The organism is Escherichia sp. 10290 (genome assembly GCF_030295155.1).
Taxonomy (GTDB): Bacteria; Pseudomonadota; Gammaproteobacteria; order Enterobacterales; family Enterobacteriaceae; genus Escherichia; species Escherichia coli_F.
The window spans coordinates 2,992,021-3,044,672 of record NZ_AP025741.1 but is presented as its reverse complement, the minus strand read 5'-3'; the positions used below and the strand labels follow the sequence as shown (position 1 = coordinate 3,044,672).

Annotated in this window: 73 protein-coding genes, 1 tRNA gene and 1 pseudogene (1 of these 75 running past the window's edge); 44 read left to right on the top strand and 31 right to left on the bottom strand. The window is 47.5% G+C overall.

The window, feature by feature from the left end; translation table 11 throughout:
- Positions 1-45 precede the first annotated feature (45 nt).
- The 20 genes and pseudogenes from QUE74_RS15435 to QUE74_RS15340 all read right to left on the bottom strand — a co-directional run bounded on the left by QUE74_RS15435 (position 46) and on the right by QUE74_RS15340 (position 8,606).
- Positions 46-213 carry a hypothetical protein gene (locus tag QUE74_RS15435; protein ID WP_000545733.1) on the bottom strand — a complete coding sequence of 56 codons (168 nt, stop codon included), beginning with the start codon at positions 211-213 and terminating at the stop codon, positions 46-48.
- 384 nt (positions 214-597) lie between these two features.
- Entirely contained in the window at positions 598-879 is a 282-nt protein-coding gene (locus QUE74_RS15430; protein ID WP_286331539.1) for an ASCH domain-containing protein, read from the bottom strand.
- A complete protein-coding gene (locus QUE74_RS15425; RefSeq protein WP_286331537.1) occupies positions 872-1,513 on the bottom strand; it encodes a dATP/dGTP pyrophosphohydrolase domain-containing protein in 642 nt (213 codons plus the stop codon). The genes QUE74_RS15430 and QUE74_RS15425 overlap by 8 nt, the downstream gene beginning before the upstream one ends.
- A gap of 333 nt (positions 1,514-1,846) precedes the next feature.
- Positions 1,847-2,025: pseudogene (locus QUE74_RS15420) on the bottom strand (hypothetical protein).
- Between the two features lies 1 nt (position 2,026).
- A complete protein-coding gene (locus QUE74_RS15415; protein WP_000797279.1) occupies positions 2,027-2,215 on the bottom strand; it encodes a hypothetical protein in 189 nt (62 codons plus the stop codon).
- A complete protein-coding gene (locus QUE74_RS15410; RefSeq protein WP_000797289.1) occupies positions 2,212-2,388 on the bottom strand; it encodes a hypothetical protein in 177 nt (58 codons plus the stop codon). Before QUE74_RS15410 ends, QUE74_RS15415 begins: the two co-directional genes overlap by 4 nt.
- Before the next feature lie 172 nt (positions 2,389-2,560).
- The gene (locus QUE74_RS15405; RefSeq protein WP_286331534.1) at positions 2,561-3,313 is read right to left on the bottom strand and encodes an ead/Ea22-like family protein; all 753 of its coding nucleotides are present in this window, start codon (positions 3,311-3,313) and stop codon (positions 2,561-2,563) included.
- Positions 3,310-3,954 carry a hypothetical protein gene (locus tag QUE74_RS15400; RefSeq protein WP_032191729.1) on the bottom strand — a complete coding sequence of 215 codons (645 nt, stop codon included), beginning with the start codon at positions 3,952-3,954 and terminating at the stop codon, positions 3,310-3,312. The genes QUE74_RS15405 and QUE74_RS15400 overlap by 4 nt, the downstream gene beginning before the upstream one ends.
- Positions 3,951-4,118, bottom strand: a complete 168-nt coding sequence (locus QUE74_RS15395; RefSeq protein ID WP_286331532.1) for a DUF2737 family protein — start codon at positions 4,116-4,118, stop codon at positions 3,951-3,953. The genes QUE74_RS15400 and QUE74_RS15395 overlap by 4 nt, the downstream gene beginning before the upstream one ends.
- A 10-nt stretch (positions 4,119-4,128) precedes the next feature.
- Complete coding sequence (locus tag QUE74_RS15390) at positions 4,129-4,422, bottom strand: phage anti-RecBCD protein (protein WP_286331531.1); 294 nt, start codon at positions 4,420-4,422, stop codon at positions 4,129-4,131.
- Positions 4,423-4,445: 23 nt separating this feature from the next.
- Positions 4,446-4,829 carry a hypothetical protein gene (locus QUE74_RS15385; protein ID WP_286331528.1) on the bottom strand — a complete coding sequence of 128 codons (384 nt, stop codon included), beginning with the start codon at positions 4,827-4,829 and terminating at the stop codon, positions 4,446-4,448.
- Complete coding sequence (locus QUE74_RS15380) at positions 4,829-5,434, bottom strand: ERF family protein (protein WP_029305437.1); 606 nt, start codon at positions 5,432-5,434, stop codon at positions 4,829-4,831. The genes QUE74_RS15385 and QUE74_RS15380 overlap by 1 nt, the downstream gene beginning before the upstream one ends.
- 10 nt (positions 5,435-5,444) lie before the next feature.
- Entirely contained in the window at positions 5,445-5,615 is a 171-nt protein-coding gene (locus QUE74_RS15375) for a hypothetical protein (protein ID WP_000050554.1), read from the bottom strand.
- A gap of 75 nt (positions 5,616-5,690) precedes the next feature.
- A complete protein-coding gene (locus QUE74_RS15370; protein WP_001183771.1) occupies positions 5,691-5,861 on the bottom strand; it encodes a hypothetical protein in 171 nt (56 codons plus the stop codon).
- Between the two features lie 185 nt (positions 5,862-6,046).
- Positions 6,047-6,235, bottom strand: coding sequence for a hypothetical protein (locus tag QUE74_RS15365; protein ID WP_100733845.1), 189 nt, complete (start codon positions 6,233-6,235; stop codon positions 6,047-6,049).
- Complete coding sequence (locus QUE74_RS15360) at positions 6,235-6,564, bottom strand: XkdD/Y8K6 family phage-associated protein (RefSeq protein ID WP_000657742.1); 330 nt, start codon at positions 6,562-6,564, stop codon at positions 6,235-6,237. Before QUE74_RS15360 ends, QUE74_RS15365 begins: the two co-directional genes overlap by 1 nt.
- Before the next feature lie 52 nt (positions 6,565-6,616).
- Positions 6,617-6,982 carry a hypothetical protein gene (locus QUE74_RS15355; RefSeq protein ID WP_100733846.1) on the bottom strand — a complete coding sequence of 122 codons (366 nt, stop codon included), beginning with the start codon at positions 6,980-6,982 and terminating at the stop codon, positions 6,617-6,619.
- 57 nt (positions 6,983-7,039) lie between these two features.
- A complete protein-coding gene (locus tag QUE74_RS15350; RefSeq protein WP_000804698.1) occupies positions 7,040-7,318 on the bottom strand; it encodes a hypothetical protein in 279 nt (92 codons plus the stop codon).
- A 2-nt stretch (positions 7,319-7,320) separates the two neighbouring features.
- Positions 7,321-7,629, bottom strand: a complete 309-nt coding sequence (locus QUE74_RS15345) for a transcriptional antitermination N peptide (RefSeq protein ID WP_000216180.1) — start codon at positions 7,627-7,629, stop codon at positions 7,321-7,323.
- 353 nt (positions 7,630-7,982) lie between these two features.
- The gene (locus QUE74_RS15340; protein WP_371197151.1) at positions 7,983-8,606 is read right to left on the bottom strand and encodes a LexA family protein; all 624 of its coding nucleotides are present in this window, start codon (positions 8,604-8,606) and stop codon (positions 7,983-7,985) included.
- Positions 8,607-8,753: 147 nt separating this feature from the next.
- On the opposite strand from QUE74_RS15340, the gene QUE74_RS15335 reads away from it, so the two are divergent.
- From QUE74_RS15335 to QUE74_RS15260, 16 genes are all read left to right on the top strand, one after another.
- A complete protein-coding gene (locus tag QUE74_RS15335; RefSeq protein ID WP_000067727.1) occupies positions 8,754-8,969 on the top strand; it encodes a helix-turn-helix transcriptional regulator in 216 nt (71 codons plus the stop codon).
- 109 nt (positions 8,970-9,078) lie between these two features.
- Positions 9,079-9,375 (top strand): CII family transcriptional regulator, encoded by a 297-nt coding sequence (locus QUE74_RS15330; RefSeq protein WP_000438533.1) that lies wholly within the window; start codon positions 9,079-9,081, stop codon positions 9,373-9,375.
- Between the two features lie 22 nt (positions 9,376-9,397).
- Complete coding sequence (locus QUE74_RS15325; RefSeq protein ID WP_001244621.1) at positions 9,398-9,670, top strand: hypothetical protein; 273 nt, start codon at positions 9,398-9,400, stop codon at positions 9,668-9,670.
- A 62-nt stretch (positions 9,671-9,732) separates the two neighbouring features.
- Positions 9,733-10,620 carry a replication protein gene (locus QUE74_RS15320; RefSeq protein ID WP_286331524.1) on the top strand — a complete coding sequence of 296 codons (888 nt, stop codon included), beginning with the start codon at positions 9,733-9,735 and terminating at the stop codon, positions 10,618-10,620.
- Positions 10,617-11,993, top strand: a complete 1,377-nt coding sequence (locus tag QUE74_RS15315; protein WP_286331522.1) for a replicative DNA helicase — start codon at positions 10,617-10,619, stop codon at positions 11,991-11,993. Before QUE74_RS15320 ends, QUE74_RS15315 begins: the two co-directional genes overlap by 4 nt.
- A gap of 72 nt (positions 11,994-12,065) precedes the next feature.
- A complete protein-coding gene (locus QUE74_RS15310; protein ID WP_097504903.1) occupies positions 12,066-12,272 on the top strand; it encodes a hypothetical protein in 207 nt (68 codons plus the stop codon).
- Between the two features lie 17 nt (positions 12,273-12,289).
- Positions 12,290-12,604 (top strand): phiTE_015 family protein, encoded by a 315-nt coding sequence (locus tag QUE74_RS15305; RefSeq protein WP_016063115.1) that lies wholly within the window; start codon positions 12,290-12,292, stop codon positions 12,602-12,604.
- Positions 12,605-12,606: 2 nt separating this feature from the next.
- On the top strand, positions 12,607-13,017 hold the full coding sequence (locus tag QUE74_RS15300; RefSeq protein WP_016063116.1) for a recombination protein NinB: 411 nt from the start codon (positions 12,607-12,609) through the stop codon (positions 13,015-13,017).
- The gene (locus QUE74_RS15295) at positions 13,014-13,190 is read left to right on the top strand and encodes a NinE family protein (RefSeq protein ID WP_001254220.1); all 177 of its coding nucleotides are present in this window, start codon (positions 13,014-13,016) and stop codon (positions 13,188-13,190) included. Before QUE74_RS15300 ends, QUE74_RS15295 begins: the two co-directional genes overlap by 4 nt.
- A 2-nt stretch (positions 13,191-13,192) precedes the next feature.
- Positions 13,193-13,555 carry a phage protein NinX family protein gene (locus QUE74_RS15290; protein ID WP_032177434.1) on the top strand — a complete coding sequence of 121 codons (363 nt, stop codon included), beginning with the start codon at positions 13,193-13,195 and terminating at the stop codon, positions 13,553-13,555.
- Positions 13,548-13,724 (top strand): protein NinF, encoded by a 177-nt coding sequence (locus QUE74_RS15285; protein WP_016262210.1) that lies wholly within the window; start codon positions 13,548-13,550, stop codon positions 13,722-13,724. The genes QUE74_RS15290 and QUE74_RS15285 overlap by 8 nt, the downstream gene beginning before the upstream one ends.
- Positions 13,717-13,986 (top strand): hypothetical protein, encoded by a 270-nt coding sequence (locus QUE74_RS15280; RefSeq protein ID WP_001279421.1) that lies wholly within the window; start codon positions 13,717-13,719, stop codon positions 13,984-13,986. Before QUE74_RS15285 ends, QUE74_RS15280 begins: the two co-directional genes overlap by 8 nt.
- Positions 13,986-14,276: a DUF1364 domain-containing protein gene (locus QUE74_RS15275; protein WP_097468586.1), complete on the top strand. Its 291-nt coding sequence runs from the start codon at positions 13,986-13,988 to the stop codon at positions 14,274-14,276. Before QUE74_RS15280 ends, QUE74_RS15275 begins: the two co-directional genes overlap by 1 nt.
- Positions 14,273-14,635 (top strand): RusA family crossover junction endodeoxyribonuclease, encoded by a 363-nt coding sequence (locus tag QUE74_RS15270; RefSeq protein WP_025748958.1) that lies wholly within the window; start codon positions 14,273-14,275, stop codon positions 14,633-14,635. Before QUE74_RS15275 ends, QUE74_RS15270 begins: the two co-directional genes overlap by 4 nt.
- A complete protein-coding gene (locus tag QUE74_RS15265) occupies positions 14,632-14,820 on the top strand; it encodes a protein ninH (protein ID WP_000994516.1) in 189 nt (62 codons plus the stop codon). Before QUE74_RS15270 ends, QUE74_RS15265 begins: the two co-directional genes overlap by 4 nt.
- Positions 14,817-15,440: an antitermination protein gene (locus QUE74_RS15260; RefSeq protein WP_001235461.1), complete on the top strand. Its 624-nt coding sequence runs from the start codon at positions 14,817-14,819 to the stop codon at positions 15,438-15,440. The genes QUE74_RS15265 and QUE74_RS15260 overlap by 4 nt, the downstream gene beginning before the upstream one ends.
- Before the next feature lie 140 nt (positions 15,441-15,580).
- Here the strand turns inward: QUE74_RS15260 and QUE74_RS15255 are convergent, their stop codons facing one another.
- Positions 15,581-15,763: a hypothetical protein gene (locus tag QUE74_RS15255; protein WP_100733882.1), complete on the bottom strand. Its 183-nt coding sequence runs from the start codon at positions 15,761-15,763 to the stop codon at positions 15,581-15,583.
- Positions 15,764-15,873: 110 nt separating this feature from the next.
- On the opposite strand from QUE74_RS15255, the gene QUE74_RS15250 reads away from it, so the two are divergent.
- From QUE74_RS15250 to QUE74_RS15165, 18 genes are all read left to right on the top strand, one after another.
- Entirely contained in the window at positions 15,874-16,197 is a 324-nt protein-coding gene (locus tag QUE74_RS15250; protein ID WP_000783734.1) for a phage holin, lambda family, read from the top strand.
- The gene (locus tag QUE74_RS15245; protein ID WP_000229392.1) at positions 16,181-16,657 is read left to right on the top strand and encodes a glycoside hydrolase family 24 protein; all 477 of its coding nucleotides are present in this window, start codon (positions 16,181-16,183) and stop codon (positions 16,655-16,657) included. The genes QUE74_RS15250 and QUE74_RS15245 overlap by 17 nt, the downstream gene beginning before the upstream one ends.
- Entirely contained in the window at positions 16,654-17,091 is a 438-nt protein-coding gene (locus QUE74_RS15240; protein WP_096964581.1) for a lysis protein, read from the top strand. Before QUE74_RS15245 ends, QUE74_RS15240 begins: the two co-directional genes overlap by 4 nt.
- A gap of 595 nt (positions 17,092-17,686) precedes the next feature.
- Positions 17,687-18,067: a Gp49 family protein gene (locus QUE74_RS15235; RefSeq protein WP_042970721.1), complete on the top strand. Its 381-nt coding sequence runs from the start codon at positions 17,687-17,689 to the stop codon at positions 18,065-18,067.
- 103 nt (positions 18,068-18,170) lie between these two features.
- A complete protein-coding gene (locus tag QUE74_RS15230; RefSeq protein WP_000807785.1) occupies positions 18,171-18,413 on the top strand; it encodes a DUF2560 family protein in 243 nt (80 codons plus the stop codon).
- Positions 18,414-18,415: 2 nt separating this feature from the next.
- Entirely contained in the window at positions 18,416-18,856 is a 441-nt protein-coding gene (locus tag QUE74_RS15225; protein ID WP_000113732.1) for a hypothetical protein, read from the top strand.
- Positions 18,853-20,268 carry a PBSX family phage terminase large subunit gene (locus QUE74_RS15220; protein ID WP_000200766.1) on the top strand — a complete coding sequence of 472 codons (1,416 nt, stop codon included), beginning with the start codon at positions 18,853-18,855 and terminating at the stop codon, positions 20,266-20,268. Before QUE74_RS15225 ends, QUE74_RS15220 begins: the two co-directional genes overlap by 4 nt.
- Position 20,269: 1 nt before the next feature.
- Positions 20,270-22,468: a portal protein gene (locus QUE74_RS15215; protein WP_021514407.1), complete on the top strand. Its 2,199-nt coding sequence runs from the start codon at positions 20,270-20,272 to the stop codon at positions 22,466-22,468.
- Positions 22,469-22,558: 90 nt separating this feature from the next.
- Positions 22,559-23,452 carry a scaffolding protein gene (locus tag QUE74_RS15210; protein WP_086251806.1) on the top strand — a complete coding sequence of 298 codons (894 nt, stop codon included), beginning with the start codon at positions 22,559-22,561 and terminating at the stop codon, positions 23,450-23,452.
- Between the two features lie 18 nt (positions 23,453-23,470).
- A complete protein-coding gene (locus QUE74_RS15205) occupies positions 23,471-24,730 on the top strand; it encodes a P22 phage major capsid protein family protein (protein WP_033558930.1) in 1,260 nt (419 codons plus the stop codon).
- Between the two features lie 41 nt (positions 24,731-24,771).
- Positions 24,772-24,960: a hypothetical protein gene (locus QUE74_RS15200; RefSeq protein WP_001389518.1), complete on the top strand. Its 189-nt coding sequence runs from the start codon at positions 24,772-24,774 to the stop codon at positions 24,958-24,960.
- Positions 24,941-25,402 carry a packaged DNA stabilization gp4 family protein gene (locus QUE74_RS15195; RefSeq protein ID WP_001140510.1) on the top strand — a complete coding sequence of 154 codons (462 nt, stop codon included), beginning with the start codon at positions 24,941-24,943 and terminating at the stop codon, positions 25,400-25,402. Before QUE74_RS15200 ends, QUE74_RS15195 begins: the two co-directional genes overlap by 20 nt.
- A gap of 9 nt (positions 25,403-25,411) precedes the next feature.
- Positions 25,412-26,830, top strand: a complete 1,419-nt coding sequence (locus QUE74_RS15190) for a packaged DNA stabilization protein gp10 (protein WP_286331508.1) — start codon at positions 25,412-25,414, stop codon at positions 26,828-26,830.
- A complete protein-coding gene (locus QUE74_RS15185; RefSeq protein WP_167784486.1) occupies positions 26,830-27,678 on the top strand; it encodes a tail needle knob protein in 849 nt (282 codons plus the stop codon). The genes QUE74_RS15190 and QUE74_RS15185 overlap by 1 nt, the downstream gene beginning before the upstream one ends.
- Positions 27,678-28,133: a DUF2824 family protein gene (locus QUE74_RS15180; RefSeq protein ID WP_000614039.1), complete on the top strand. Its 456-nt coding sequence runs from the start codon at positions 27,678-27,680 to the stop codon at positions 28,131-28,133. The genes QUE74_RS15185 and QUE74_RS15180 overlap by 1 nt, the downstream gene beginning before the upstream one ends.
- Before the next feature lie 2 nt (positions 28,134-28,135).
- Complete coding sequence (locus QUE74_RS15175; RefSeq protein WP_000964883.1) at positions 28,136-28,828, top strand: P22-gp17 family phage DNA ejection protein; 693 nt, start codon at positions 28,136-28,138, stop codon at positions 28,826-28,828.
- A gap of 9 nt (positions 28,829-28,837) precedes the next feature.
- Positions 28,838-30,160, top strand: coding sequence for a phage DNA ejection protein (locus QUE74_RS15170; RefSeq protein ID WP_286331504.1), 1,323 nt, complete (start codon positions 28,838-28,840; stop codon positions 30,158-30,160).
- Complete coding sequence (locus QUE74_RS15165; protein WP_286332236.1) at positions 30,160-32,283, top strand: P22-gp16 family phage DNA ejection protein; 2,124 nt, start codon at positions 30,160-30,162, stop codon at positions 32,281-32,283. The genes QUE74_RS15170 and QUE74_RS15165 overlap by 1 nt, the downstream gene beginning before the upstream one ends.
- Here the strand turns inward: QUE74_RS15165 and QUE74_RS15160 are convergent, their stop codons facing one another.
- From QUE74_RS15160 to QUE74_RS15145, 4 genes are read right to left on the bottom strand one after another with little or no spacing between them, the layout of a single operon-like run.
- Positions 32,284-32,607: a hypothetical protein gene (locus QUE74_RS15160; RefSeq protein ID WP_097418056.1), complete on the bottom strand. Its 324-nt coding sequence runs from the start codon at positions 32,605-32,607 to the stop codon at positions 32,284-32,286.
- Positions 32,608-32,628: 21 nt separating this feature from the next.
- Complete coding sequence (locus QUE74_RS15155) at positions 32,629-32,964, bottom strand: hypothetical protein (RefSeq protein ID WP_021533960.1); 336 nt, start codon at positions 32,962-32,964, stop codon at positions 32,629-32,631.
- Positions 32,957-33,322 (bottom strand): hypothetical protein, encoded by a 366-nt coding sequence (locus QUE74_RS15150; RefSeq protein WP_286331502.1) that lies wholly within the window; start codon positions 33,320-33,322, stop codon positions 32,957-32,959. Before QUE74_RS15150 ends, QUE74_RS15155 begins: the two co-directional genes overlap by 8 nt.
- Positions 33,319-33,570, bottom strand: coding sequence for an Arc family DNA-binding protein (locus tag QUE74_RS15145; protein ID WP_021533962.1), 252 nt, complete (start codon positions 33,568-33,570; stop codon positions 33,319-33,321). The genes QUE74_RS15150 and QUE74_RS15145 overlap by 4 nt, the downstream gene beginning before the upstream one ends.
- Before the next feature lie 105 nt (positions 33,571-33,675).
- Here QUE74_RS15145 and QUE74_RS15140 point away from each other — a divergent pair, with 105 nt between their 5' ends.
- Both QUE74_RS15140 and QUE74_RS15135 read left to right on the top strand, forming a co-directional pair.
- Positions 33,676-33,816 (top strand): Arc family DNA-binding protein, encoded by a 141-nt coding sequence (locus QUE74_RS15140; RefSeq protein WP_000865491.1) that lies wholly within the window; start codon positions 33,676-33,678, stop codon positions 33,814-33,816.
- A 97-nt stretch (positions 33,817-33,913) separates the two neighbouring features.
- On the top strand, positions 33,914-34,804 hold the full coding sequence (locus tag QUE74_RS15135; RefSeq protein WP_286332234.1) for a P22AR C-terminal domain-containing protein: 891 nt from the start codon (positions 33,914-33,916) through the stop codon (positions 34,802-34,804).
- A 109-nt stretch (positions 34,805-34,913) separates the two neighbouring features.
- Here the strand turns inward: QUE74_RS15135 and QUE74_RS29480 are convergent, their stop codons facing one another.
- Complete coding sequence (locus QUE74_RS29480) at positions 34,914-35,252, bottom strand: HNH endonuclease signature motif containing protein (protein WP_353511490.1); 339 nt, start codon at positions 35,250-35,252, stop codon at positions 34,914-34,916.
- Between the two features lie 182 nt (positions 35,253-35,434).
- On the opposite strand from QUE74_RS29480, the gene QUE74_RS15130 reads away from it, so the two are divergent.
- Entirely contained in the window at positions 35,435-37,393 is a 1,959-nt protein-coding gene (locus QUE74_RS15130) for a phage head-binding domain-containing protein (RefSeq protein ID WP_286331500.1), read from the top strand.
- A 143-nt stretch (positions 37,394-37,536) separates the two neighbouring features.
- Here QUE74_RS15130 and intS read toward each other — a convergent pair whose 3' ends face one another.
- The 3 genes from intS to QUE74_RS15115 form a co-directional block, all read right to left on the bottom strand.
- Positions 37,537-38,694: a prophage integrase IntS gene (gene intS / locus QUE74_RS15125; protein WP_100733875.1), complete on the bottom strand. Its 1,158-nt coding sequence runs from the start codon at positions 38,692-38,694 to the stop codon at positions 37,537-37,539.
- 161 nt (positions 38,695-38,855) lie between these two features.
- Positions 38,856-38,930: transfer RNA gene (locus QUE74_RS15120), tRNA-Arg, on the bottom strand.
- 75 nt (positions 38,931-39,005) lie between these two features.
- Entirely contained in the window at positions 39,006-39,938 is a 933-nt protein-coding gene (locus tag QUE74_RS15115) for a formate/nitrite transporter family protein (protein ID WP_000368131.1), read from the bottom strand.
- Positions 39,939-40,232: 294 nt separating this feature from the next.
- Between QUE74_RS15115 and mlaA the strand changes: the two genes are divergently transcribed.
- Positions 40,233-40,988, top strand: coding sequence for a phospholipid-binding lipoprotein MlaA (mlaA, locus tag QUE74_RS15110; RefSeq protein ID WP_000776770.1), 756 nt, complete (start codon positions 40,233-40,235; stop codon positions 40,986-40,988).
- Positions 40,989-41,167: 179 nt separating this feature from the next.
- Here mlaA and QUE74_RS15105 read toward each other — a convergent pair whose 3' ends face one another.
- Positions 41,168-42,367: a hypothetical protein gene (locus QUE74_RS15105; RefSeq protein WP_000936158.1), complete on the bottom strand. Its 1,200-nt coding sequence runs from the start codon at positions 42,365-42,367 to the stop codon at positions 41,168-41,170.
- A gap of 366 nt (positions 42,368-42,733) precedes the next feature.
- Positions 42,734-44,074 carry a long-chain fatty acid transporter FadL gene (gene fadL, locus QUE74_RS15100; protein ID WP_001354798.1) on the bottom strand — a complete coding sequence of 447 codons (1,341 nt, stop codon included), beginning with the start codon at positions 44,072-44,074 and terminating at the stop codon, positions 42,734-42,736.
- Between the two features lie 371 nt (positions 44,075-44,445).
- On the opposite strand from fadL, the gene QUE74_RS15095 reads away from it, so the two are divergent.
- The 6 genes from QUE74_RS15095 to QUE74_RS15070 form a co-directional block, all read left to right on the top strand.
- Entirely contained in the window at positions 44,446-44,730 is a 285-nt protein-coding gene (locus QUE74_RS15095; RefSeq protein WP_001296261.1) for a YfcZ/YiiS family protein, read from the top strand.
- Between the two features lie 181 nt (positions 44,731-44,911).
- A complete protein-coding gene (gene fadI, locus QUE74_RS15090) occupies positions 44,912-46,222 on the top strand; it encodes an acetyl-CoA C-acyltransferase FadI (RefSeq protein WP_000531906.1) in 1,311 nt (436 codons plus the stop codon).
- A complete protein-coding gene (fadJ, locus tag QUE74_RS15085) occupies positions 46,222-48,366 on the top strand; it encodes a fatty acid oxidation complex subunit alpha FadJ (RefSeq protein WP_000425048.1) in 2,145 nt (714 codons plus the stop codon). The genes fadI and fadJ overlap by 1 nt, the downstream gene beginning before the upstream one ends.
- A gap of 202 nt (positions 48,367-48,568) precedes the next feature.
- The gene (sixA, locus tag QUE74_RS15080; RefSeq protein WP_001195813.1) at positions 48,569-49,054 is read left to right on the top strand and encodes a phosphohistidine phosphatase SixA; all 486 of its coding nucleotides are present in this window, start codon (positions 48,569-48,571) and stop codon (positions 49,052-49,054) included.
- 547 nt (positions 49,055-49,601) lie between these two features.
- Positions 49,602-50,162 (top strand): fimbrial protein, encoded by a 561-nt coding sequence (locus QUE74_RS15075; protein WP_000032631.1) that lies wholly within the window; start codon positions 49,602-49,604, stop codon positions 50,160-50,162.
- Positions 50,163-50,246: 84 nt separating this feature from the next.
- Positions 50,247-52,652 carry the 5' portion of a fimbrial biogenesis outer membrane usher protein gene (locus QUE74_RS15070; RefSeq protein ID WP_001354797.1) on the top strand. The gene runs 231 nt beyond the window's last position, so only the first 2,406 of its 2,637 coding nucleotides appear in the window; it begins with the start codon at positions 50,247-50,249; its stop codon lies beyond the right edge, outside the window.

Below are 52,652 nucleotides of genomic sequence, written 5' to 3'. Positions count from 1 at the left end.
CGAATAGGGAATCGAACCTGCAAATCAGGCAATAAAAAGCCGCCATCAGGCGGCTTGGTGTTCTTTCAGTTCTTCAATTCGAATATTGGTTACGTCTGCATGTGCTATCTGCGCCCATATCATCCAGTGGTCATAGCAGTCGTTGATGTTCTCTGCTTCGATAACCCTGTTGAATGGCTCTCCATTCCATTCACCTGTTACTCGGAAGTGCATTTATCATCTCCATAAAACAAAACTCGCCGTAGCGAGTTCAGATAAAAGAAATCCATCAATTGGTTAGGGTTTTTGTAATTCTACGAATTATGTTGTTTTTTAGCTTCAGCTTTCCATTCATCAAAGGCAGTGTCTTTGTTCATGGTGATGATATTGATCTTACGGTCAATATCATATACACGCCACTCACCGTTAGGCCTCTCTTCGCATCTAACTAAGTATGAATTGCCATTAATATCTATGCGTCTGTCTATTTGCATGAACATTTTCAATTTTCGAATCCTCTTTAATATGCATTTTTTTGCTATTTCAGTAGTTTACTATTGATGAGGCATTATTATACACACTTCATTAATGCAAGCATCTTTATGCTATGCTACTAATTTAGCAATTGATATTCACCTTTATCGCGTAAACCTTTATCGGTTTATCACCGAAGTGGGGGTGTGTGATTGTTTTCACTTCATATCCTCCATACGGAACATCAATTCTGCGACTGGAGTCGTCGCGCTTCGGATATCCCTTTGTGATAATCAGGCGGTCATACTCGCGTAACATAATTCGCTTATTCCAGTAGTCATTACACAAGCGATACTCTTCCGTTTTCTCTCCGCGAATCATGGCATCGAAGTATTCACCTTTGACGGCAAGTTGCAGGTTAGCCACGGTTAACCTCCTGCTTCGGTGCTGCTGGCATTTCACGCCAGTGCGTAACTGAGTGCGGATCCGGATATTCGGTGCCATCATCCCAGCGATTACCATTCCACATTGCAGACCACATCTCACCGTCTTCATACATGACCATTACCGGAATTAACTTATCCGGCATTCGCTCACTACAGCTTATCCAACCATCCGGAATTACCGGAGAGTTGCCGGGTTCTTTAATGTGCAAGCGAGGCTCACCATCTTTTGGCTCAGGCCACTGGCGCTCCATGTTGATCTTCAATTTATCTTCCATAGCAGCGGTAATTTCAGCATCGCTGATGCCAGCACGGCGCTGTGCATCCCACAACAGGAACTGCATATCAGCCCACTCGCTGAGATCGTCAGGTTCGGCTGCGGCTTCCAGAGCCTCTTTTGAGAGGTGTTTCAGTGGACCAATGGGGCCAACGCAGCCAAATGTGGAGTCAGACCATTTGGCATGCTCGTGGCGAATCAGTTCGCGTTCCAGTGATGCCAGCGCAATCCGCGCCAGTTCTTCCGCTTCTTCTGCTGGCAGTACAACGTTGCTATCAGGTCCGTATGTTTCGCGCCACTGCTTGATTGTCAGTAGTCGCTCTTTGGTAATAGTGATCATGCCGCGTTTCCTTCTTTCTTATTAACAATTACACCGTCATATATTTCATTAAGGTGCCCTCTCAACTCCATGCGCCTTAATGCAGATAACATGTAATCGCATTCAACCTGCTTATTTCCAGTAAATGGCTTATCGTCAGGATTACCCCAACAGCAATTACCCTTGGGCCACCCATGTACTTTCCGTACTCTTCCGTTAACAACGTGAAGTAATCCCCAGCCAGGTGGTAAATCCTCAATTGAAATAATTCCCGGCTCACTAATAAAGAATCGCCAGTCGCCCATTCCAAGAGACGGATTTTTACGAAAACGCTTTTTTCTATCTGCCAACAAGTCAGCACGAGAACATTTCGCCTCTATCAGGCATGATGCTGAATTTCTGAATCCCATAGCATCTGGCTGCTCTCCGGTACTGGTTACAGCTATAAAGCGGTCATGAAAACAAACCTTGAACCCGTTGCGCTTAAGGAACTTGTACGCAATCTGACAGAGTTCGCGGTGTGTTAACGCCATATCACTCTCCTTTAGTGCGCAAGTGGTTTTTCCAGCGGTTTTGCGCCGCGCTGGGCTTTTTGCAAAAACCACAATCCATCATCCCGTAATATTTCATCAACCCCATCCGTCGGTTGCTGAGTCTCACCCACTGCCAGACGCCAGGAGCGTTTCTACGAACTAACAGAATCTTTGCTTTACGGTTTTTCATCTTACAGCGTACCCTTTCTTCCGCCTGTTCTGTGACGCAGTAGGCTTACGCTTTGCGGCAAAAGCCACCTGACCAAATGGATGGAGTACCGCTATCTTATGGTTGCTAATAACCAGCTCCACCACACGCACAGGTCGCTGTAAAAAAAGTCGTTTTGCCTTACGGTTTTTCATCGCTTTGCTCTCCTGCGTCTCTTTGCTGCTCGTCGTGCCGCTGCAATACCGGTATGGCGGCGCTTTGGTGCCGGGATGATGTTGTCAGCCATCAGGACATGTGGCTTTGCAATTAGCGCAGAAGCCCAAAAACGAGTCGGGTACGGTAACAAGCCGATACATGCCACACGCACTACTCACCTCCGTTGATGCGAATGCCAGCGGCACGGGAATCATTCCATCGCTTTACTTCTTCACGAATTACGTCAATGCATTCTTTCGAATCCATTAGGTAATCTTCATCAAAAAGCCTTTCCTGTTCGTTTTCTATCGCAACAATGATTGCTTCAACTAACTTTTGTGCCTGAGAACCACTTTCTAACTCTGCAATGCGCTTCTCTGCGGCTTCCAGCTTCTCGCGCATATCGTCAACGTACTCGACCAGAGATCCGCCAGCAGGAATTTCGCACTCCTCGACCAGTTGGAAGTAGATATCAGCTGCGGCCCGTGTGTTGCTATGCCTAGCGTCGCCCATCTCACCTTCACGAAGAGCATCGCGTTCGGCGGTAAGATTGGCTATTTTGCTGTCTTTGCCTTCCAGCTCAACGCGCAGCTTCCCTACCGTTAGCGCAATGTCCTCGTTCTCCTGGTCGCGGCGTTTGATGTATTGCTGGTTTCTTTCCCGTTCATCCAGCAGCGCCAGTACGGTAGCCGGATTGGCTGCGGCGATGAATTCAGCATTGGCCTGCTGTTCCATTTGGAAATCTTCATCGAAACCGCTTTCAGGATGTGCTCCTTCAATTCTGCAAATGGGAAGATATCCAACAACTTCACGATGAATTAACGCATCATCACAATCAAATCGGCTCTCTCCATATTCGAGCGACCATACACCACACGTTGCTTTTTCTGCCTTGGCACGCAGTGCCTGATAGTCAATTGTCATTCTCGCCATCCTTCACAGTTGTAATCACTACAGCCTTCAAAATCATATGGGTTGTACTGCCAGGTGATTTTTCCGCAATGCGGACAATTCCAACGCACCTTCCCGCTTCGCGACTTCTTTCTTCTGTTCTGCTTTTTCAACCAGTCAGGCATGACCAAACCTGCGCCCTGAACCATTGTTCTGCGGTTAAAGTTATTGATATTGAACGTCAGGCGCTTTGCTGAATCAGCAATGGAAAATGGCAACCAAACTATTCCTGGTTCGTTTTTGTTGGCGACGCTAAAGATGGTCGCTTTACTGAAGTCATCTGTTGGCAATCCACCGTGTTGAAGCCAGTAAACATCGTTGCCGTTCCAGCTACCTTTTTTGTAGGCCACATACGCAGTGCAATCTGGCTCAATCAGGTTTTCTGTAGGGATGTACTGGCAATCAACGTGCCACACAGCCATTGCATCAACGCTATCAGCGCAAACAGGCTGATCGATATCTCGACCACAATTCCAGGCTTTTTGGGCTTCTTCCAGCGTGTAAACATGAGCGCGATCGATATTAGAACTGTAACCATTGCCGTTATGGCAATGGAATGAAGCGTTATTACCCACAGTTTCACGCAAGCACATCATGTAAAAGCGGTTATTCACTGGCTGCCTCTTTTGCGCCACATCGCATTCAGATATTTGTTTTGATTTACTGATGGAAAAGAATTTCTCTTAAGCAATTCCTCTCTCGATGGCATTGGCTTTACGCGTTGGCGAATAATCATTTCTGCCGGAAGAATGCCGGGATTGTATGCAAGTCCTCTCATAGTAAATTCCTCAGTCATTACTGATAGCGCCATAGCGTGAGCGGTAATTACGCAGGCGCGGGTCAATTTCAGGGAAGTGGGTATATGTGGCTTTGCGGAATGGTCGGATTGATGTCTGGTAAATTCGCTCGCGCTCTTCTTTCTCTGCAAGCCATATGCAGTGGCGAAATTCCTTTTCCTCTTTCGTTTCCTGCGGTAGCGACATTATCAGGTCGTGGTTTTTTCTGAATTTATCCAGCACCTCCGATACGGAATTGCCGGAACAGCGGCGCGGGTCATCCGCACCATACAGAGGCGCTGGCATAATGGAATCCTTATGTTGCTAATTTAGAAGGGAATTGAATAGTCGTATTCAGGATGATTTTGATGATTGCTACTTTGCTGCTGTTGGCTGTTTCCTGAAGTTGCAAATCCAATCTTTGCATTCAGTAATTCAAGAGTGATTGATTGACCATTTTGCCCCTGATAAACATCAACCCTGATGTTTTCTCCGGTAATTTCTACAATGCCTCCTTCAACCAGAACGCTACGATAGTAATCCGCTTGCGCTCCCGGCTTGGCAAATACAACGGCGCTGTAGTTTGTCCATTCTTTCTTTTTTGTCTGGCGATCGTAATACTGAACGCCAGCACGGATGTTGAATCCGATATTTTCCCCGGCCTGAAACTCTCTTGCGGGTTTGTTTAGTCTTACTGTAATCGAATGTGCCATTAAGCTGTTGCCCCTTCTAATTCGTCTCGTCTGATGTTGTAAACGTCCTGCGCTTTGTGCTGCTCCGGCGTCCCTTCGAGCATCTTCCACGCTTTGGCGAACGCCTGTTTAAGCTCTTCTACGGTGTTTTTCTGCATTGCTGCGTCAGTGAATGCTTTTAGAACCTGTTCAGGTGTAAGTGATGGTTTTGATTGCTTTGCTGCTGCGTTCTGCTGATGTTTATGCTCGTCTGTATCTGCATCTTTCGCATCATCAATGCCGAACAAACCATTGAGGCAATACTTGCGCGCATAAGAACTTGTAGCTCCAGTAACTTGTGCAGAATCCATTCCTTTCTTGCTTTCTTCCTCTCTTGCGAGAGCGGTTGCCGTATGGCGGTTTTCGCCATCGGTAATAGTTGCCGTGGCTTTCACATAATACCGATCACCAATCAACACAACTTCATCGCTGATTGATAAAAACAGGCCATTCAGTAACGGCTTAACGCCTTCAAGAATGTCTTCGCAGCTTCTGTATTTATATTTACCGAATGAGTTGTACTGATTCTTTGGCGCGTTCAGATTCTCCTGAATAGCTGCCAGTCTTGCATAAAATTCTTTGCTCATATGTTTGTTCTCAGAATGGACATGGCCCAAGGAAATAACGCTGATTTAATACTTCAGTCTTTGCCGCATTCAAAAATACGCGAACACCTTCACGATCTCCCTTCTGGCGATACATTAACGCCTGCTGCGTGTACATGCGTCTCTGTAACTTGCTCTCCTTCACTGTGGTTGCAAGTGACATGAATATCTCCTTCGTTACCGATTAATTCTTTCATCTGACGAATGAATTCTTCGTCTGACCAGTTATCTGTAAAACTCATGGGCGGCCTTGTTGTTTCAAAATATCCCAAAGCTTTTCGAGCAAGCTTTTCATTCTTGGTTGTTTAAAGTCTGCTCCGGTTAAAATATTTTTTCGTGAATGCTGTACCGATAAAATCGGGTTGAAAGGGCGAACCGATGCCGCCCCTGCAATAGCGAACTGTTGCATAGGATGCTCCTTCTGTTTGATTGCATAACGAAAACGCCTCGAGTGAAGCGTTATTGGTATGCATATAAAAAGGCCCTCACACTGGAGGGCAAAGAAGATTTCAAATAATCAGAACAAGTCTGCTCCTGTTTAGTTACGAGCGACATTGCTCCGTGTATTCACTCGTTGGAATGAATACACAGTGCTTATTCGTCATGCATTTTAGGTAATTCTTCGTATTCGACGCCCCATACGAGTTTACACCAACTAACTCGCTCATATCTTTTACAAAAATCAGACCACATAACTTGTGTTCCATCATGGTTTGTTATTACTTCTGTAATATCACCAACACTAACAAAACTGGTATTAGAAGCAGTTATTTTTACTTTCATTACTCATCCCCAAGAGCTTTGCTGATTGCTGACTGTGCTTTCGATACTTCATCAGGATAATGGTCATTCCAGTTTTGCTTGTATGCCTTGTTTAGCATTGCTTGCAGGGCATTTAAAAGGTCTGGTGCTGCCGCTATTAGATGGGCATTAGCGATTGTTTTATCGAAAGAAGTCTGATTGTATCCTCCAATTATTGAAGGAGTGCTCTGGAGATATGCAATTTCATGCAGTGACTCAGATGAATTAATTTCTATGCAAGCCACGCTTGCGTCACTTGCGCTGCTGTGAGAAAAACTCCATTTACCAGGAGTACCATTAAACTCTTTCATCTTCGCCTCTGTTGTTTATGCCAAAAATAAAGGCCGACTATGCGGCCTGAAATTACTTAACCAATGATGCTGCATATTCGATAAGGTAAAGCTTTGGGGCCAGCCAAATTTTTAACCAGTCGAAATAATTGAAGAAAACAACAATAGAAGTAATCGCTATTCCTGATGTTACAAGTAGCGATAAAAGAACAATATCCACATCACCTCCTTTATTCCATGCAAAAATCATCAGATAAACACACGCTATAATCACCAATACACAGATAGTCTGAATTCCAGCTGATGATACGGCGTGCCACATCAAAAGCTGATGGATGACATCAGGAATCTGTGCCTGGCTAAATGAAACAGCCGCGTCTATTCCATTACTGGCTTTTTGCAGTAGTTCTACGAGAATCTTGTTTGCTTGTTCTTCCATATCTCATCTCAAATAAGTGGTTTGCTTGCAATAAAAAACCCGTCTTGGACGGGTTGATTACCATTTCTTTTTGGGGTTTCGTTGATGGGCGTGATTGACAACTTTAAACATTGCATCTCCACCAGAATTATTGTCAATCTCTGTCTTTTCGTGAGCTACTGCTAATTCAGCTGCTTTTTCACCCCTCACGGCAGCCAATCCTCCTTTTTCCAAAATCTCTGCCTTTCTCTCCTCCCGGCTCTTGTTTTCCTTCTCTGCTCTTTCTGCCTTCCTGGCCTCTCTGCGGCGGTTCCTGCTATTATCTCTCGCTGGCTTGATTGTTATGCTAGGCTTCATTTTTACCTCGCTGTAATTAGTTTTTGCCTTCTGTAACCAGCAGCATACAGTGCAACTTCAGGCAAACAAACGCTTCCGCTATTCGCATCTGTATTTGATTTGCTAATGATGCCGAGTGATATTGCTTTTTCAGAAATGCTTAAACGCTTTCTCGGGGCTTCCTGAACAGGTTCCTCACTGTCTGTGCCGAAGATCGAATCGATGATGTTGCATATAGCATCACGCTCGATAGCCAGCTTTCTGCGCCGCTCATGACGGCGAGTTTTGGCATTTCCTGCAAATGTTGATTTTCCGTACACGATTACCGTCATGATATTTTCCTCATGTGAAATGGCTTTGGTGGTGATGCGCCAGGTGCTGATCTTCTGGTTGCTGTCGTTGCAGCTGCAATTCACATCACCGCCAAACCCATCTCGTTTGGTATCTGTTTGCGCTTTGTCAGCGCCCCATCGAAGTTAAAGAGCCTGCCAATCTGTTCCGTTTGGCTTCCAGCTTCCTGCTGATGGCTAAATAGTACGATGTGTACTTTATTGAGTCAATACAAAATGTTCTAAATGTGGTTGGTTTTTTATAACACTTTGTATTTTATTGATTTATATTTTGGAAAAAGAAAACCCGACGCTAAGGTCGGGTTATTGTTGTGTGTTTTAGAGTGGTGAGGCTGTTAACTAAATGTCTCTTCAGGCCACTGGCTGGCGATAACTTTCCCTACTACGGAACAGCTATCATTGCATGGGATCATTGGATATTGCGGGTTTAGTGGTTGTAGGAACACCTGACCGCTATCCCTGATCAGTTTCTTGAAGGTAAACTCGTCACCGCCAAGTCTGGCTATGCAGAAATCTCCTGGCTCAACAGCCTGCTCAGGGTCAACGAGAATTAACATTCCGTCAGGAAAGCTTGGCTTGGATCCTGTTGGTGCGGTCATGGAATTACCTTCAACTTCAAGCCAAAACGCACAATCACTGGCTTTTTTGGTTGTGCTGACCCATCTCTCCGCATCACCTTTGGTAAAGGTTCTAAGCTCAGGCGAGAACATCCCGGCCTGAACATGAGAAAAAACAGGGTACTCATATTGTTTTTTAACGGGGGCAGATGAGTATTCGCCAGCAGGTGAAAATGTACCGTCGTGGTTGAATGAGACGTTATCAATACCAAGGTATTTAAACACCACACCAATCTCGTCAAGAGATGGATGACGAGATCCGCGCAACCAGTGACCAATTCCACCCTGCGTCATACCAAGCTCTTCAGCTAACTTCTCTTGAGTTATGCCGAGCTCTTTCATTCTGGATCTAGCCAGTTCATACCATTTCATTTTCATATCCTTATTATTACGCTATGTACTAAAACCATCCATGCACAAGATGTATTTTTTGTTTGCATTCCAAAAGTACATATCGTATTATTGTTTCATGGTTACTATGGAGGGCATATGAGCAACCTACGAAAATATCGAGAGTCACTGAATATCTCTCAAACAACACTTGCTAAGGCGGTTGGATGCACACAGGGAGCTATCGGACATTGGGAATCTGGTCGTCGCTTCCCAGACCTTAAAACATGCCGTGCTCTTGTTGCGTGCCTAAACAAGTTAGGCGCAAAAGTCAGTCTTGATGACGTGTTCCCGCCGGAACACAAAGCCGCTTAATAAGCGGATCCGCTCTTTATCAATCTGCACCGCCGACAACGCGGTAACTAATTAATCGCTCATCGAAAGATGAGTATTAGTGATTATTTACCTATGGAAATAGTAAGAAATGGAACAAACAAGTTACAGCAAACTATCACAGCGCGATGTTGATCGCGCAGAAACCGATTTACTGATCAACCTGTCAACACTTACCCAGCGCGGTCTGGCAAAGATGATTGGCTGTCATGAATCGAAGATAAGCAGAACGGACTGGAGATTTATTGCCTCGGTCTTGTGTGCTTTCGGAATGGCATCAGATATCAGTCCGATTAGCAGGGCTTTTAAGTATGCGCTTGATGGACTCACCAATAAAAAACGCCCGGCGGCAACCGAGCGTTCTGATCAAATACAAATGGAATTTTAACAACATCCAACGAGGTAATTATATGCGAAACAAAGGCTTTAATCCACCTGATACACACAAAGAAGCTAAGCGTTTGCGCTTCCTTCGTTCCATTGATGAAAGAACTCAAATCTCTTTTGTGAAAGTTGCCAGAACTGAGCTTCTGAAGGCTGAGGCGAGGGCGTTGCTCCCGTCTCTACCAAAAGAGGAGGGATATACGTTCATTCCAAACGCATTTCTGGAAAAGCTGCTCAAAGAAGACATATCCGTAAGTCAGTTTAACGATGTTCTTAAGGTCTTTCGTCAAGGCAGGTAGTTATGAGCAATACAGCAAAAATCTACGATTTCAGCGCCGCACACGAGCGCAGGAGCAACAGGATGGAGAACCAGAAAACTGGTTACATTCCGTTGTACCGGAGCATTCTGAAACAGTCATGGGCGAAAGATGTTTATCTTCGCACCCTGTGGGAAAACCTTCTCCTGAATGCCGCCAGAAAGCCATACAAAGCGAATTTCAAAGGTCATGAATGGCATCTGCAACCCGGTCAACTGGTTGTGACAGCAGCTGATTTAGGTCTTCAGTTATGCGACAGGCATGGCAAGCCGGCAAGCCGTGATCAGGTTGAGCGGATGCTTCAGGTTTTTGTGAAAGAGGGGATGATCTCCATTGATGGAGAGAAGCAAAAAGGTCGTGTGATCACCATCACAAATTACCATGAATACGCTCAAAAAATTGACAATTCACCCGCACATGAAGCCGCACAAACAACCGCACATGATGCCGCACATGGCGAAGCCAGCAATGGCGTGGCTTTCAGAGTACATGCCGCACATGAAAGCGCACATGAAGCCGCACAAACAACCGCACATCATGAACAAGAAGGTATTAACAAGAATATAAATAATACCCCCCTACCCCCCAATGGGGGAGGCGATGGGCAGGTTAAACCTGAACGTCGCAAGGCAGAACGAATCGACTACGAATCCTTCCTGAACGCCTACAACACCGAAGTCGGTGACAGACTTCCACACGCTGTTGCGGTCAACGAGAAACGAAAACGCCGCCTGAAGAAAATCATCCCGCAACTGAAAACGCCAAACGTGGACGGTTTCAGAGCGTATGTCAGGGCGTTTGTACATCAGGCCAAGCCGTTTTACTTCGGAGACAACGACACGGGCTGGACGGCAGATTTTGATTACCTGCTGAGGGAAGATTCGTTAACGGGAGTACGGGAAGGGAAGTTTGCAGACAGGGGGATTGCATGAGACAGGATATCGAAGCGAGCGTTATCGGTGGCCTGCTGATTGGTGGATTAACTCCAGCCGCCAGCGACGTTCTGGCAACGCTGGAGCCGGAAGCGTTTTCAATTCCGCTCTACCGGAGAGCCTTTGAGGTTATCCGCAAGCAGGCGCGAAACAGAAACCTAATCGACGCGCTGATGGTTGCCGAGGCGTGCGGAGAGGAGCATTTCACGTCAATCCTGATGACCAGCAAAAACTGCCCGAGCGCCGCAAACCTGAAGGGATATGCCGGAATGGTCGCGGATAACTATCACCGCCGTCTGGTGCTGGAAATCATGGATGAAATGCGTGAACCAATTCAGAGCGGAACCATCGATACATCAAGTCAGGCGATGGACGAGCTTGTAAAGCGTCTTTCAGCCATCAGAAAGCCCCGTGACGAGGTTAAACCTGTACGGTTAGGGGAAATCATCACCGACTACACTGACACGCTTGACAGGCGTCTGAGGAACGGAGAAGAGTCCGATACCCTGAAGACCGGAATCGAAGAACTTGATGCCATCACCGGAGGGATGAACGCGGAAGACCTGGTGATAATCGCTGCTCGTCCTGGTATGGGGAAAACAGAGCTGGCGCTGAAGATTGCTGAAGGCGTTGCAAGCCGCGTTATTCCCGGTTCTGACGTCCGGCGCGGAGTGTTGATTTTCTCAATGGAAATGAGCGCATTGCAGATTGCAGAGCGAAGCATTGCCAACGCCGGGAGGATGTCAGTTAGCGTGCTGCGAAATCCTGCATCGATGGATGACGAAGGCTGGGCGCGTGTTGCTAACGGCATGAGTCAGCTTGCAGATTTGGATGTATGGGTAGTCGATGCCTCGCGGTTATCGGTCGAAGAAATTCGCTCAATCGCAGAACGGCACAAACAGGAAAATCCAAACCTGTCACTCATCATGGCGGATTATCTTGGCCTGATTGAGAAGCCGAAAGCAGATCGCAACGACCTCGCAATTGCTCACATCTCCGGAAGCCTGAAGGCGATGGCGAAAGACCTGAAAACGCCTGTTATCTCCCTAAGTCAGCTTTCGCGCGATGTTGAGAAGCGACCAAACAAACGCCCGACAAACGCAGATTTGCGTGATTCAGGAAGCATTGAGCAGGACGCAGACTCAATCATCATGCTCTATCGGGAAGCGGTATATGACGAGAACAGTAGCGCCGCGCCATTTGCTGAAATCATCGTGACGAAAAACCGTTTTGGCTCGCTTGGTACGGTTTACCAGCGGTTCTGCAACGGACACTTTGTTGCATGTGACCAGGATGAAGCCAGACAGATTTGCACAGCATCAAATGCACCTGCTGCGCGTGGCAGACGATATGCACAAGGGGCTGACGTATGACCATCTACATCACTGAGCTAATAACAGGCCTGCTGGTAATCGCAGGCCTTTTTATTTTGGGGAGAGTAAATCGTGGTTGAGTTGATTTTCTCTGCATTGAGGCTTCTCGGTGCTCTGTGGATGGTGGCGACGTTCATTGTGGTTGCTGGCTGTTTTGTCCGGTTGGTAGGCGAAGGTAAAGACCTGGTGGGTGTGCTTTTCGGTAGCATTTTCCTGTGGATGATTATCGGTGTTATGCCTGTCGCTGTAGCAAAAATGGCGTGGCGTTTTGTGAGTTGAACTGAGGGTAAGTATCGATGGACGAATCAAGAAAGCAGTTTGAGGAATACGTTGCCAAAAAATTGAGATTACCATTCGAGATGATAACCGAGGCAAGAAATGGTGATAGGTACTTCGCATTTTCAAGCATGGATATTCGTCACTCCTTAAATGAGTGGTGGACTTTATGGCAGGCATCGCGAGCAGATATTGAAATAACCGCGCCAAAGTTTATCGACAGCAGAGAAGCATTAGCCAAAGGGTTTACCGTTGATTATTCCAATGGCTTCGGTGATGCAATGGATGCTTATGAGGAAAACATCCGCTCTGCTGGAGTCAAAGTGAAGGAGTAACGATGAAGCAAACAATCTTCCTCCGAAGTAAGCAACAACAGCAAGCCGCAATCAACGCCATCCTCGAAACTCCTCTCGATAAAGACAAGCCAGTCACCATCCGCATTACTGACTACAAGCGCAACCTTGACCAGAACGCAAAATTTCACGCGATGCTGGCGGATATCGCTCGTCAGGTTCAATGGTGCGGCAAATGGTTAAAACCGGAACAATGGAAGGTTTTGTTGATCAGCGGTCATTCAGTGGCAACAAAGCAGGAAGCTGATGTTTTGCCCGGCCTTGAAGGCGAATACGTCAACATTAGGGAGAGCAGCGCACAGATGAGCGTGAAGCGTATGGCAAGTCTGATCGAGTACACAACAGCATGGGCTATTGGTCAGGGTGTCAGATTTACCGACAGGAGGTACGAATGAGACGACAGCGACGAAGTTTCACCGACATCATCTGCGAAAACTGCAAATACCTTCCAACGAAACGCTCCAGAAATAAACGCAAGCCAATCCCAAAAGAATCTGACGTAAAAACCTTCAATTACACGGCTCACCTGTGGGATATCCGGTGGCTAAGACATCGTGCGAGGAAATGACAATGGATTATTCACAGTTAAGTGATTTTGAAATTAACGTGGCAGTATTCGAAGCCATTCATAACGGATCACCGGATTACAAAGAAGGTGAGAATGGCGCGATGGTGTTTATCTCATTTGAGGGAGACATTGTAAACGGAGACGCAGTTGAAGTAGAAGTTGAGCGCGGATCCTTTAACCCATGCGCAAACCCAGCAGACGCATGGCCGATTATTGCTGATAACGGAGTTAACATTCTCTGGGACTGGAACGAAAGCGGTTTGCACGGTGCTTCTGCCAACCCTATTTGGGAGCATGAGCATGAAAATGTTCTCCGCGCCGCCATGATTGTCTTTCTCATGATGCAGGACGCCAATAATGCTTAGCCCATCCCAATCCATTCAATACCAGAAAGAAAGCGTCGAGCGAGCTTTAACGTGCGCTAACTGCGGTCAGAAGCTGCATGTGCTTGAAGTTCACGTGTGCTCCGATTGCTGCGCAGAACTGATGAGCGATCCGAATAGCTCAATGTACGAGGAAGAAGACGATGAGTGATTTCTCTGAGCTTATTTCCTTCAAAAAAGACAGAGAAGAAATGCGGACTGAATCTGTCTATTACGTTCAACACCGGAATAAACGCTCGGTGCTTGATCAGGAGTTGGTTATTACCGGAGACCTGGCATTCAGAACATATAAGGCCAGCATGGAAATGAAGGATTTCCCTAAATGTGGTTCTGAAAGAGAAGCTGCGTTAAAGCTGGCTGAGTGGATGCAGAGAATGGCTGCTGCAATTGAGAATTACTGGAGTGAACCATAATGGCTAACCTACGCAAAGAAGCACGCGGCAGAGAATGCCAGGTACGTATTTACGGAATATGCAATGGTAATCCTGAAACTACAGTTCTGGCACATTACCGGATGGCTGGAATTTGCGGAACGGGAATGAAGCCTGACGACCTGATCGGTGCATGGGCTTGTAGTGACTGCCACGCGGAGATCGACCGACGCACCCATAATCTCGACAACAAAGACGCCAGACTTTACCACCTCGAAGGCGTGATCAGGACGCAGGCGATACTGCTGAAGGAGGGGAAGATTAAGTCATGAGCGAATATCAGTTTGTGCTTCCATACCCGCCGTCGGTGAACACCTACTGGCGAAGACGGGGAAGCCAATACTACATCAGCGATAAAGGCCAGAAATACCGAAAAGACGTTCAGCAAATCATCCGCCAACTTAAGTTAGACATTTTCACCAAATCACGACTCCGCATCAAAGTCATCGCAGACGTTCCAGACTCCCGCCGCCGCGACCTCGACAACATCCTGAAAGGTTTACTCGACTCCCTTATCCACGCCGGATTTGCGGAAGACGACGAGCAATTCGATGACATTCGCGTAATTCGTGGCGTGAAAGTACCAGGCGGAAGGCTTGGAATAAAAATCACCGAACTGGAGAACGCATGAACGCCACAATTCAAACGATACCAGAGCTTCTTATCCAGACACGAGGCAATCAGACTGAAGTGGCAAGGATGCTTTCCTGCGCAAGAGGAACAGTGCTCAAGTACAACCGAGACAGCAAAGGCGAGCGTCATGTAATAGTTAACGGCGTCCTGATGGTCAAACAGGGCAAGAGGGGAAGACGATGAGACTCGAAAGCGTAGCTAAATTTCATTCGCCAAAAAGCCCGATGATGAGCGACTCACCACGGGCCACGGCTTCTGACTCTCTTTCCGGTACTGATGTGATGGCTGCTATGGGGATGGCGCAATCACAAGCCGGATTCGGAATGGCTGCATTCTGCGGTAAGCATGAACTCAGCCAGAACGACAAACAAAAGGCTATCAACTATCTGATGCAATTTGCACACAAGGTATCGGGGAAATACCGTGGTGTGGCAAAGCTTGAAGGAAATACTAAGGCAAAGGTACTGCAAGTGCTCGCAACATTCGCTTATGCGGATTATTGCCGTAGTGCCGCGACGCCGGGCGCAAGATGCAGAGATTGTCACGGTACAGGCCGTGCGGTTGATATAGCAAAAACAGAGCAGTGGGGGAGAGTTGTTGAGAAAGAATGCGGAAGATGCAAAGGTGTCGGCTATTCAAGGATGCCAGCAAGCGCCGCATATCGCGCTGTGACGATGCTAATCCCAAATCTTACCCAACCCACCTGGTCACGCACTGTTAAGCCGCTGTATGACGCTCTGGTGGTGCAATGCCACAAAGAAGAGTCAATCGCAGACAACATTTTGAATGCGGTCACACGTTAGCAGCATGATTGCCACGGATGGCAACAAATTAACGGCATAATATTGACTTTTTGAATAAAGTTGGGTAAATTTGACTCAACGATGGATAAATGCACTCGTTAAATAAAGCCCTGAGTTAATAGCTCGGGGCTTTTTGCGTTTTAAGCACGACCTTTCTGAAAGCGCATCAAACCAAATACCAGACAGACCAAAATAATCACCTTATCCGCTGTGGCTACGGTGCGGTGTGCTTTGCATAAAAGAAAACCAGCGCAATGGCTGGCTTCGTGAAAGCGGGTGGCATGAGGTTGCGCTAACAACTTCCTGCCGTTTTGCCCGTGCATATCGGTCACGAACAAATCTGATTACTAAACACAGTAGCCTGGATTTGTTCTATCAGTAATCGACCTTATTCCTAATTAAATAGAGCAAATCCCCTTATTGGGGGTAAGACATGAAGATGCCAGAAAAACATGACCTGTTAGCCGCTATTCTCGCGGCAAAGGAACAAGGCATCGGGGCAATCCTTGCGTTTGCAATGGCGTACCTTCGCGGCAGATATAATGGCGGTGCGTTTACAAAAACAGTAATCGACGCAACGATGTGCGCCATTATCGCCTGGTTCATTCGTGACCTTCTCGACTTCGCCGGACTAAGTAGCAATCTCGCTTATATAACGAGCGTGTTCATCGGCTACATCGGTACTGACTCGATTGGTTCGCTTATCAAACGCTTCGCTGCTAAAAAAGCCGGAGTAGAAGATGGTGGAAATCAATAATCAACGTAAGGCGTTCCTCGATATGCTGGCGTGGTCAGAGGGAACTGATAACGGACGGCAGAAAACCAGAAATCATGGTTATGACGTCATTGTAGGCGGAGAGCTATTCACTGATTACTCCGATCACCCTCGCAAACTTGTCACGCTAAACCCCAAACTCAAATCAACAGCCGCCGGACGTTACCAGCTTCTTTCCCGTTGGTGGGATGCCTACCGTAAGCAGCTTGGCCTGAAAGACTTCTCTCCAAAAAGCCAGGACGCTGTGGCATTGCAACAGATTAAAGAGCGTGGCGCTTTACCGATGATTGATCGCGGCGATATTCGTCAGGCTATCGACCGTTGCAGCAATATCTGGGCTTCACTGCCGGGGGCTGGTTATGGTCAGTTCGAGCATAAGGCTGACAGCCTGATTGCAAAATTCAAAGAGGCTGGCGGAACGGTCAGAGAGATTGAGGTATGAGCAGAGTCACCGCGATTATCTCCGCTCTGGTTATCTGCATCATCGTCTGTCTGTCATGGGCTGTTAATCATTACCGGGATAACGCCATCGCCTACAAAGCCCAGCGCGACAAAGCCACATCCATCATCGCTGACATGCAGAAGCGTCAACGTGATGTAGCAGAACTTGACGCCAGATACACAAAGGAGCTTGCTGATGCTAACGCGACTATCGAAAGCCTCCGTGCTGATGTTTCTGCTGGGCGTAAGCGCCTGCAAGTCGCCGCCACCTGTGCAAAGTCAACGACCGGAGCCAGCAGCATGGGCGATGGAGAAAGCCCAAGACTTACAGCAGATGCTGAACTCAATTATTACCGTCTCCGAAGTGGAATCGACAAGATAACCGCGCAGGTTAACTACCTGCAGGAATACATCAGGACGCAATGCCTGAAATGATCGGGCGATGAAAACCAAAAAAACAGGAGCAATACATGACTAAGCTTTATCACCGCATCTCAACTTTTCTCTCTGGTTGCTGGGCGTTTATCACGTCTATTTCGTTCGCCATCTTTAGTTTCGGTAGCACAGCGTGCTCGCTTAGTCGGGGTCTGTGGCGTGCTATTTCAGCACTAGCGCCGAAATTTTTACCTGAAAAGGCTGTTTGGCGAATTGTAGAGCGAATGTGTAGTGAGAGCGTTCGCGAGAAGATTAACGTATTTGGACGTCATCCTCGAAATACAGGCGCATTGTGCAGTCCGTTACTGTAGTCATTACAAAGCCCATCTACGGGTGGGCTTGATAATGAAACCGTGATTTACATCCCCACAATCCGGGTATGTAAAAGATAGTTCAGGCGAGAACGGATTTAACTAAATCTGTGCGCCACCAGTTAACGGCAGTACAGCGAAACAACCCAAGCCAGAAAGTGGGGAAATAACACTGGCAGCCACTGAAAGATGAACCTCCTGCCTGATGGCAAAAAAGATTCTTTGTGGTGGCGGACTGATGGAAAGACATCCTAATCAAGCAACCACTCCACAGGGTCATAATTATGAACGACCAGCAAATCGAAAAAGAAATCGTTGAGAAAGGCCAAACGGCACCGCGAATCACCCCGCAGCACATCGAAGACGTGATTAAAAGCGAGCATTACTTTACTGCTTATGATGGACGAAATGGTGCCATTTCCAGCAACGAATATTGTGGCAGGGAAAAACCAGAAGAAGGCGATCGTGATTTATCACCATTGAAGTTGCTCACTTTCTGCGTACTGGTGCTGAAGAATGGCTTCACCGTCACCGGAGAGAGTGCCTGTGCAAGCCCGGAAAACTTTGATGCAGAAATTGGTAGGAAGATTGCCCGGCAAAATGCTGTAAACAAAATCTGGATGCTCGAAGGTTACTTGCTGAAGCAGAAGCTAAGCGAACAGTAGTTATTACAAAAGCCATTCCCTACAGAGTGGCTTTGATAATGGCTTATACCCTACACGGGATATCTTAACTGATATCCCTTTTAACGGATAAACGGAGCCAACAATGGCAGAGATTATTCCCATGACTGAAGAACAGAAATTCCAGTTAGAGATTTACAAACTGGTCATGAACCAGAACGCAGCCGCAGAGGAGGCATTTCAGTTCATTGGCACTGACGAGCTGAAGCTTGAGCTATTCAAAATTCACTTCCAGTCAGGTGGCGCTAATTCGGATATCACGATCCGCACATTCGAAGCGGTGCGTAAATCGAAGGAAGCGTTAGACCTGTTCACTACCGGAGCATAAACATGGCGCGCCCAACAAAGTATCAAGAGGCGTACGCCGAACAGGCACGCAAACTGTGCTTGCTGGGCTATACAGACGCAGAACTTGCTGATTTCTTTGAAGTCAGTGAGTCAACTATTAACAAGTGGAAGCTTGATTATCCTAAGTTTTCGGAGTCCATAAAAAAGGGTAAGGCCGTCGCTGATGCAGAAGTTAGTGATCGTCTTTATCAACGCGCTATGGGCTTCGTGGCTCCAGATATCGATATTCGTGTTATTGAAAACAGAATTGTCGAAACTCCGCTTGAGAAGTATTACCCGCCTGATACAACCGCTGCCATTTTCTGGCTTAAGAACCGACAGAAGGATAAATGGCGCGACAAGGTTGATCACGAGCTAACAGGCAAAGACGGCGGCGCAATCCAGATTGAAACATCACCGATGAGTACTCTATTCGGAAAATGACCTCGATTAATCCTATCTTTGAACCGTTCATTGAGGCGCATCGCTACAAAGTTGCCAAAGGCGGTCGAGGTAGCGGTAAGTCATGGGCAATTGCGAGGCTGCTTGTTGAAGCGGCGCGTCGGCAGCCTGTGCGTATTCTCTGCGCTCGTGAACTGCAAAACAGTATCAGCGATTCGGTAATCCGGTTGCTTGAAGACACCATAGAGCGGGAAGGGTATTCGGCCGAGTTTGAAATTCAGCGTTCCATGATTCGTCATCTCGGAACGAATGCTGAATTCATGTTCTACGGCATCAAAAACAACCCGACGAAGATTAAATCGCTCGAAGGCATTGATATCTGCTGGGTGGAAGAAGCGGAAGCGGTAACGAAGGAATCATGGGATATCCTGATCCCAACCATCCGTAAGCCGTTCTCTGAAATATGGGTGAGCTTTAACCCGAAGAACATCCTCGACGATACCTATCAGCGATTCGTCGTAAATCCTCCCGATGATATTTGTCTGCTGACGGTGAACTACACCGACAATCCGCACTTTCCTGAAGTTCTCCGTCTGGAGATGGAAGAGTGCAAACGCAGAAATCCGACACTGTATCGTCACATCTGGCTTGGTGAGCCAGTGAGCGCAAGTGATATGGCAATCATCAAACGAGAATGGCTTGAAGCTGCAACCGATGCGCACAAGAAACTCGGATGGAAAGCGAAAGGCGCGGTTGTTTCTGCGCATGACCCATCAGATACAGGGCCAGATGCTAAAGGTTATGCATCGCGTCACGGTTCGGTAGTTAAGCGCATTGCCGAAGGCCTGCTGATGGACATCAACGAGGGTGCTGACTGGGCTACTTCGCTGGCGATTGAAGACGGCGCTGACCATTACCTGTGGGATGGTGATGGCGTCGGTGCGGGGCTACGCAGACAGACAACGGAAGCGTTCTCCGGCAAGAAAATCACCGCCACGATGTTCAAGGGTAGCGAATCGCCATTCGATGAAGATGCGCCGTATCAGGCCGGAGCATGGGCTGATGAAGTCGTACAGGGTGACAACGTTCGCACTATTGGCGATGTATTCCGCAATAAGCGAGCGCAATTCTATTACGCGCTGGCTGACAGACTGTATCTGACATATCGGGCGGTTGTTCACGGTGAGTATGCAGACCCCGACGACATGCTGAGTTTCGACAAAGAAGCGATAGGCGAGAAGATGCTGGAGAAGCTGTTTGCAGAACTTACGCAGATTCAGCGCAAATTCAATAACAACGGGAAGCTGGAACTTATGACTAAGGTCGAAATGAAGCAGAAGCTCGGTATCCCATCTCCTAACCTGGCTGATGCGCTGATGATGTGTATGCATTGCCCGGAGTCGGCTGCGCAACCCGACTATTCCAGTTACTCAATTCCTTGTGGTGTAGGTTGATATGGCAGAAAAAAAGATGACTGACTGGCATCGCAAGGTGCTGTGCAACTTTGATAATGCCTGGTCAGCAACGCAGGATATGCGTGAGCAGATTATTGAGGCTCAACGTTTCGTCCGGGTATCCGGCGCACAGTGGGAAGGCAGCACAAACGCTGGTTACTCATTTGATGAAGGCAGGTTCGAGCATTATCCGCGTTTTGAACTGAATAAGATTGCCCGTGAATGTGATCGCATCATTGGCGAGTATCGACAGAATCGCATCAGCGTTAAATTCAGGCCGAAGGACGATAAGGCATCGGAAGCGTTAGCCGAAAAGATGAACGGCAAATTCCGCGCTGACTATCAGGAAACATCCGGTGGCGAAGCGTGTGATAACGCATTTGATGATGCTGTAACGGGCGGATTCGGTTGTTTCCGCATGTGTGCCGATTACGAAGATGAAATGGATCCGAGTAACGAGCAGCGACGCATCAGTCTTCTTCCTGTTTACGACCCAGCGACATGCGTCTTCTTCGATCAGGACAGCAAGCAATATGACCGCTCTGATGCTATGTGGGCTATGGAAATGTTCTCCATGACGCCTAAAGCGTTCGAGGCTGAATACCCTGATTCCATCGCGGCAAGCCTTTCTCGTGATGACACTGGCACTCAATATGACTGGTCAACGCCCGATGCCATCTATGTTGGACGCTACTACGAAGTTCGCATAGAGAAGGTGAAGCTCACGGCGTGGCGCAACCCTGTTAGCGGAGAAACGGCAATCTATGATGAAGAGCAAATCAAAGATATTGTTGACGAACTGACCGATGGCGCATTCGAACTGATTGGCGAGCGGACAGTGAAGAAACGCCGCGTTTATTGCGGCCTTCTGTCTGGCGCTGAATGGCTGGAAGAACCGAAGCGTATTCCTGGCGAACATATTCCTCTCATCCCGGTATATGGGCGTCGCTCATTTGTTGATAATCAGGAGCGAATCGAAGGCCACGCTGCAAAAGCGATGGATGCACAGCGTCTTGAGAACCTGATGGTTTCCATGATTGCAGATAACGCTACTCAGGCTGGCGGTGATGGCATTCCTATCGTGGATGTTGATTTCATTCCCGGTCCATTAATGAATTACTGGGCAGAGAGGAATAAGAAAAGACCTGCAGTTCTTCCCATGACCAGCAAGAAGGACAAAAACGGAACGGTCATTTCAGAGGCTCAGGTTGCTGGCTGGACACCTCCGACACAAATGCCTCCTGCTCTTGCCGGGCTATTGCAGTACACCGGAACGGCTATTCAGCAAATTACAGGTGCGTCGCAGCTTGAGAACATGCCGAGCAACGTCGCTACCGATACCGTTGATAGCATCTTTAACCGGATGGACACGCAGTCCTATATCTACATGGACAACATGGCTAAATCCATGCGCCGTGCTGGCGTCGTGTGGCTTTCTATGGCTCGTGAAGTCTATGGCAGCGATACGCCAATGCGCATCGTTAATGAGGATGGCAGCGATGACGTGGCGCTGATGACTGGTGAAGTGGTTGACCGTCAGACAGGGCAGGTTATCGCGCTTAACGACCTTTCGCAGGGTAACTATGAAGTGACTGTCGATGTCGGTCAGTCGTTCGCTACTCGCCGTGATGCAACGGTTAAGTCGTTACTTTCCATGCTGGCACTTATCCCGCCAGGAACGCCGAAGCATGACCTTGTATCGTCGATGATTCTCGACAATATGGACGGCGAAGGGATGGACGACCTGAAAGAATACAACCGCAATCAGTTGCTTCTGTCTGGCGTTATCAAGCCGAGAACGCCTGAAGAACAGCAGATGGTTGAACAGGCGAAACAACAACAGGCCAGTCAGCCAGATCCGGCTATGGTTGCAGCGCAAGGTCAGCTTCTTGCTGGTCAGGCTGAATTGCAGAAAGCGCAGAACGAACAGGCAGCCATTCAGGTTAAAGCATTCCAGGCACAGACTGATGCTCAGGTTGCAGCGGCAAACGTTGTGAAAATCCTCGCATCTGCCGATAGCCAGCAGAAATCTGATATCCGCGAGGCTCTGAAACTGCTCGGACAGTTCCAGCAACAGCAAGGAGACAATGCCCGTGCTGATGCAGAGCTTGTCCTGAAAAGTCAGGCACAGGGACATGCGCAGCGCATGGACATCAGCAGCATCCTGCAAAAATCAACTCAGCAACAACCACAGCAGTAATTAACCCATAACGTGCAATGGCTGTCTTTATGAGGCCTGGCACCCTATTGCCTTCCGATGGGCTGAACATCGAGTAAACAGGGGTAACAAATGGACCAGATGGCAGAAAACACACCAGAAGTTGAAATCGAAACCGACGCGTCAGAGCAGATTCCTGATGATGTCGAACGGGCTGAAGAAGTCGAAACAGAAGATGGCAGTGAGTCCTCCGGCAATGATGCAGAGGAAGCTACTGAAACTGATGACGACGAATCAGAACAGGAATTCTACTTTGGTGACGAAAAGCTGGATTCGCCAACCAGCGAAGATGGCGCAGAGCATGGACTGGTAAAACACCTGCGCAAGACGATTAAAGAGAAAGACCGCGAGCTGAAAGAGCTGATGCGTCAGTCTCAGAAACCCGTCGAGCAGCAGCCGGTAATCACTCAACCACCGCGAATGCCAAAACTGGACGATGAGGACATCGGTTTCGATGAAGAAATCTACCAGCAACGCATGGCTAAGTGGGCAGAGGATAACGGCAAGTACCAGCAACAGGAGATGGCTCGCAAGCAAAAGGAGCAGGAGATTCAGGCTGCCTATCAAGAGCGATTATCCAAATATCAGCAACGTGTTAAGGCTCTCAAAGTTCCTGGCTATCAGGAAGCTGAGCAGGCCGTACTCGAGGAAATCCCCATCGAGACACAAAACGCGATCCTGTTTGAGTCAGAGAAGCCGGAAATCGTTGTTCTGGCACTCGGTCGCAACGCTGAACTGCGCAAGCAACTGGCAGAAGCTACCAACCCCGTAGCAATTGGTCGTCTGCTGGAACGTATCGAATCGAAGGCCAGAATCATGCCAAAAGCAAAAACCACGGCAGCCACAACCCCGACAGTCAAGGGGAGCAACGGCGCAGTAATCAATAACCTCGACAAACTGAAAGCCAAGGCGCTGGAAACTGGTGACTGGACGCCGTATTTCGCCGCTAAAAAGGCAAAAAAATAACCTATCGGAGCATTAAGCATGGCTAACCAATTAGCAAAAGACCTTGAAATCATGTTCGAAAACTACGTTGAAGGCTTTGAGGCCGCCTGCGTAGTTTCCCGTAACGCTAAAAAATTCCGTCCCGGTGATACCGCAATGCAGAGAGCAGGTGATGTTCTGTATCGTCCGCAGCATTACCACATGAACATTGAGGAAGGCCTCGATCTCAGCAGCAAAACGCCAACAGCACTGGTTCAGCGCCTTGTTCCTTCTGTGTTCAAGGAGCCGAAAAACATTCTGTACACTCTGGATGCGCGTGAAATGCGTGACCCGGAACATAAAACTGAAGCTGGTCGAGCCGCAGGTATGCGCCTTGCTGCACAGATTGACTCTGACCTGATTTCCATGGTCACGCAGCGTGCTACTAACGTGGTCGCAATTCCTGCCTCAGAAAATGGCTCACGGGGCCTTGCCTTGTGGAATGGTGCGGCAGATATTGATGCCACCATGACGGCGATTGGTGTACCTCAGGGTATCAACCGTCGCTCTTTCTGGAACCCCTTCAACTACAAAGACCTTGCTGGCGAGCTTGGTCACCGTGCCTACGCTCAGGGCGCAACCCTGACAGCATACGAAAAAGCGCAGATCCCTCCGGTTGCTTCCTTTGATAGCTACAAGACCGATATTTCCGGTCGATTACCGGCAGGAAGCACTGAAACCTTGACAGTATCAAATCAACCTGAACACAAGGTTGAAGCGAAAGATTCAAATGGCATGCCTGTTGATAACCGACAGGGGACCATTACGGTATCTGCTAAAGGCTTGCAGGTTGGCGATGCGTTTACCATCGCAGGTGTGAATTCCGTACACCAGATCACCAAAGATACCACCGGGCAGCCGCAGGTATTCCGCGTTCTGGCAGTAGACACAGCAGGAACCACCGTAACAATCTCTCCAAAGATTCTCCCTGTTGGAAATGCCGATGTTGCGAGCCGTCCATATGCAAACGTCGATGCCAAGCCGGCAGAAACTGCAGCAATCACCATTCTCAACAAAAATGCCGCACCGGCTAACCTGTTCTGGGCTGATGGTTCTGTTGAACTGATGTACGGCAAACTGGCGTTCCCGACTGGTCAGGGTCCACAGGTAATGACAGCAACCACCGAGCAGGGCGCTACGCTGATCATGTCTTACGCCTTCGACCACATCAAAGGCGTAACCACTGCTCGTTTCACCACTCTGTACGGTTGCTCTGTACTTGTTCCTGAATATACGGGCATCGTTATTGCCGGGCAGTAATTTTGGTGGGGCTTCGGCCCCATTTTTATTGGGAGAAGACAATGGCACGAACAATGCTCTATAAGCCTGGCAACATGATCACCTGTGGTCAGTTTGCTGTCGATTACATCATTGTTGATGACGAAGAAGTTAAATCTCACCTGAAAAAAGGCTGGGTAAAAACTCCTGAAGAAACCGCAACGAAGCAAAAAGTGGCTAAGGCGGAAGAAGATGGCGAAAACGAAGGGTGATCTCGTTCTTAAGGCTTTACGAAAAGCCGGGCTGTATTCCAATGCCACGTTGACAGATGCCGACCCTCAGGCAATTGAAGATGCCATTAATGACCTCGAAGACATGATGGCAGCATGGCAGGCGAAAGGTATCGAGCTTGGATATCAGTTTGCTGATACAGAAAACGGCATCATGCCGTTACCTGACGATGATTCAGGTATCCCTGCATGGGCAAATGATGGCGTCGCTTTGAAGCTCGCTGTGCAGGTGTGCATGGATAACGTCATTCAGCCGTCGGATGCTCTCCTGACCGCTGCTGACAGTGCATATCAGACAATCTGTATCGCTTTAACCAAAATACCACCACTTGAGCGACGAAATGACATGCCTCGCGGTAGTGGTAACAAAAGCGCGTTTACGTGGAATCGGTTTTACATCGAGAAAGATGATCCGAGTACGTGAGGTGAATAAATGCCGATTCAGCAACTTCCACTTATGAAAGGTGTCGGCAAAGACTTTCGAAACGCCGACTATATCGACTATCTGCCAGTGAATATGTTGGCTACACCCAAAGAAATCCTGAACAGCAGCGGATATCTTCGCTCATTCCCGGGCATTGCCAAACGTTCTGATGTGAACGGCGTATCGCGAGGCGTCGAGTACAACATGGCGCAGAGTGCTGTTTATCGCGTGTGTGGTGGGAAGCTGTACAAAGGAGAAAGTGAGGTCGGTGATGTTGCCGGAAGTGGTCGCGTATCAATGGCGCATGGTCGAACATCACAGGCGGTAGGCGTTAACGGGCAACTGGTCGAGTATCGCTATGATGGCACGGTTAAAACCGTCTCAAACTGGCCTGCGGACAGCGGATTCACGCAGTATGAGTTAGGGTCCGTCCGCGACATTACGCGCTTACGCGGGCGTTATGCGTGGTCAAAAGACGGTACTGATTCATGGTTTATCACTGACCCTGAAGACGAATCGCACCCTGACCGCTACAGCGCACAATATCGCGCAGAATCGCAGCCTGACGGCATCATCGGCATCGGAACATGGCGAGACTTCATCGTATGCTTTGGTTCATCAACGATTGAATATTTCTCCCTGACTGGTGCAACCACCGTTGGTGCTGCTTTGTATGTCGCGCAGCCATCGCTGATGGTGCAAAAAGGCATCGCCGGAACTTACTGCAAAACGCCGTTTGCTGATTCCTATGCGTTCATCAGCAATCCGGCAACAGGTGCGCCGTCTGTGTACATCATCGGCTCCGGTCAGGTGTCACCAATCGCCAGCGCGAGCATTGAGAAAATACTACGCTCCTACACTGCTGATGAACTGGCTGATGGCGTGATGGAATCGTTGCGGTTTGATGCTCATGAGTTGCTGATTATTCACCTGCCGCGCCACGTCCTCGTGTACGACGCATCTTCAAGTGCCAATGGTCCGCAATGGTGTGTGCTGAAAACAGGCCTGTATGACGATGTGTACCGCGCTATCGACTTCATTTACGAAGGCAATCAGATAACGTGTGGCGATAAGCTGGAGTCCGTGACCGGGAAATTGCAATTCGACATCAGCAGCCAGTACGACAAGCAACAGGAACACCTGCTGTTTACTCCACTGTTCAAAGCGGATAACGCCAGAGTGTTCGACCTTGAGGTTGAATCGTCAACTGGCGTTGCGCATTATGCTGACCGCCTTTTTCTCTCTGCAACCACTGACGGCATCAATTACGGGCGTGAGCAGATGATTGAGCAGAATGAACCGTTCGTTTACGACAAACGCGTTTTGTGGAAGCGAGTAGGGCGCATCAGGAAAAATGTCGGCTTCAAATTGCGCGTTATCACGAAGTCACCTGTCACTCTGTCTGGCTGCCAGATAAGGATTGAGTAATGGCGGATTCGAATCTCAATGTGCCGGTAATCATCCAGGCTACGCGGCTCGACACATCAGTCCTTCCACGCAATATCTTCTCGCAGTCGTATCTGCTTTACGTTATCGCACAGGGCACTGATGTTGGTAACGTGGCTAACAAGGCCAACGAGGCCGGACAGGGCGCTTATGATGCACAGGTCAGGAACGATGAGCAGGATGTGATTCTCGCTGACCATGAGCAGCGAATTTCTGCTGCGGAAGCAACGCTTGTTAATCATGAGGAGCGAATCAGCCAGGCAGAATCAACTCTTCAGGAACATGAAACACGAATAGCTCAGAATGAAAGCGATATTGCGTCGCTTGATACCAGAGTTCAGTCGCTGGAATCGCAGGTTTCAGACCATGAAACGCGCATCGATGCTCTGGAGTATGCCACTACTCGCAAAAAGTCAGAGGTTGTTTACTCTGGCGTATCTGTAACCATCCCGACAGCGCCGACCAACCTTGTTAGCCTGCTGAAAACGCTCACGCCGTCATCCGGCGCGTTGGCGCCATTCTTCGACACCGTTAACAACAAGATGGTTGTGTTCAACGAGAACAAAACCCTGTTCTTCAAGCTGTCGATTGTCGGGACGTGGCCCAGCGGAACAGCCAACAGGTCAATGCAGCTAACCTTTTCCGGTTCTGTTCCTGACACACTGGTAAGCAGTCGCAACTCGGCGACAACAACCGATAACATCTTGTTAGCTACGTTCTTCAGCGTGGATAAAGACGGATTTCTTGCCACAAATGGCAGTACGTTAACCATTCAGTCGAATGGTGCGGCGTTTACTGCCACAACCATCAAGATAATCGCGGAGCAGTGATGATTCAGTTCAAACCAACGCGAAACATCGACCTGATCGAAGCAGTCGGAAATCACCCTGACATTATTGCCGGAAGCAACAACGGTGATGGATACGACTACAAGCCTGAATGCCGTTACTTTGAGGTTAACGTGCACGGTCAGTTTGGCGGCATTGTTTACTATCAGGAGATTCAGCCGCTGACATTCGATTGCCACGCCATGTACCTGCCAGAGATTCGCGGCTTCAGCAAGGAAATCGGGCTGGCGTTCTGGAGATACATTCTGACTAACACCACCGTTCAGTGCGTAACATCGTTCGCTGCACGCAAATTCCGCCACGGTCAGATGTACTGCGCAATGATTGGCCTTAAGCGTGTCGGAACCATCAAGAAATACTTTAAAGGCGTGGATGACGTGACTTTTTACAGCGCCACACGCGAAGAACTAATCGACTTCCTGAATCACGGGAGATAGCCATGTTATATGCATTTAAGCTGGGCAGAAAACTGCGCGGCGAGGAACCTTATTGCCCTGAAAAAGGCGGGAAAGGTGGCAGTTCTGATAAAAGCGCAAAGTATGCAGCAGAAGCTCAGAAGTATGCTGCAGATCTGCAAAATCAGCAGTGGCAGACGATCATGAAAAACCTTGCTCCGTTCACGCCTCTTGCGGAGCAGTATGTTAACCAGCTTCAGAACCTTTCCAGTTTAGAAGGTCAGGGGCAGGCACTTAATCAGTATTACAACTCTCAGCAGTATAAAGACCTTGCAGGGCAGGCGCGTTACCAGAGTCTTGCTGCTGCGGAGGCGACGGGTGGACTTGGTTCGACAGCCACAAGCAATCAACTGGCTACGATCGCGCCGACACTCGGTCAGTCTTGGTTATCAAATCAGATGAGCAATTACAACAATCTGGCAAACGTTGGGCTTGGTGCGCTGCAAGGTCAGGCAAACGCCGGGCAGACGTACGCCAACAACATGAGCAGCATTGCACAGCAAAGCGCAGCTCTTGCCGCTGCTAATGCCAATAAACCATCAAGTCTTCAGACTGCAATTAGCGGTGGCACGTCTGGTGCGATTGCCGGTGCAGGTCTTGCCAGCCTTTTGGGAACATCAACACCTTGGGGCGCTGGCATTGGTGCTGGTATTGGATTGCTTAGCTCGTTGTTTTAAGGGGTAATCATGGCTACTTGGCAAGGATCAAATGGCGGATTGTTAGCTGGTATCGGCGGCGTCAACTCAAACGCTCCGAGCGTAAATGACATCGGCAATACGCTTCAGCTTATCAGGCAGAACAATGATATTGAGCGTTCAGGCGCTAACAATGTTGGGCTGACTGCTTTGCAAGGTCTTTCAGGTATTGCAGGGGTGTTTCAGCAGGAAAAGCAGGCTCAGCGGCAGAAAGAATTTCAGCAGGCATACGCTAATGCTTATGCTTCTGGTGATCGCGGTGCTTTGCGTCAGTTGGCTACTCAATATCCAGACCAGATTGAATCCGTTCGTAAAGGCATGGGATTCATTGATGAAGACCAGCGTAATTCTATCGGCACCTTAGCGGCTGGCGCACGCCTTGCGTCATCGTCTCCAGAAGCAATGCAATCATGGCTGCAAAACAACGCCAAGGAACTGACTCGCGTCGGTGTTGACCCTAATAACGTTGCTCAGATGTATCAGCAGAATCCTTCAGGATTTGGTGAGTTTGTTGATCACCTTGGAATGGCTGCTCTTGGTCCGATTGATTACTTCAATGTTCAGGACAAGATGGCTGGTCGCCAACTTGAGAAAGGGCGATTGGATGAAAGCATCCGTCAGGCTGACATGGAGAACGCGAGAGGATGGGCAAATATCCAAAACGCTCAACTAGACAGGGCTCAGCGGGCACAAATGCATAATGATAACGTCGCCCTGAAGTTGCAGGAATTAGGGATGAAACAACAGGAAAGCGGAAAGATTGACCCAAAACTTGTTCGAGATCTGAATAGTGATATTAATGGGTTCTCAAAGAATTATTCTGCAATGCGCAGTGCTTCTGACAACCTACAAGCCCTTGGGAAGCGCAACACTCCAGCCGCGCAGTTGGGAATGATTTTCAACTATATGAAATCGCTGGATCCGCAATCTGTGGTACGCGAAGGTGAGCAAGTGCAGGTAAAACGCACTGATGGAATATTCGGCACACTTGGTAACTATGTTAGCCAATTATCTAACGGCAAGATGCTGAATAATGAGCAAGTCCAAGACTTAATCAACACATCAAAACTGATGGCAAATACTGAAGGCGAAAAGTTTAATCAGCAAATGGATGATTATCTTTCAACTTATGGAGATTCTCTCCCCAGCGGACTAACTAAGCAATTGCAATCCAGAAAAGCCAAGCTGTATGAAGATATTCAGCAGCCTACACAACAACAGAGCAATAACCAACAACCGACAAATACCCAACAGCAGCAGAGTCAATCCGGATCATATACCTCAAAATCAGGCATTCAATTTACGGTGGAATGATGAAAGTAACTGCAAACGGTAAGACATTTACCTTCCCTGATGGTACGAGCACGGAAGATATTGGAGCCGCCATTGATGAGTATTTTGCTGGTCAGGCTGTTCAGCAACAAACAGTTAATCAGGCCAATAATGCACCAGCACGTGAAGAACCATCATTGATGCAACAAGCTGGCGATTGGCTCACAGGTGGTCAAAGTGCAGGGCAAATTGCAGAGCAGGCTGGTCGTGGTCTGGTAAACATACCATTTGACGTATTGCAGGGCGGCGCAAGTCTGATTAATGCAATCAGCCAGGGGCTTGGTGGCCCAAAGGTTTTGGATGATGTTTATCGCCCTGTCGATCGACCGACAGACCCTTACGCGCAAGCCGGTGAAACAATTGGTGGGTATCTCCTGCCAATTGGCACAGCGGCAAAAGCTGCTGGAGCGCCAGCAAAGCTTGCTGGAGATATCGGTTCCGCAGGAAACATGATTGCAGGTTCTCTTGCTGATGCTGCAAATCAAGAGGGCGACTTTGCACAAAATGCTGCCATTAACGGTGGTATCAATATTGGTTCTCAAGGCGTTCTTTCAGGTGTCGGGCGCGTTATTGCACCAAGGGTTTCACAGGCTCTTGGTGGTGCAGCACTGAATTCTGCTAATGATGTTTCCAGGATGGCAAAGTCAGGTGCTGGGCGTCAGTCAATTGCCAGTCAGGCCGCTAATGTGTCCGAAGATGTAGCAAAAGCGGCTGAGTCTGCTGGAATTGATATAAACGCATTAACACCAGGAATGCGATCTGGAAGTCGTGGAATTGCACAAGCCGAAGGCGCATTGGCATCAACACCAGGTATTGTTCAGGATGCCCATCAGGCAGCATTTAACGAAATATCATCAAAGTTAAGTCGAAACCTTGATGAATTTGGGGCCGCATCTGGAACGGCATCAGAAAAAAGTGCGGCTATAAAACAAAGGATTCTTCAAAATCTTGATCAGATGAAGGATGCTGAGCGCGCGGCATGGGATGACGTGCGGTCAACAATGCCAAATCAAAAAGCAAGAATGCTAAATGGTAATGCCGTTATTCAGGCAGAGCGATCTGCTGGCATACCGCTTACTCCTGAAATGAAACAGTTTGTTCAGGCAAACAATCAAGGTGGAGTAACATTTGATGGCATGAAAGCATGGAGAGCGAAATTTGCTGATGCTGAGCAAAAATATAAGCGTAGCGGAGAGGCAAATGCGGCAAGGAGAGCAGGGGAAATACGTCGGGCAATTACTGATGATATGCGCACAATGGCGGAAAACGGCGGATTTTTTGATGACTGGCAAAAAGCTAATGATCTGTCTAAAGCGAGGCTATCCGCACAAGAGAGTGCAGAGTCTGTTTTTGGGCGTGATTTGGCAACAGATGCACTGATTACGAATGGAGTAAAATCTCTTCAATCATCGTCAGCTAAAGGTCTTAATGGTCCTGCTGGATTCCATTCTATGATCCGCGCGCTGCCAGAATCAGAGCGTGTTCCTGCTATATCATCAATGTTGCAGGATGCTATCTCGCATGGTGTACGTGGTGGCAAATCTGATGCAGCAGGAATTAACCATATCGCAGGGATACTTACACCACAAAATGTAAAAGCCATTAGCAGATATTCCTCAGAACTTGGAAGAATTGCTGATGCATATGGCACTCTTGCAAGAGCAGCGGTGAAGCCTCAGCAGTATATTGAAAGAACAGGGAGAACTGCCAATGTACTACGCGATCTGGATGCTGGTTTATCCAACGTCACATCAACAGTGTTAAATGCAATTGCCAACTCAACATCAGGTGCCATTGTTGGTGGCGCTGGAGGGGGCATTGCAGGCGCTGCCGCGGGTGCTTTAGTTGGCGCTGGGTTAAAAGGCGCTGTATCTAAAATTGCCACCACACGTAGTGGCCGATATGCGATAGAGAAAGCTGTTCAGGAAGCCACCAAAGCAGTAAGAGCAGGCGGAAGCAAAGAAGCATTAGCGGCGGCGGAACGCAGATTTATAGCAAATAAGGCCGCCGTAAAAGCGATACGTGATGCAGTCGGAAACGAAGAGTTTCAGCGCTTAGCGAGGGCTGGTATTGTGGCATCGCTAAGCGGAATGGCACAGGAGTAATCAATCATCCATGGATGGATTGAGCTTATCTCGTGTTGATGTGGCGATTTGCCCTACATTCCCAAGCCAAGCTTTCAAATCCTTGATGTTGTCATTGATTTCATGAATATCTTCTTTTTTTAATCTGTCAATATCATTGACAATGATTTCAATGGATTGCTCAATATCAGACACAGCGAATGATAGTTTGCTCTTCTCATCTTTTATTGACTTTTTAAGTAATTCGTTCTCAGTCTTGAGGTCAGATATCTTTTGCTTTAAAGATGCCAGTTGGTACTGAACCACAATGAGTGCGATAGCTATCACGATAACTGTTGTATACACACAAATCTCCTTAGTTAGTAGCTATTTGGTAACCAAGGCAATAAACAGCGGAGCAAGGATTGCAGATATCATGAGGGCGATAAGCCACTTCTGATTCTCGTCCATCTTATCTGCTAGGCGACGCTCCATTCCGTGCATGTCGCCACGGATGCCAATCAACTCTTTTCTAGTTTCTGATATTAGCTTTTCTTGGTTGGCGGCAATCGTTTCGATGCGGGTCATTCTACTGTTCATATCTGATCCTCCTCCATTGCCACCTCCATGTGCTGGTTCTTCTGAGTCTTCAATTCCGATGGGGGCAAATTCGCTATTCGGAAAAGGATTGTCAGCATCGTAAGCCAACTTCAACTTAGACATTGCTGTTTTTCTCCCTTAGATACCAGCTTAACACAACACCTGTGTTGTACTGCATAATGTATCCGCAATGCTTGCAAATTACATGATAAGAGTAATTTATTGGGTTGAATGATTCATCTTCGCTTTTTATATATTCACCATAATGGGCATGCCTACCCATGATGTCTTTTCCATTATCCTGATTTACAAATTGAACTTGAGGGACAACCATTTCAGACTGCCCGCACATTGGGCATTCGTCTGGAACACCTTTAGCTCTCAAGAAAGAGTCGAGAACCTTTGTAGTTATAGACGATAGCGCCTTGCGATATTCACCCTCTCGCAGTTGATCGTCTGAGTATCCTGAATCGTCACTCATTTTTCATCCTTACCATACATGGTCTTTAGCGTTTCAACATCGCGTTCAAGATCTATCAATCGTGATGCTATAGTTGCAAGATCTAGTGCTTGAATGTGTTTATTTTTTTCGGTCCACGCTTCAAGTGCCGCGACCATCTCAGCATTTAATGAACGAGAATTAGCCTCAGCCAGTTCAATAAGACGTTCCTTTATCTCTACAGGAAGCCTCAGATTCACTTGAGGGTTTTTGTACTTACGATCAGACATCGGCGCATCCTGAATAATTTTTTACCACAGGATATGTAGGTATCTATTGACTATCAATGCGTACCTAAATACTATGTATGCGTACCACATACAACGGAGGATGCAATGAAGGTAAAAACACTGCGTATGCCAGAGAAGCTAGAAAAAATTCTTGAAGAAAAAGCAAAGGAAGAGTGTCGCTCATTCAGCGCAGAAGTAATTAAACGGGTGCTGGACAGCCTGAGGAGAGAGGGGATAACGGTGTGATTCGCTTGGATGCGGCAAAGAAATCAAAACAGTGAAGCCCCAACTGCTGGAACAGTCAGGGCTTCGGTATCAACAAAACTTACGAGGTATTATTGATATGTCAAGCTTAGCAAAGTCAACTGTAAATTGCACTAATAGCATCATCATTTCTGACGTCAAGATTCATATGGATTCAGAGGGGCGTTACTCGCTTAATGACCTTCATGTAGCGTCTGGGAAGGAGGAAAAACATCAGCCAGCTTTCTTCATGCGTAGAAATGAAACTATTGAATTGATTAATGAAATTTTTAATTCTGCGGATATGCAGAATAAGAATCCCGTCCTTTCTAAGAAAGGTCGATATGGTGGAACCTACGTGTGCAAGGAGCTTGTTTACTCCTACGCCATGTGGATTAGCGCAGCCTTTGCGCTGAAGGTTATCCGTGCATATGACGCAATGGTTACTGCCACACAAGAGAGGAAGGCTATTGGAGGTAAAACTTCAGTAGCTGAACGCACACCGCTACGCGATGCAGTAAACATGCTGGTAGGAAAGAAAGGACTTCGCTATGACGATGCATACAATATGGTTCATCAGCGTTTTGGTATTGACAGCATTGATGAACTTTCAATTGAACAAATCCCGCTGGCCGTAGAGTACATCCACAGGGTAGTGCTTGAAGGCGAGTTTATCGGCAAACAAGAGAAGAAAGCAAACGAGCTTTCTGCAAAAGAAGCAAACAGCCTTGTATGGCTATGGGATTATGCTAACCGTTCACAGGCATTATTCCGCGAACTGTATCCGGCGCTAAAACAAATTCAATCGAACTATTCCGGCAGATGCTACGACTACGGTCATGAGTTCTCGTATGTTATCGGAATGGCGAGAGACGTTTTAATAAACCACACACGAGATGTTGATATTAATGAGCCAGACGGACCAACGAATCTTTCCGCATGGATGAGACTTAAGAATAAAGAATTACCTCCTTCAGTACATAACTACTGACAGATAACCAACGCAACGACCCAGCTTCGGCTGGGTTTTTTTATGCCCAAAATCACCGTAGCCATGCTGCGGCGATTCCTTGTATCTGGAGCAAATTAAATGTCAAATATCACCTACTCAACAGATGGTCAGCAACCATGTTTGCTGCCTTATAAGCTATAGCCGCTTCATCAATAGTGTTGAATCTCCCAAGGGTTATGTTTTTACCTGAGACATTTATCTGAGCTTGCCATTGATTTCTGGCTTGACAGAAAGTTACCCCCTTGATTCCAGCATTGCTATTTCGAGGTCCGACATTTAATGCATTTACGACTCTGCTGACATCCCTAAGGTTTGAGATTGCGTTATTTCTTCTGTTTCTATCAATGTGGTCAATCTCTTGTTTGGGCCATTCGCCATATACATACAGCCAGGCAAGTCTATGTGCAAAATATCTTACGCCATCAATATTAATTGCGTTATATCCATAAGAAATTGTGCCAGCAACTTTCCCAACAGCACCTCTGGCGCTTAATTTCTTTTTCCAAGTGAAAATTCCTGTTTCTTTATTGTAATCGAGATTCCATAAGGCGCTCCCGAGTTACTACCTCGTGACGTCTCTTACTCATTATTTTCTCCGGAATGTTTATTATGCCAGAACAATTATACAACGTTGTTGTTTCACAACCAAGTCAGTTATTTACTTTAGCTCGCTCGTTTAAAGCAAATGCCAATGGCAAAATTTATATCGGTAAAATTGACACTGATCCGGTAAATCCCGAAAACCAGATTCAGGTTTATGTGGAGAACGAAGACGGCTCTCACGTTCCTGTTTCGCAACCAATCATCATTAACGCTGCTGGTTATCCGGTATATAACGGACAGATTGCCAAGTTTGTAACCGTGCAAGGCCATTCTATGGCTGTTTATGATGCGTACGGTGCTCAGCAGTTCTATTTTCCTAATGTGCTGAAGTATGACCCTGATCAGTTTAAGCAGCAGTTAGAAAGCGATGCTGATGGAATGGGGGATGCATTAGTTACAGTTAAACAACCGTACACTGGTGCTACTTCTATTTCACAGCACATTAAAAATTCACAGGCTATAAGTGTTATTGATTTTGGCGCTACAATTGACGGAACGCTTCACCCTTTAAGCGAGATATTTTCAACACTATCAGCCGCTCAGATGGTATATCCATTTGTTTCATCTCTATCTCAATCTGTTGATTATGCTGCGCTTCAGTCCGCATGTAACACGGGGAAAACAGTGCTTATTCCAAAGGGAACTGGTTACTATAATTCAACTATTTTTCTGAAAAACTCCGTTAGGATTGTTGGAGAGGGAACTGATACAATAAATAGAGCGCAATCATTTATGTCTATTGTTGGTAATATTTCAGCCTTTGCTTTAGATCAAGGTGATTCCCTATCGACAAAAATGATTCAGATTTTTATTGATGGTCTTTATATTTTCTATGATCCAGGAACCACACCAACGAATCCTGAAAATGATGGTGGGAAAATTGCATTTAATTTCTACTCGACAATTCCAAATTCAACAAGCTTGGAAATGTCTGAAATTAAAAACTGTACAGTTCATGGTGCATGGTCATGCTTTAATGATCAGACTGGCACATACTTGACAAAACTTACGAATGTGTGGGCCAGAAACTGCCATAATGGTTTTACAAAAGGAACTGGCACTACCATTCTGATGGAAAGATGTTATACATCTGGATGTATATCACCATATCAGTTTGGTTCTGTCTTTGCAGCTACAATGATTAACTGTGCCATGGATGGATCAAATATTTCGTTAAACGCAGGTTCGCTTGGTGGGGCTGGCGTTCATGTTCTTAACACACATAGTTTTAACATTATTGGTTTTGATGCGGAGGGTAACACCATCTCTACAGATGGTTATGGAGAGGCAGCACTATTCCATTTCGAAAATAGTAGTGGTGGCATTTCTGGCCTGACTGCACATCAGAACAGCATGCGAAGTGTTGCGCCAAGTGATGCTGGTGTAGTTTCCTACATCAGGGCGTCAGGTAGCAGCGATGTTAAAATTGAGTCATCAGAAGATGATTTATCTGACACCAACACAGTTGCATATACTGGGTCTGGGTATCCCATCATGCTACATGCAACTGACACAGCTAAAATAAGTGTCTTTAATAGCCGGTTCAGAGCAACCACTACAGGAACTCCTGTTTTAAGTACGCTAAGTACTGGTGATGTATCATGGTATGACTGCCCTAAAAAAACAGGACTTATCGTAGGTGGTTATTCACAAATAACATCTAAGGAAGGATTGCAAACATCATGCTTCTCTACCAGTAAAGGCTCTACTGCTGTGGCTGAAAATACTCCGACAACACTTTTCTCTATACCAGATTCGCAAGGTACTTACATTATTAGCGTATGGGCGGCTGGAAGCGGAGAAAATTACGCATCTACACAACTGGCAATGTATGATGGAGATAAGCTAATTCTTGTTGCGTTAAAAATAGCAGCATTTCTTAGTTTTTCAGCAACAGGGAGAATTGTAACCATTACAAGCCAGGGCACAAGCACTTTTAATTGGACCTACACAAAAATAGGTTAATATATTTTGAACTATCTACGTTATTTAGTTCGTTAAGTAGACATAGGGCGGTTATCTCTGTTTCTGGTGAGAAAAAAATGAGAAACACAAAGCTTTGCACTGTATTGCAAGGCTTTGCGCTCTTCGATAGTGGTTAAGGTGGATCACTCCACCTTTTCATCAAGCCAGTCTGCCCACCACTGCATCATTTCTCTGCGCTTATCGAGATACTGAGCATGGTTGTAAATCCCGCGCACAGATCCGCCGTTGGCATGTGCCAGTTGCACTTCAATAGCATCAGCAGGCCATTCGTTCTCGTTCATAATCGTGCTGAATTCATGCCTGAATCCGTGACCGCTTTCCAGACCTTCATAGCCGATTTGTTTGATCACAAGCAATACCGCGTTCTCGCAGATTGGCTTCTTCTTATCGTTGCGCCCGGCAAAAACAAACTCTGAGACTGGTTTGGTGATTGAGCTTAGCGTAGTGAGAAGTTCAACCACCTGGTCTGACATAGGAACCACATGAATTTTGCGTCCCTTCATCACACTGGCGTCGATGGTGATAATCCTGTTTTCAAAATCGACGTTCTTCCATAGCATGGAACGAAGCTCTTTTGTTCTGAGGGCTGTGTAGCGTAAAACTTTGGTCGCAATGAGCGATACGATGCTTCCTGAAAATGTTGCCAGTGCTTTGTTAAATTCCGGGATCTGGTCTGCAGGAAGAAACGGGAAGTTTTTCTTGCGGTATCCCTTCATGGCGTCAGCAAGGTCAGGTGCCGGGTTATATTTAGCCCTACCAGTGACAATAGCGTAACGGAAAACCTCGCCGCATCTTCTGCGGGCTTTGTTGGCTCGCTCCATTGCACCGCGATCTTCAAATCTGCGGATTACTTCCAGCAGTTGCATCGGCTCAATCTCCTGAATTTCAAGGCCGCCGATGATAGGTAAAATGTCGTCATCAAACATTTTTGCAAGTTCAGTCGCATACCCTACTGACCATACTTGCTTCTTGTGCTCGTACCATTCCTTGTAAATCGCACTAAAGGAATTGTTGTTAGACGAAGCCTTTTTCGCCTTTACCGGATCGATGCCAACCGAGATGTCTTTCCTCGCAGTCCATGCCTTATCCCTTGCTTCCTGCAAAGTCATAAGCGGATATTTTCCGACGGTCAGGATTTTCTCCTTACCGTCAATCTTGTAGCGAAGCTGCCATACCTTTTTCCCTGATACAGGGACATAAAGGTACAGGCCATTACCATCGAGTAGGCGGTATGGTTTTTCTTTCGGCTTTGCTGCTTCAATCTGCTTAACGGTGAGCATGGGTAAAAATCCGGTGGGTAAAATTATTTTATCCACTTTTTACCCGTCATGGAGTGCGGCTGTCAACGATCTGACGCGAACCATTACGAACTGTGAATCTACGGAAGGCTTGATATTCAGGGGATTTTGCGGACTGCTACGGATGGGAGCGAACTGATAAATGGTGTCCCCTGCAGGAATCGAACCTGCAATTAGCCCTTAGGAGGGGCTCGTTATATCCATTTAACTAAGAGGACAATGCGGCATGAGTATACCCGCTAATGCTCAGCGGGGTAAGTACACTGCCGCTCGATTGCTTAAACCCTCGCCATTTATGCCGGGTTTTTATCATTTTTCTTAATGTTTTCCGCACGTTCTGCTTTTTGTCGTGCTTCTGCTTTGCGCTTGTTGCTCATGTCGTTACGGATCTGTGCATGACTCATTAACGCGAATATAAAGGTGCCGCCGCAGATGTTTCCTGCCAGAGTAGGCAGCGCGAAGGGCCAGATGAAATCGCTCCAGTGCAGCGTGCCGTTAAATACCAGATAGAGGATTTCTACAGAACCGACAACGATGTGGGTGGTGTCTCCGAGGGCGATAAGCCAGGTCATTAATATAATCACTACAATCTTTGCCGCACCCGCTGCAGGAAACATCCATACCATAGTGGCGATCAGCCAGCCGGAAATGATCGCGTTGGCAAACATCTCACTGGGGGTGTTCTTCATCACATCCATGCCGATTTTTACAAATGCATCGCGAGTTTCTTCATTAAAGATAGGCATATATTCAAATGCCCACGCCGCAATACCTGTCCCGAGAATATTCCCCAGCAGCACGACGCCCCATAACCGCATAAGTAAGCCGACGTTGCTCATTGTCGGTTTTTGCATGACGGGTAGTACCGCAGTCACGGTGTTTTCGGTAAATAATTGCTGGCGGGCCATAATGACGATAATAAAGCCAAAGGTATAACCGAGATTCTCCAGCAAGAAACTGCCCGGCACGCCTTCCAGTTCGACATGAAATATCCCTTTTGCCAGTAGTGAAGCGCCCATCGACAGACCCGCCGCAATGGCTGACCACAGTAGCGCCATTGCGTCGCGTTCCAGCTCTTTTTCACCATCCTGGCGGATATGTTCATGAATTGCCATCGCCCGGGAGGGGAGTCGGTCTTCATCTATTTCTATTTTTTTGCCGCGTTCTTTTTCTTCGCTCTCAACTTCAATTTCGTCGCTGTGTTGATCAATTTTGTCGTTGTCCATGGTCTCTTCTCTTGAATTAGCACGTATAGCTAAAGCGTAGCGGCTTTTTTGCTCGCAACTGGCGGGAGTTACTCTGAAAATGTAGAAAAGGCTGTGTTTGCCTTTTTCTGTTTCTATAGAATCAAGTAGCCTACAGGGCGTCGATTACCAGGCTATGATCAAATCAGCAAATCAGGGCGTCTGGACATCAGTTGACGTGCTGTTACAATCGCCCACACCTAAACAGGCGGATACGGTATCGTTCCGTCATGGATGGCAAACTGCATAAGCCATAAAAAAAACAGGGAGACATTTATGAAGCTTCGCCTGTCGGCGCTTGCTCTTGGAACTACGCTTCTGGTGGGGTGTGCGAGTTCCGGTACAGATCAGCAAGGGCGTTCTGACCCATTAGAAGGGTTCAACCGCACCATGTACAACTTCAACTTCAATGTATTAGACCCGTATATTGTTCGACCGGTCGCAGTCGCCTGGCGTGATTATGTTCCGCAACCGGCGCGTAACGGTTTGAGCAACTTTACCGGCAACCTTGAAGAACCTGCGGTGATGGTTAACTACTTCTTGCAGGGCGACCCTTATCAGGGGATGGTCCACTTTACCCGCTTTTTCCTGAACACTATTTTGGGGATGGGCGGCTTTATTGATGTTGCGGGGATGGCGAACCCGAAACTGCAACGGACTGAACCTCACCGCTTCGGTAGTACGCTTGGTCATTATGGCGTGGGGTATGGGCCGTACGTACAATTACCGTTCTACGGAAGCTTCACGCTGCGTGATGACGGCGGTGATATGGCGGATGGTCTTTACCCGGTACTTTCCTGGCTGACCTGGCCGATGTCCGTGGGTAAATGGACGCTTGAAGGTATCGAAACCCGTGCGCAACTGCTGGATTCCGACGGCCTGCTGCGTCAGTCGTCCGACCCATACATTATGGTGCGCGAAGCGTACTTCCAGCGTCATGATTTCATCGCCAATGGCGGCGAACTCAAACCGCAGGAAAACCCGAACGCGCAAGCGATTCAGGATGAGTTAAAAGATATCGATTCTGAATAAGAAACAAATAAAAAGGTGAGTCGCAAAACTCACCTTTTTTGTTGTTATCCCTCAATTACCACAAGTAAAAGGAGACAAACCGACAATGACCCGGACGAATTATGTAAAAATACTGATGTTCGTCACTGACTGTTTCCGATATTCAGACGTTGAAAAATCAAAAAACTGGACAAATAATTTTAATTATCATCAAAATTAACACCCAACGCAGAGAGTTGTTTAATTTCACTTTGATATTTCATCTGGCGATTTTGAAGTCTTTTTTCAACTTTATCTTCGATTTCCTTAAACTGTTTATATTCATTTTGAGAGTTGTCAACGTCAACTTCGTTAGCGAATAAAGTAGAAATTATTTCTTTTACATTATCGCGTCTAAATTTTGCATCGTCCACTTGAAAATTGTATCTTATTGCTCGACCTAAACGTTTAAAAACTTCGTTAGGTTCTCTCAGTCTTTCCCCGTTGAGCTCGTTTACAACCTGATGATCGGAACCTGTTGCGAATGATTCTGCCATGATAGCTTTACTGCTTTCAAACCACGCTGAAGCATTCCTGGCGTTTTCACTACAATATTGGGTGAGACTATCACCATTAATACGAATTCCTCTTTGAATGTGGTAGTCGTCCTGATCGTAGTAACCGAGAGATAAGTAATCATTTCCGTTTTTATTTTTAATTACAATAGCGAGAGAGTCGCCTTTTTTATCTTTACCGTACCAGGTAAATAAGTCCGTTGGTTCGCTTTTCCCGCTCTCATCAAGTTTCGTTACCGTATGTCTGAGTTTGTGTGATATTTTATCGAAGATAAAACCAGGATTTCCATCATATATTTCTTTTATTGCGCTGAAGATCATTTCCTTGTTATGGATATCATGAGTATTCTCTACTACATTTTCACTGATGATGGTTTGACCGACTTTTTTGTTTTCATCGTTCGCAGGTGATTTTGTTGGTTCTTGATTATTAATACCAATAATACCATCATCAGTATATTCAGCATTATTTATATCATCATGAGTCTTCTCAACTATGTTGTCATTAATGATAGTACGGACGAGTTCTTTGTCTTTATAGTTCGCAGATAATTTTATTGGTTCTTGGTTGTCGATACCAATAGTAATATAGTCTGTATCATTGGAGCCAATATCAATATAAGTAACTGAGGAATTATTGATAATTATTCTATCAAGTTCACCGGTTCCTCGTATGGCATTTTTTATAAGCTCAAGTAGATGTTTAATACAGGTACTTATTCCTTCCTTGCCATTAAAAAGGTTTTTGAACTCTTGTACTAATCCATTAACTTCATTATTGTTATTTTCATTGGTGGATTCTGTGTAAGTTGGGCAGGTATTGTTGATTGAAACAGCTGGTAGCATGATTTTATTCCACGTTGATTGATTTGTTGCAAATATATATTACCTAATAAAATAGACTATCAAAAAACGCTCATTTATTTAGAACCTATCTTTAATTTGAGTGTATGAGTGCATAATAGCCAGGGTGGTTTGAGTATCCTGGAAATTCAGAAAAGTAAACTCATTGAGAAGGACGAGCAGAATGCCTGATAATCTGTCTTTCCCTTTAGGCCTGTCTGTGGATAACGCTTACAAATTTGCAAGGGCAAGCTGCCATCAGGCTGTTTGCAAAACTCAGGAGGCAAGCAATGAGGAAACTACTTTCGGTGAAGAGAGGGAGTTAAAGTCACCTGCATAGCAGGTGACTTTAACTAAGCTAACGCGTTATCAGAACGCGTAGTTAAAGTTCGTCCCGAACAGCCAGGCTTTACCTTCAGACTCGAACTGATATGGGCCTTCGTTAATTTTCACGCTCTGGCCGTGCATATAAGAAACACCAACGTCGACTGAAGCATCTTTATTAAATGCGTAAGTCGTACCTGCACTCAGCCAGAAACGGTCCTGGTCCGGAATGGAGATAGAACGATTCTGTGCCGGAACTGGGCTGTCATCGAAGGCGATACCGGTACGGAAGGTCCAGTTATCATCGTAGTAATAAGTGGTACCCAACGCGATGCGGTAAGCATCTTTAAAGCCTTCATGTTTCTGGAACAGCGTGTCGCCACTCGTTGATGTCGCTTTCAGTTGCTGGAACTGACTCCAGCTGGTGTAAGCCAGGCTATAGTGAATTGCCCACTGCGGATCAACACGGTTATAACCCGACACTTCCCACATTTCAGGCAGGTTCAGCGTCAGATAACCCGACTGCGTAGAGCCACCTGTCGCGGTAGGAATTGGCAAACCGTAGTTATTAAAAGCCGGGTTAAGATCGCTGCTGTAGTTACCCTTGAAGTCAATTTTCACTTCAGAGCGGTAGGTCAATGCGTAGCGGTTGTTTTTATCCAGTTCGTACAGGATCCCGGCGTTCCAGCCAAAGCCCCACTGGTTACCGTTCAGGTGAGCGATTTTGGTATTACTGTCGATGCCGTTGGCGGTAGCTGCTAATGCTTGCCCCTGAGGAGTCCGCCCAGCAGGAGATTGCATAATCTGACCAGCCACCAGTTGCCCCAGATCGCCTGCAAAACGTTCAATTTTCGCACGAGCGTAGACGGCGTTGAAACCGAGACCAAAGCTCCATGCATTATTTAAGCGATACGCACCGCTTAAGTTCAGGTTCATGGTTTCGAGGTCGGTGGTACCACCGACAGAGCCGCCTGCATAAGTATCGTTAAACTCTGTCGCCAGACCATAGTTAGAGGTAATAGAAGCCCCCCAACCAAATTGGTCGTTAATCGGTGCAACAAAGTGCATGTTCGGAACCCATGCCGTAGGCGCGATATTATCGGCTTTCAGGCTACGACCAGACGGAGACGTTCCGCTGATATTTACGTCCGGATCTATATAAACCGCACCCGCAGAAAATGTCGGGCGGTCAAACATGGTAATCAACGCGGGGTTACGGCTGACGTTACCTGCATCATCGGCAATAGCGCCTTCCCCTGAATAAGCCCGGCCCAGGCCAGAGGAAGAAAATTCGTTTAACTGAAAGCCTGCCGACCAGGCCTGGGTGGAGATAAGTGCCACTGCGACTGCGATAGCAGACTTTGTAAACAGGGTTTTCTGGCTCATGACCATAACCTCAATGATTTATTTTTATACAAACTATGTTACGTACTGTAACAGGAGCGCGAAGTGTAGGGTCTGAGGTACATCTTAGAAATCAGACCAGTGGCGAGAGTATAGGTCGGACCAGATGGAATGTTGCAAGTATGTTTCTATATTTTTTCAAATATGATCTAAGAAACGCGATCCAGCTGGCAAAATTTGGAGGTGGCGCACTCATGGATTCGGGTGAATTTTGTTTTAGATCATTTTTAAGTGTGATTTCGGTCACTTATCCGATTTTGCAGAATTAACAACTGGAGCAGCACTTTCCGGAAGCGTAAAATATCCCCAACGTTTATCTGGCACCTTAGGTGCACATACAGAGGAAATCAACGATGAGTAAATGTAGTGCTGATGAAACCCCGGTTTGCTGCTGTATGGATGTTGGCACCATTATGGACAACTCCGACTGCACCGCGTCTTACAGCCGCGTGTTTGCAAACCGCGCAGAAGCAGAACAAACGCTGGCGGCGCTGACTGAAAAAGCCCGTAGCGTGGAATCCGAACCTTGCAAAATCACCCCGACTTTCACTGAAGAGTCTGACGGTGTGCGCCTGGATATCGATTTCACTTTTGCCTGCGAAGCTGAAATGTTGATCTTCCAGCTGGGTCTGCGTTAATTCCTCTCGGGTATATACGCCCCTGTCAGTTCCTGGCGGGGGCTTTTTTATTTTCTCTTCCTCTTTTCTCTCTGTGTCATAGCTCCCACTTTCCCTTTTCTCCACTTGGCTAAATGTAAAAAAATGGTTAAGACTATGATCAGGTCAGACCACTTTATTTATTTTTTTACAGGGGAGTGTTATGGGTCAGGTTTTACCGCTGATTACCCGCCAGGGCGATCGTATCGCCATTGTTAGCGGCTTACGTACGCCTTTTGCCCGTCAGGCGACGGCTTTTCATGGCATTCCCGCTGTTGATTTGGGGAAGATGGTCGTAGGCGAATTGCTGGCACGCAGCGAGATCCCCGCCGAAGTGATTGAACAACTGGTTTTTGGTCAGGTCGTACAAATGCCTGAAGCCCCCAACATTGCGCGTGAAATTGTTCTTGGCACCGGAATGAATGTCCATACCGATGCTTACAGCGTCAGCCGCGCTTGTGCTACCAGTTTTCAGGCGGTTGCAAACGTCGCCGAAAGCCTGATGGCGGGAACTATTCGTGCGGGGATTGCCGGCGGGGCAGATTCCTCTTCCGTATTGCCCATTGGTGTTAGTAAAAAACTGGCGCGCGTGTTGGTGGATGTCAACAAAGCCCGCACGATGAGCCAACGACTGAAACTTTTTTCTCGCCTGCGTTTGCGTGACTTAATGCCCGTACCGCCTGCGGTGGCGGAGTATTCCACAGGCTTGCGGATGGGCGACACCGCCGAACAAATGGCGAAAACCTACGGTATTACTCGCGAACAGCAAGATGCGCTGGCGCACCGTTCACATCAGCGTGCTGCTCAGGCATGGTCAGAAGATAAGCTCAAAGAAGAGGTAATGACCGCCTACGTTCCTCCTTATAAACAACCGCTCGCGGAAGACAACAATATTCGCGGCAATTCCACGCTTGCTGATTACGCAAAGCTGCGTCCGGCGTTTGATCGCAAACACGGGACGGTAACGGCAGCAAACAGTACGCCGCTGACCGATGGCGCAGCGGCGGTGATCCTGATGACTGAATCACGGGCGAAAGAATTGGGCCTGGTGCCGCTGGGATATCTGCGTAGCTACGCATTTACCGCTATTGATGTCTGGCAGGACATGTTGCTCGGCCCGGCCTGGTCAACGCCGCTGGCGCTGGAACGCGCTGGATTGACGATGGCCGATCTGACATTGATTGACATGCACGAAGCCTTTGCCGCCCAGACGCTGGCTAATATTCAGTTGCTTGGCAGCGAACGTTTTGCGCGCGACGTACTGGGGCGTTCCCATGCTACTGGTGAAGTGGACGATAGTAAGTTTAACGTGCTTGGTGGTTCCATTGCGTACGGGCATCCCTTCGCAGCGACTGGAGCGCGGATGATTACCCAGACATTGCATGAACTTCGCCGTCGCGGCGGTGGATTTGGCTTAGTGACCGCTTGTGCTGCTGGTGGGCTTGGTGCGGCAATGGTTCTGGAGGCGGAATAATGGAAATGGCATCAGCTTTTACTCTTAATGTTCGTCTGGACAACATTGCAGTCATCACCATCGACGTTCCCGGTGAGAAAATGAATACCCTGAAGGCGGAGTTTGCCTCGCAGGTGCGCACCATTATTAAGCAACTTCGCGAAAACAAAGAATTACGTGGAGTTGTATTTATCTCAGCGAAACCGGACAACTTTATCGCCGGAGCAGACATCAACATGATCGGCAACTGCAAAACGGCGCAAGAAGCGGAAGAGCTGGCGCGGCAGGGGCAACAGTTAATGGCGGAGATTCATGCTCTGCCTGTTCCGGTTATCGCGGCTATTCATGGCGCTTGCCTGGGGGGCGGGCTGGAACTGGCACTGGCGTGTCATGGCCGCGTCTGCAGTGACGATCCTAAAACGGTGCTTGGCTTGCCGGAAGTTCAGCTTGGATTATTGCCAGGTTCAGGCGGTACTCAGCGTTTGCCGCGCCTCATTGGCGTCAGCACCGCGCTGGAGATGATCCTCACAGGCAAGCAACTACGGGCAAAGCAGGCTTTCAAACTGGGGCTGGTGGATGATGTCGTTCCGCACTCTATTTTACTGGAATCCGCCGTTGAGTTGGCAAAGCAGGATCGACTATCTTCCCGCCCGCTACCTGTACGCGAGCGTATTCTGGCGGGGCCGCTAGGTCGTGCACTGTTGTTCAAAATGGTCGGCAAGAAAACAGAGCAGAAAACTCAGGGGAACTATCCGGCGACAAAACGCATTCTTGAAGTCATCGAAACCGGATTAGCGCAAGGCACCAGTAGCGGCTATGACGCGGAAGCCCGTGCCTTTGGTGAACTGGCGATGACACCACAATCGCAGGCTCTGCGTAGTATCTTTTTTGCCAGTACCGAAGTGAAGAAAGATCCGGGCAGTGATGCTCCGCCCGCGCCGTTAAATAGCGTAGGAATTTTAGGTGGTGGCTTGATGGGGGGCGGTATTGCTTATGTTACTGCTTGTAAAGCGGGCTTGCCGGTCAGAATTAAAGATATCAACCCGCAGGGCATAAATCATGCATTGAAGTACAGCTGGGATCAGTTGGAGGGCAAAGTGCGCCGCCGACATCTCAAAGCCAGCGAACGTGACAAACAGCTGGCATTAATTTCGGGAACAACGGATTATCGCGGCTTTGCCCATCGTGACTTAATTATTGAAGCGGTGTTTGAAAATCTCGAATTAAAACAAAAGATGGTGGCGGAAGTAGAGGAAAATTGCGCCACTCATACCATCTTCGCTTCGAATACGTCATCTTTACCAATTAGCGATATTGCCGCTCACGCCTCGCGGCCGGAGCAGGTTATCGGTCTTCATTTCTTCAGCCCGGTAGAAAAAATGCCGCTGGTGGAGATCATTCCCCATACGGGGACATCGGCGCAAACCATCGCTACAACGGTAAAACTGGCGAAAAAACAGGGAAAAACGCCAATTGTTGTGCGTGACAAAGCCGGGTTTTATGTCAATCGCATTTTAGCGCCTTACATCAATGAAGCTATCCGCATGTTGACTGAAGGTGAACGGGTTGAGCATATCGATGCCGCACTGGTCAAGTTTGGTTTTCCGGTGGGACCAATCCAACTTTTGGATGAGGTAGGAATCGACACCGGGACTAAAATTATTCCTGTACTGGAAGCCGCTTATGGAGAACGTTTTAGCGCGCCTGCAAATGTTGTTTCTTCAATTTTGAATGACGATCGCAAAGGCAGAAAAAATGGTCGGGGTTTCTATCTTTATGGGCCGAAAGGGCGTAAAAGCAAAAAACAGGTCGATCCTGCTATTTATCCGCTGATTGGCGCGCAAGGGCAGGGGCGACTCTCCGCACCGCAGGTTGCTGAACGGTGTGTGATGATGATGCTGAATGAAGCTGTACGTTGTCTGGACGAGCAGGTTATCCGTAGCGTGCGTGACGGGGATATCGGCGCGGTATTTGGAATTGGGTTTCCGCCGTTTCTCGGTGGCCCATTTCGCTATATCGACGCTCTCGGTGCGGCAGAAGTGGTTGCAATAATGCAACGTCTGACCGCGCGGTACGGTTCTCGTTTTACCCCTTGCGATCGTTTAGTTGAGATGAGCGAACGTGGGGAAAGTTTTTGGAAAACAACTGCAACTGACCTGCAATAAGAAGGTCAAAGTTATATGAATCCGCGCTGAATGGCGGAGTGTTGGTCAAAATGTAAACGCATATTGACTATACTTACGCCATTGAGGTAAAAAACAGCGTTTCATTCGGTGAATGGATAAGGCACAATGCCGGCCACCGTCGTGTTTCTCTGGTTTCAGATGAAACACGATGGGCGAATCTGGTTAACAAAAGCGGTGCAATATGCAAGTTTTTATCATGCGTCACGGCGACGCAGCCCTCGATGCCGCCAGTGATTCGGTTCGTCCTCTGACCACTAATGGTTGTGACGAATCTCGCCTGATGGCGAACTGGCTGAAAGGTCAAAAAGTGGAAATCGAACGTGTTCTGGTGAGCCCGTTCCTGCGAGCCGAGCAAACACTGGAAGAAGTGGCGGATTGTATGGACCTGCCTTCCAGTGTAGAAGTTCTGCCTGAGCTAACGCCCTGTGGCGATGTTGGTCTGGTCAGTGCGTATCTCCAGGCACTGACCAACGAAGGTGTCGAGTCGGTACTGGTTATCTCCCACTTACCATTAGTCGGGTATCTGGTTGCCGAGTTATGTCCGGGCGAAACGCCGCCTATGTTTACCACTTCAGCGATTGCCAGCGTTACACTTGATGAAAGTGGAAACGGTCAATTCAACTGGCAGATGAGCCCGTGTAATCTGAAGATGGCAAAAGCAATTTAAAAGCTCATATGCCCGGTTGCGTACGCGTATACCGGGCAAATTTTTTCTGTCCTAATTGTGATCATATTTTACATATCACGAATTTTATTATCTTTCTTGTTATTGAAACTGGTAATAACACAGTGGAATAATGGTTTTGTATCTTGAATATATATTAATTAATTTAATTGAGATTTAATCTTATCAATAAATAATTGCAAAATCATTATAAATTATCTCAGTGGTTTTTATATTCAATGCATTCACATTGATTATGATGTCTTTTCTTTTTTTTGATAATGCGCATGTTTTTTTATTGAAAAGCGAGTGAGATATTCTGGTTGTGTATTGATTAATTAAATCTACATAAAGTCTTTAAGTATTGCTACATTGATTATTTTTAAGGATAAGACCAACATAACGACACACCAGAGAATATCTGTTTACATTCTATGATTATTTGGGACATATGATGTTCAATGGTTAACTAAAAGCGTCAGACATAATATATACAATAATATTATGTCAGTTGCTTGTATTATACATTTTAATGATTTAAGGACAAATAATGAGTAAGTTTGCCAAAACAGCCATTGCTGCCGCAATGGTGATGGGCGCAGTTGTCTCCGCGTCAGCATTTGCTGCAGGCAACAACGGTACTGCACGTTTCTACGGCACCATTGAAGACTCCCCGTGCTCTATCGTTCCAGACGATCACAAACTGGAAGTGGATTTAGGTAACATCGGTGCCGAAGTACTGAAAAACAACGGGACTACCACGCCGAAAGATTTTCAGATTCGTTTGCAGGACTGCGTATTTGAAACCCAAACGAACATGGAAACGACGTTCACCGGTAACGTTTCTACGGGAAACGAGAATTACTACACCATTTTTAATACCGATACAGGTGCTGCGTTTAACAATGTAAGCCTGGCGATTGGTGATAAGCAAGGTACTTCCTATAAAAGCGGTGCTGGCATTAAACAGGCGATCGTAAATGACTCAGCAACCAATAAAGGCAAACCTAAACAGACTCTGAACTTCAAAGCCTGGTTAGTCGGTGCGACGGGTACGCCTGACCTGGGTGGTTTTGAAGCGAATACCACTTTCCAGATTACCTATCTCTAAGGTAATTCACCCCCATAGCATCTCGCTATGGGGGATTTTGGCGAGTTTTTGGACTTATTATAATAATCACGGATGAATACGTGTATGCCTGACCATTCCCTTTTCCGCTTACGGGCGCTTCCCTGGTGCGTTGCCGTGGCCATCTCTGGATGCCATATCAATGCCTGGGCTGATGAAGATATTCAGTTTGATTCCCGTTTTCTGGAATTAAAAGGCGACACGAAAATCGATCTAAAACGCTTTTCAAGCCAGGGTTATGTTGAACCGGGTAAATACAGTTTACAGGTTGAGGTGAATAAACAGCCATTACCCGGTGAATATGATATTTACTGGTATGCAACAGAAAATGATGCCAATAAGACTTACGCCTGCCTGTCGCCAGACCTGGTGGCACTGCTTGGTTTCAAAGAAGACATTGCGAAAAATTTGCAATGGGTTCACGACGGTAAATGCCTGAAGCCAGGCCAATTTGACGGTCTGGAAATGCGCGCTGATTTAAGCCAGTCCGCACTCCTTATCAGCTTGCCGCAGGCTTATCTTGAATACAGCGATGTCGACTGGGACCCTCCCTCGCGCTGGGATGATGGCATCTCAGGTTTAATTGCCGATTACAGCATCAATGCCCAAACCCGACACGAAGAAAATGGCGGTGATGACAGCAACGATATCAGCGGCAACGGTACGGTTGGCGTTAACCTCGGGCCGTGGCGCTTGCGAGCCGACTGGCAAAGCGATTATCAGCATACCCGCAGTAATGATGAAGAGACAGAAGACAGCACCGAAAGAAACTGGGACTGGAGCCGTTACTATGCCTGGCGCGCGTTACCGAGCCTGAAAGCCAAACTGGCACTCGGTGAAGATTACCTCGATTCCGATATATTCGATGGCTTTAACTACATCGGCGGTAGTATCAGTACTGACGATCAAATGCTGCCGCCGAACCTGCGCGGCTATGCCCCGGATATTTCCGGCGTGGCCCATACGGCGGCGAAAGTCACCGTTAGCCAGGCCGGGCGTATAATTTATGAAACCCAGGTGCCAGCCGGGCCATTCCGTATCCAGGATCTCGCCGATTTTAGCTCTGGTACGCTGCATGTGCGCATTGAAGAGGTGAACGGTCAGGTGCAGGAGTATGACATCAGCACTGCCTCCATGCCGTTCCTGACTCGCCCGGGCCAGGTGCGCTACAAAATTATGATGGGGCGACCACAGGAGTGGGGGCACCATGTGCAAGGCGGGTTCTTTTCCGGTGGCGAAGCGTCCTGGGGGATAGCAAACGGCTGGTCACTGTATGGCGGGGCGCTTGGCGATGAAAATTACCAGTCAGCCGCGCTTGGGATTGGTCGCGATCTCTCCGTTTTCGGTGCGATGGCCTTTGATATCACCCACTCGCATACCCGACTTGACGATTCGACCGCTTACGGAAAAAGCACGCTCGACGGTAACTCTTTCAGAGTCAGTTATTCCAAAGACTTTGATGAACTCAACAGCCGCGTCACCTTCGCCGGATACCGCTTCTCGGAAGAGAACTACATGACCATGAGCGAGTACCTGGACGCAAATGACAGCGCAATGGTCCGCTCAGGCAATGATAAAGAGATGTACACCGCCACCTATAACCAGAACTTCAGGGATGCCGGTGTTTCTGTTTACCTGAACTATACGCGCCACACCTACTGGGATCGTGATGAACAGACCAACTACAACGTAATGCTCTCCCACTATTTCAATATGGGCGGCATTCGTAACATGAGTATTTCTCTGACCGGTTATCGCTACGAGTATGACGACAGTGCTGACAAAGGCGTCTACATCTCCTTAAGTATGCCGTGGGGCGATAGCAGCGTTGTGAGTTACAACGGCAACTACGGTAGTGGTTCAGACAGCAGCCAGGTAGGGTATTTCAGCCGTATCGATGACGCCAGTCATTATCAGATAAACGTGGGCAACAGTGAAAATCACTCCAGCGTGGATGGTTATTACAGCCGTGACGGTTCAATGGCCCATGTGGACCTCAGTGCCAACTACCATGAAGGGCAGTACACCTCTGCCGGGTTGTCGCTACAGGGCGGCGCTACGCTCACGGCTCACGGTGGCGCGTTGCACCGTACTCAAAATATGGGCGGTACGCGATTACTGATTGACGCTGACGGTGTTGCTGACGTACCGGTCGAAGGAAACGGTGCAGCGGTGTACACCAATATGTTTGGCAAAGCCGTCGTTGCCGACGTCAATAACTACTACCGTAACCAGGCCACGATTGACCTGACCAAACTGCCAGAAGACGCCGAAGCCACACAGTCAGTGGTGCAGGCGACGCTTACCGAAGGCGCCATTGGCTACCGTCAATTTGCGGTCATCAGTGGGCAAAAGGCGATGGCTGTCCTGCGCATGAGTGATGGCAGTTACCCGCCATTTGGTGCGGAAGTGAGAAACGAACATGACCAGCAGGTCGGCCTGGTTGATGATGACGGCAACGTCTATCTGGCC

What these genes read in the sequence shown, in the direction of transcription:
- QUE74_RS15435 (WP_000545733.1), bottom strand. Translation starts at nt 213, where the DNA reads ATGCACTTCCGAGTAACAGGTGAATGGAATGGAGAGCCATTCAACAGG.
- QUE74_RS15425 (WP_286331537.1), bottom strand. Translation starts at nt 1,513, where the DNA reads ATGATCACTATTACCAAAGAGCGACTACTGACAATCAAGCAGTGGCGC.
- QUE74_RS15415 (WP_000797279.1), bottom strand. Translation starts at nt 2,215, where the DNA reads ATGAAAAACCGTAAAGCAAAGATTCTGTTAGTTCGTAGAAACGCTCCT.
- QUE74_RS15410 (WP_000797289.1), bottom strand. Translation starts at nt 2,388, where the DNA reads ATGAAAAACCGTAAGGCAAAACGACTTTTTTTACAGCGACCTGTGCGT.
- QUE74_RS15405 (WP_286331534.1), bottom strand. Translation starts at nt 3,313, where the DNA reads ATGACAATTGACTATCAGGCACTGCGTGCCAAGGCAGAAAAAGCAACG.
- QUE74_RS15395 (WP_286331532.1), bottom strand. Translation starts at nt 4,118, where the DNA reads ATGAGAGGACTTGCATACAATCCCGGCATTCTTCCGGCAGAAATGATT.
- QUE74_RS15390 (WP_286331531.1), bottom strand. Translation starts at nt 4,422, where the DNA reads ATGCCAGCGCCTCTGTATGGTGCGGATGACCCGCGCCGCTGTTCCGGC.
- QUE74_RS15385 (WP_286331528.1), bottom strand. Translation starts at nt 4,829, where the DNA reads ATGGCACATTCGATTACAGTAAGACTAAACAAACCCGCAAGAGAGTTT.
- QUE74_RS15380 (WP_029305437.1), bottom strand. Translation starts at nt 5,434, where the DNA reads ATGAGCAAAGAATTTTATGCAAGACTGGCAGCTATTCAGGAGAATCTG.
- QUE74_RS15375 (WP_000050554.1), bottom strand. Translation starts at nt 5,615, where the DNA reads ATGTCACTTGCAACCACAGTGAAGGAGAGCAAGTTACAGAGACGCATG.
- QUE74_RS15370 (WP_001183771.1), bottom strand. Translation starts at nt 5,861, where the DNA reads ATGCAACAGTTCGCTATTGCAGGGGCGGCATCGGTTCGCCCTTTCAAC.
- QUE74_RS15365 (WP_100733845.1), bottom strand. Translation starts at nt 6,235, where the DNA reads ATGAAAGTAAAAATAACTGCTTCTAATACCAGTTTTGTTAGTGTTGGT.
- QUE74_RS15360 (WP_000657742.1), bottom strand. Translation starts at nt 6,564, where the DNA reads ATGAAAGAGTTTAATGGTACTCCTGGTAAATGGAGTTTTTCTCACAGC.
- QUE74_RS15355 (WP_100733846.1), bottom strand. Translation starts at nt 6,982, where the DNA reads ATGGAAGAACAAGCAAACAAGATTCTCGTAGAACTACTGCAAAAAGCC.
- QUE74_RS15350 (WP_000804698.1), bottom strand. Translation starts at nt 7,318, where the DNA reads ATGAAGCCTAGCATAACAATCAAGCCAGCGAGAGATAATAGCAGGAAC.
- QUE74_RS15345 (WP_000216180.1), bottom strand. Translation starts at nt 7,629, where the DNA reads ATGACGGTAATCGTGTACGGAAAATCAACATTTGCAGGAAATGCCAAA.
- QUE74_RS15340 (WP_371197151.1), bottom strand. Translation starts at nt 8,606, where the DNA reads ATGAAAGAGCTCGGCATAACTCAAGAGAAGTTAGCTGAAGAGCTTGGT.
- QUE74_RS15335 (WP_000067727.1), top strand. Translation starts at nt 8,754, where the DNA reads ATGAGCAACCTACGAAAATATCGAGAGTCACTGAATATCTCTCAAACA.
- QUE74_RS15330 (WP_000438533.1), top strand. Translation starts at nt 9,079, where the DNA reads ATGGAACAAACAAGTTACAGCAAACTATCACAGCGCGATGTTGATCGC.
- QUE74_RS15325 (WP_001244621.1), top strand. Translation starts at nt 9,398, where the DNA reads ATGCGAAACAAAGGCTTTAATCCACCTGATACACACAAAGAAGCTAAG.
- QUE74_RS15320 (WP_286331524.1), top strand. Translation starts at nt 9,733, where the DNA reads ATGGAGAACCAGAAAACTGGTTACATTCCGTTGTACCGGAGCATTCTG.
- QUE74_RS15315 (WP_286331522.1), top strand. Translation starts at nt 10,617, where the DNA reads ATGAGACAGGATATCGAAGCGAGCGTTATCGGTGGCCTGCTGATTGGT.
- QUE74_RS15305 (WP_016063115.1), top strand. Translation starts at nt 12,290, where the DNA reads ATGGACGAATCAAGAAAGCAGTTTGAGGAATACGTTGCCAAAAAATTG.
- QUE74_RS15300 (WP_016063116.1), top strand. Translation starts at nt 12,607, where the DNA reads ATGAAGCAAACAATCTTCCTCCGAAGTAAGCAACAACAGCAAGCCGCA.
- QUE74_RS15295 (WP_001254220.1), top strand. Translation starts at nt 13,014, where the DNA reads ATGAGACGACAGCGACGAAGTTTCACCGACATCATCTGCGAAAACTGC.
- QUE74_RS15290 (WP_032177434.1), top strand. Translation starts at nt 13,193, where the DNA reads ATGGATTATTCACAGTTAAGTGATTTTGAAATTAACGTGGCAGTATTC.
- QUE74_RS15285 (WP_016262210.1), top strand. Translation starts at nt 13,548, where the DNA reads ATGCTTAGCCCATCCCAATCCATTCAATACCAGAAAGAAAGCGTCGAG.
- QUE74_RS15280 (WP_001279421.1), top strand. Translation starts at nt 13,717, where the DNA reads ATGAGTGATTTCTCTGAGCTTATTTCCTTCAAAAAAGACAGAGAAGAA.
- QUE74_RS15275 (WP_097468586.1), top strand. Translation starts at nt 13,986, where the DNA reads ATGGCTAACCTACGCAAAGAAGCACGCGGCAGAGAATGCCAGGTACGT.
- QUE74_RS15270 (WP_025748958.1), top strand. Translation starts at nt 14,273, where the DNA reads ATGAGCGAATATCAGTTTGTGCTTCCATACCCGCCGTCGGTGAACACC.
- QUE74_RS15265 (WP_000994516.1), top strand. Translation starts at nt 14,632, where the DNA reads ATGAACGCCACAATTCAAACGATACCAGAGCTTCTTATCCAGACACGA.
- QUE74_RS15260 (WP_001235461.1), top strand. Translation starts at nt 14,817, where the DNA reads ATGAGACTCGAAAGCGTAGCTAAATTTCATTCGCCAAAAAGCCCGATG.
- QUE74_RS15255 (WP_100733882.1), bottom strand. Translation starts at nt 15,763, where the DNA reads ATGCACGGGCAAAACGGCAGGAAGTTGTTAGCGCAACCTCATGCCACC.
- QUE74_RS15250 (WP_000783734.1), top strand. Translation starts at nt 15,874, where the DNA reads ATGAAGATGCCAGAAAAACATGACCTGTTAGCCGCTATTCTCGCGGCA.
- QUE74_RS15245 (WP_000229392.1), top strand. Translation starts at nt 16,181, where the DNA reads ATGGTGGAAATCAATAATCAACGTAAGGCGTTCCTCGATATGCTGGCG.
- QUE74_RS15240 (WP_096964581.1), top strand. Translation starts at nt 16,654, where the DNA reads ATGAGCAGAGTCACCGCGATTATCTCCGCTCTGGTTATCTGCATCATC.
- QUE74_RS15235 (WP_042970721.1), top strand. Translation starts at nt 17,687, where the DNA reads ATGAACGACCAGCAAATCGAAAAAGAAATCGTTGAGAAAGGCCAAACG.
- QUE74_RS15230 (WP_000807785.1), top strand. Translation starts at nt 18,171, where the DNA reads ATGGCAGAGATTATTCCCATGACTGAAGAACAGAAATTCCAGTTAGAG.
- QUE74_RS15225 (WP_000113732.1), top strand. Translation starts at nt 18,416, where the DNA reads ATGGCGCGCCCAACAAAGTATCAAGAGGCGTACGCCGAACAGGCACGC.
- QUE74_RS15220 (WP_000200766.1), top strand. Translation starts at nt 18,853, where the DNA reads ATGACCTCGATTAATCCTATCTTTGAACCGTTCATTGAGGCGCATCGC.
- QUE74_RS15215 (WP_021514407.1), top strand. Translation starts at nt 20,270, where the DNA reads ATGGCAGAAAAAAAGATGACTGACTGGCATCGCAAGGTGCTGTGCAAC.
- QUE74_RS15210 (WP_086251806.1), top strand. Translation starts at nt 22,559, where the DNA reads ATGGACCAGATGGCAGAAAACACACCAGAAGTTGAAATCGAAACCGAC.
- QUE74_RS15205 (WP_033558930.1), top strand. Translation starts at nt 23,471, where the DNA reads ATGGCTAACCAATTAGCAAAAGACCTTGAAATCATGTTCGAAAACTAC.
- QUE74_RS15200 (WP_001389518.1), top strand. Translation starts at nt 24,772, where the DNA reads ATGGCACGAACAATGCTCTATAAGCCTGGCAACATGATCACCTGTGGT.
- QUE74_RS15195 (WP_001140510.1), top strand. Translation starts at nt 24,941, where the DNA reads ATGGCGAAAACGAAGGGTGATCTCGTTCTTAAGGCTTTACGAAAAGCC.
- QUE74_RS15190 (WP_286331508.1), top strand. Translation starts at nt 25,412, where the DNA reads ATGCCGATTCAGCAACTTCCACTTATGAAAGGTGTCGGCAAAGACTTT.
- QUE74_RS15185 (WP_167784486.1), top strand. Translation starts at nt 26,830, where the DNA reads ATGGCGGATTCGAATCTCAATGTGCCGGTAATCATCCAGGCTACGCGG.
- QUE74_RS15180 (WP_000614039.1), top strand. Translation starts at nt 27,678, where the DNA reads ATGATTCAGTTCAAACCAACGCGAAACATCGACCTGATCGAAGCAGTC.
- QUE74_RS15175 (WP_000964883.1), top strand. Translation starts at nt 28,136, where the DNA reads ATGTTATATGCATTTAAGCTGGGCAGAAAACTGCGCGGCGAGGAACCT.
- QUE74_RS15170 (WP_286331504.1), top strand. Translation starts at nt 28,838, where the DNA reads ATGGCTACTTGGCAAGGATCAAATGGCGGATTGTTAGCTGGTATCGGC.
- QUE74_RS15165 (WP_286332236.1), top strand. Translation starts at nt 30,160, where the DNA reads ATGAAAGTAACTGCAAACGGTAAGACATTTACCTTCCCTGATGGTACG.
- QUE74_RS15155 (WP_021533960.1), bottom strand. Translation starts at nt 32,964, where the DNA reads ATGTCTAAGTTGAAGTTGGCTTACGATGCTGACAATCCTTTTCCGAAT.
- QUE74_RS15150 (WP_286331502.1), bottom strand. Translation starts at nt 33,322, where the DNA reads ATGAGTGACGATTCAGGATACTCAGACGATCAACTGCGAGAGGGTGAA.
- QUE74_RS15145 (WP_021533962.1), bottom strand. Translation starts at nt 33,570, where the DNA reads ATGTCTGATCGTAAGTACAAAAACCCTCAAGTGAATCTGAGGCTTCCT.
- QUE74_RS15140 (WP_000865491.1), top strand. Translation starts at nt 33,676, where the DNA reads ATGAAGGTAAAAACACTGCGTATGCCAGAGAAGCTAGAAAAAATTCTT.
- QUE74_RS15135 (WP_286332234.1), top strand. Translation starts at nt 33,914, where the DNA reads ATGTCAAGCTTAGCAAAGTCAACTGTAAATTGCACTAATAGCATCATC.
- QUE74_RS15130 (WP_286331500.1), top strand. Translation starts at nt 35,435, where the DNA reads ATGCCAGAACAATTATACAACGTTGTTGTTTCACAACCAAGTCAGTTA.
- intS (WP_100733875.1), bottom strand. Translation starts at nt 38,694, where the DNA reads ATGCTCACCGTTAAGCAGATTGAAGCAGCAAAGCCGAAAGAAAAACCA.
- QUE74_RS15115 (WP_000368131.1), bottom strand. Translation starts at nt 39,938, where the DNA reads ATGGACAACGACAAAATTGATCAACACAGCGACGAAATTGAAGTTGAG.
- mlaA (WP_000776770.1), top strand. Translation starts at nt 40,233, where the DNA reads ATGAAGCTTCGCCTGTCGGCGCTTGCTCTTGGAACTACGCTTCTGGTG.
- QUE74_RS15105 (WP_000936158.1), bottom strand. Translation starts at nt 42,367, where the DNA reads ATGCTACCAGCTGTTTCAATCAACAATACCTGCCCAACTTACACAGAA.
- fadL (WP_001354798.1), bottom strand. Translation starts at nt 44,074, where the DNA reads ATGAGCCAGAAAACCCTGTTTACAAAGTCTGCTATCGCAGTCGCAGTG.
- QUE74_RS15095 (WP_001296261.1), top strand. Translation starts at nt 44,446, where the DNA reads ATGAGTAAATGTAGTGCTGATGAAACCCCGGTTTGCTGCTGTATGGAT.
- fadI (WP_000531906.1), top strand. Translation starts at nt 44,912, where the DNA reads ATGGGTCAGGTTTTACCGCTGATTACCCGCCAGGGCGATCGTATCGCC.
- fadJ (WP_000425048.1), top strand. Translation starts at nt 46,222, where the DNA reads ATGGAAATGGCATCAGCTTTTACTCTTAATGTTCGTCTGGACAACATT.
- sixA (WP_001195813.1), top strand. Translation starts at nt 48,569, where the DNA reads ATGCAAGTTTTTATCATGCGTCACGGCGACGCAGCCCTCGATGCCGCC.
- QUE74_RS15075 (WP_000032631.1), top strand. Translation starts at nt 49,602, where the DNA reads ATGAGTAAGTTTGCCAAAACAGCCATTGCTGCCGCAATGGTGATGGGC.